Genomic DNA, 54,980 nt, shown 5'->3' with positions numbered 1-54,980 from the left:
AAGTGATTCACATTAAGTGATTCACATTAAGTGATAGTGGGCCTTAAAGTCTGTCCGTCCTAATTCTGGTTGCGGTTCAGCCAGCGCTCGGTCAGCCAGCCGGGCTTTTGTCCCCGGTTCAGTGCGGCCAGAACCGAAATAGCGCGCTCCGGGGTGATCCGCTGGGTAGCAATATCCAGATAAACCTGTTGCGCCGTTTTTTTCCGTTTCACGGCCGCACCGGCATCCAGAAACGACTCGACCACTTGCAACACAAAGCGGGTGAAGCCCGAGAGATTTTGCCGCTCAGTTTCCTGTTCATCTTTGGCGTTTTGCTGAGTGAGCCGCTCGGCCAGATGACTGAGTTCGGCCTGAGCAAACTCACTTTGCGCCTGTGGCAGTTTGCCAAGGGTATGCAGCATCTTAGTGAAATAGTCACGCTCAATACGATTGATCTTATCAAGTTGCGTGAGTTTGTTCAGATCGCGCCGGAACTGAGCGTGGCTTATCTGAGGTTCAAGCAGGCGCTCGCAGCTGGCGTGCAAAGTATGCCAGTGCTGCCAGGCATAAACATAATTAAGCCCCGGGCCTTTGATATTCTGCATGCCCACAATCAACTGATGTTGTCCGGCAAGGCCCACACTGGCGATGCGATTGGTGAGCTCGTCAGCGGTGATATGCGGGTTATCCAGCAGCAGTACTTTACTGTGCAGGATACTGCTCAGAACACGTTCCAGCTGTTTCTGGTGATCTGTCAGGTCTTCAAGGCTCAGCAGCGATTGTGCCAGTTGCCAGTTATGAACGCGCTGCCGGACCAGGCGCTGCTGTACTTTATCGTCAATATGTTCAGTCAGGACAATCCCCAGCAGATCCTCATCATCAAGGTGAGCGGTTTCGAGCCAGGGGCTGTCATACAGGGCATTGAGCTGCTCAACAAACTGCGCAGCGTCGCTGCCACATTTCCACTGCGCCAGCAGGCGCTGCAAATCTTGCTTGTCGTTATTGTCAATCAAGCGGTTGATCCGGGTATCCAGTGCCTGATCCAGATACGCTTCAAAGCCATCGACATTGCTCCCAACCACAACGATATGATCGAAGCAGAGATCTTCAATCAGTACCTGAGCGAATACTTTGGAGCGCGCGACCCGGTCGTTGCGGTTATTGAGCAGGGCAATAGTTTGTGTCTCAGGTTTGTCGTTAAGCTCAAAGAGTCCGAGGCGTCGCCAGTTTTCCAGCGTGGCAAGGCGTTCATTGGCCGACATACTGTTGACGAAAGACTGAGTCACATGATCCACCGGGGCCGGCGTAAAGTGCTGTAATACGCCTACATCCGGCACAATGCGCTCAGCGGTTTCTTTGTACACATAGTCTTTGTCGATACCAATGTACTGCGCCATTTTACACACCAGCGCGATGTTGTCCGGGTGCTCCTCATAGGGATATAAGGCGCGGATATCCGGGGTGATCTGAAACCCGTCTCCCCAGTGTAACTGGATCAGGGTAGACTGCTTGTGATCTGCTGCGCGGTTGAGGATCGGGGCCATGGTTTGTTCTGCGGTAAAAATCTGGGTACGGCTGCCAATAAAAGCGGCCATTTCCTGCGCCACGTCGACGCCGGTCGGGCCGAGAATATCTTCATGATCCGGATACGTGTTGGTAATGGTGGTGAAATTATCGCGCATCCAGCGGCGCAGTATGCGTACATATCTGGGTGTCAGGCCCATACACTCCCACAAAAAGACATCTGCACGCACTGAGCGGGCAAAATCCAGCACATCGCTTTGCTCCCAGATACTCGCTTTGTCAAAAGGCCGGAACAGGGGCAGCTCATATTGCTCTCCCGAGCTGCGGGCGAAAATCATCATGGCTTCACAGCCCGTCGTTTTAGTGACCACGCGCAGTGCCAGGCTACTGAATAAGGCGGCTTTGAGGCGCTCGGTACCCGACTTGCCACGTGTGCCCCAGCCACCTATGGTGACGGGGATTTTCGCACGGTTGGTGCGGATTTTGCGGTTGAGACGAATGTGTCTCAGCCAGAAATAGGCGATAAAGGTCGAGACAAAAAACACCAGCTGGCCGATGCTGTTTTGATAAATGGAATATAGATACTCTTTAAAGCTGTAACCCAGATTGACCAGCACGCCCGGTACACCGGCGCGGGCAAACAACTTGCTAATGCCCGCCTCAAGGGGAAAGTCACAGTCCAGCTCACTGCCATACGGTTTAAACTCCAGAGCAAACCCGAGTTTACGTATGCGTGCCAGGTAGTTTTGTTGCTCCAGTTCATTACCTTTGCGCAGGCCATCAATTTCGGCATAGTTCACCGACAGCTGCCAGTAGGCTCGCACACGTTGCCAGACATGCTTTGGCGGGGTGACGACTAAAATGCCATCGGGCGTATAGTTTTTGCAGCTGGTTTTAAGGTGATCCTGGCTCAGCACGGACAGCAGATAGTCGGGCAGCGGCAAATGAGGACGAGCGCTTGCTTCTTTCAGGTGGTAGAGCGCTTCGCCGGGTACGTTGGTGGCGCTGATCTCGGCGGTTGTGCAGCTGGGCACATGTAACTGCGCCGAGGGGATTTTAGCACTGGTGTGGCTAAAGCTTTGACGTTTGTCGGTACTTGGGCTGAAAAACTCATGCCATACCCGCCAGAATCTGCGCCGGCGTTTATAGCCAACGATGACTCGCCAGCCTTGTTTGTCACGATACGCATTGAAGCTTTGTTCATGCTGAGCCAGCATGCTGAGCGCCCGGCCCAATGTGTCCTGGTCGATGTCCCCTGGCAGGTAAACGCTCTCCTGCTCTGCTAACTGCTGGGCAAGCTGGGCATGTAAACTTTGTTGAGTGAAGCTTATCAGCTGCTCCCGGGTACGGGTAATATAGCGCCTGACGGCCAGGCTGGGTTCACAGCTCAATGCCTGATTCAGCACCTCGATATAGTTTTGTGCCAGTGTGGTATCCTGACTGACAGCGTCATCGTCGAGCGGCGTTTCGACCGCTTGGTTGAGCATTAGCCTGGGGCTTTGCTCTAACAACATGCGTTTGACTTCAAGGCACTCTTTGCCAAGCAGAAGTGAGCGCCATAAGTTAAATGCGTAACTATCGGTGGCAAAGCGCGCGGCGGTTAGCTGTTTGACCAACGTGAAGCGCACCGCATCGACCGTTTCATCGGTAAAGCGTTGTTCAAGCAATGTTTTGGCGAGCTTATCCGGCAGATTAGGGAGTTGCTCTATGCACACTTGCCTCACCCGGGCAAACGGGTGCTGGGCTAACTCGTGCAGCAAAGGAATGTCTCGCTCTGCCAGTGGGTATTTGTTGGCCAGAATACGCGGCATCGCGGCGACAATAAACAGCTGGTCGTTACGCTTTTGCGCAGGCGTGCTGTCGCGCTCGCTGGTTTCCACATAGGCCCACATGTAACTGCGCACAAAGGTCGGACGCTGGTGGATCAAAATCTCCAGGATGTCCACCACGGCCTGGTAGGGGGTGTTTTCGGCATCCAGCAGCTCAATCAACTCAGCAATCAGTTCACTGTCCAGTTCCGGATCGGCTTTGAATTCGTTGATCAAAGACACCTGGTTGACCAAGGCGCGGATCATACCGTGGCGCACATGGGCATTGTTACTGGTGGCCATCAGGCGCAGGAAAAACGGTTGCAGATCCAGTTTCTTCCAGGCTTTATCCAGGTTGTCTTCAGACAGCCTGAGGTAGCGGTTGGTCAGCGCGCCCAGCTTGGCAATAAAAAAGCGCAGATCCTGCTCTAAGTCGGCAACCAGGGTTTGATAGCGCCCTATCACGGCGCCTTCGTCAAACCACCGTGAGAAGGCCTGTTTATCTTGTTGCAGCTGGGTGCCCGAGGCGCCCAGTGTTTCTGCATACTTGAGGATATGCAGTTGTTTCTCGGTGGCCAGCTCAGCTTTACCGAGCCTTTCAACAAACGACTGATAATCGGCATCGTGGCCCTCGAGCTGCTCATGCAATCGCTCAATTTTATGGCGCAAGAACGCAATGGTCTGAAGCAACTGCCAGTAGTCCAGCTGCTCGTCTTTTGGCTGGTTTTGTAATAGCTCCCAGCTGGCCAGCTCTTCGAGCAGCTGATGATATTTGTGACGGTGCAGGTTTAGCCAGAACTTTTCCGTATCGGCGAATAAAATGGCCTGAAGCTGGGATTTAAATTGATTATCTGCCATACAGGTCCTGCTCTAAGAAATGCGTCAGTTGCAGTGATTCAAAAATGATCTCGTCGTGGGCAAATGGCCCAAAGCCACTGCGTTGCAAGTTGCCCAGGGTGACTTCTAAGCGAACGCTGTGATTATTTCTGAACCAGTCCTGTGTCCAGCTCAGGCTTACCCAGCCACCGGTGTGCTCCGTGAAGTCAAACAGCGTTTGCCAGCTTACTGTGCTCAGGTATTGCCAGGTTGCGTTAGGCCTGTGGTCATCGGCAAACACGTAGCTGCTGCTCAGGCCAGCCGAGAAAATATGGCCCTGATAATATTGCTGCCAGACGCCACTTAATGAGGCCACGTCCAGCGAGGTCCAGTCTGAATTCGACGTCGTTGTGAGCTGAGCACTGAGCTGGCTGTCTACCCGACTCTGATGACGAATACGATAGCCGCCGCGCCAGCCGTCACTGTGATTGTGACGATAAAAGTTAAACATGGCATTGCTGATGGTTTCATCCGCCAGGTATTCGGCTTTGTCTATGCTGGTGTAGTAATAAAAAGGCTGCCACCACCACTGATGACGCCAGTGCTGATCTTCTCGCCAGATCTCGCCTATTGCCACCGTCCATTGACTGGTCAGGTGGGTTTCCCGGCTCTGCGGTGATTCCTGCCAGCGGTTATACCACTGCGCTTTGGCAAACCAGTCGTCTTCATCATCGAGCCAGTCGTACAAGCCGTTAATGCTAAACGAAGGTTCGCTGGTGTTGTTCAGACGGAAAAAGCTCTCCAGCCGATACCAATGCTGTTTATAGCGGTTACGCAGTCGAATGCCAAGGTCCAGCGTATGCTCTGAGCCCAGCGGTTCACTGCTTTGATAGATCCCATCACGGTTATATTGCATTACGCCTTCCACGTGGGTCAGGTTGCCATTGGCCTGCATAACGGGCTCATGATAGGAGTGCTCAGTCTGGGTATATAGCAGCTCAGGCTCTGCCACTCGGTAAGGCACGACGGGCGGTGCCACAGCCAGCTTATGGCGATTGGGGTCCAGCTGCCAGCGATAGAGCCTGGCCAGGCTCGCCGTTTGCGGCGCCAGAGTGATCAGGCCGGCGGGGTAGAATCCCGACTGTTCGCGTCGCGCATTGTGCTCGACATATTCCAGCTTGAGCACTGCATCTTTACTGAGTTTTGCGGTGATGGGGTTTGCTTCATCGCCATAATAGAACAGCTGCTCAGCAGCTAACTCGATGGCCTGCCAGCGACCCTGCTGATAGGCTTCGACTTCCACACTCAGCAATTGCGCGGCAAATGGATTAAGCCAGCGCACGACCAGGCTGCCAGCATCGAGATCCGCGCGAGTCAGGCCCAGCTCACTGCGAGTGTCATCAAGCGGCCAGTTGATTGTGCCTTCTGCGCGCTCAATACTAATCTGCGGACGCTCTTGTAGTTGCAGTAACTCGGCGTTCGAGAAGTGAAACACCAGCCTGACCTGCAAAGCGGCAAGCTCGCGCAAGTCCAGGGCCAGGCTATGATTGGGGCGTAAGATCAGCCCGGGTAGCGCATCATTACGACTGGTATGACGGCTAAACTGTTCAGCGCTGCTGCGCTTTAACAGCGCAGATAAATCGACCAGCTGAGTGCCAGCATAATTCTGATACGTGTCAAACGCTTGCCAGTGCCCAAAGCTCTGAATACGGCTATACAGAATATCCAGTGGCGCCACCTCACTGCGCTGCATCAACTTGGCTGACAGGGCGGTGAATTCATGCTCACTGAGCGACTGAGATTCAAGCCTTAGCAGGGCATTGAGCAGTAAAGTGCGCTGTGCGGCGACTGATTGCTCACTACTCACCGGCGTTTGATAAAGCAGGGACATAAAGTCTTGCTGCCAAAGTGCACCTGCCAGGTTCTGGCCGTGAGTGAGGCTGTGAGTCGGGGGCAGGGCATCAAATTGCAAAAGTAGCAACTGGGTGCTGCTGAGGGTTAATTGTTCCCCGCCACGCAGGTTGAAATAGCCGCTACTGGCAATAGACAGGCGTGGCTGGTTGTCGTCATCGATATGCAGCACGCTGGAGGCCGGTACATCGTCAAAAACAGGCATGATTTTACGCAGCTCACCCTGATGTGCATGTAACCAGGAGATCTGACCCTGCTCGGTGTCGGCCGCCTTTGCCCGGGCGCTGACCTTGAGTATCATAGGCTGATGCGCGGTGATGGTAAGTGGCTGATCAGCTAGCGGGTAGGCGCTTGTGTTGCTGGTCTCACTGAGCACGGTGCTAACGCCAAAGTGGCGCACTGAATAATCAAGTACGGGCGGGTCGCTCGCCGGCTGCGTATAACCGAGTTGTTCTCTGAGCACTTGTATGGTGTCATCCTCATTGCGCAAGTCATGGCCCAGCCACAATGCAAAGAGGTTTTGCTGAAGCTCTGCAAAGCTGTCGATCAGAGCGTCTCGACAGTCAGGTAAGGCGGTGTACCACAGACTGCATAATCCCTGAATACTGTGGATGGCCTGGGTGTTTTGATAGTGTTGCAACAGTTGCTGCGCTGCATAACGTTGTAGCGCCTGATAGGGATGGCTCAGCAATGCTCCCAGGTAACGCTCTGCAGTGTTGCGCTCCCCCAGGGCCCGAAAGGCTGCAATGCGCAGCTGCCAGGCTCGGATCACCACTTCCTTATGCGGGCTGTCAATCAGGGCTTTGAGCATCGGCAGTGCTTGCTGTGGAGCTTGCTGAACCTGCATTTCGGCTTCGCCAAGGCGGTAGTGCCAATGGCTGGCACTGAGGCTATCCGGGCTGTGCATATGGTCTGTGTGGGTCAGAGAAAAACGAGACAGACCCTGCTGATAGCTGTGAGCAAGGCGTTGCAGTTGTTGTTCCAGGCGATAAGCAATGGCCGGGCTTTTATCCCGAAGCAGTCCCGGGCGCTGATATAGCAGCGCATTATTTGGTAAAGATTGCAACTCCCTGACACGCAGGGCCAGGTCAACCTGCCCATCATCACTGACGGATACACTGAGCTGCTCGGCATCCAGGGGCAGTGGCAGTGACAGCATGGCAAAGTGCTCGGAGGGCAGCAGGTTGATGGTGTGGCGGTAACTATCAATGACCAGCGTCAGCTCGGTGGCTGAAGCTGTGCGTACATACAGCCGCAGTCTTGGAGACAGGCGCTGTTGAGCGGGTAACTCAAACTGCACCGCGCCGGATACCCTATGATAATGCAAAGTTTGGTCCTGCACAGTGGCATACAGGCGATCGATGGCTGGCCGATAGGCATGAATAACCGGCTGCTCACTGACATGGCTGGTGTATGGTTGCTCGGACTTTTTGGGCAGCAAGAAGCGCACTGTCGCTAACGTGTCTTGCAGCTCTGACAGGCGTTGTCGTCCCAGCGCGCTGGCCCTCGCAATATTCGCCGACTGCAGCGCTGAAATATCATGATGCTGATAGACCTGCTCCAGTTGCCACTGCAAGTTATCGGTCCAGTAGGGATTAAACAGCGACTCTGGCCAGGTTTGTGCGGCATCGGTATCGTATAAGCCCCGCTCCATTTGGATCAGATTAAGCAGCGTATCGCCTTGCGCCGTAATGCGCAGATAGCCCCCAGCAGGTACCGCGATATAGTCACTGCTGCTCAGACCAATGACCTGATCATCATCGAAAGTAATATCATGACCAAGCCGGTGTTTGCGCAGTTGCGGGGTAAACTCATCGGCAGGCGTGTCGCTCAGTGAGAGCTGACTGATCAGCGCATCATCCAGCCTGGCTGTCACTATGCCACGCTGAGCTTGCGGCTGAGCCTGGCTAAGCAGAATACGTCGGGCATTTAACCTAAGCTTGATGGCCTTGGCAAAAAACAGTTGCACACTCTGGCCGTCGTTCAGGCGATACAAGGTGGTATGTGTTTGTGCTTCATAGACTTGCATGGCTGGCAGGGCCAGCTTGACCGGAATACGAAACGGGTCTCTGTGACTGTGAAACTGACCCTGCCAGGCAGACACTGGCTGGATCTCATCAGTGGGATTATAAAAGCGCAGCAGCCGGGTTGTCGCGGTTGCAGGCAACTGGCACTGATGTTGTTCACAGTGTAACTCTGCGCGGGTAACGCGCTGCATGGCAGAAGGAGACTGTCCCTGAAACACCTGCACGGTGTGCGGCGAGTTTTCCAGGCTCATCCAGTTTCCGGCGGGCAGCAAAATAAAGCGCGACCGTCTGGGCTCCAGATTGATATCCGCGGCACTGTGGCGCAACTGCAGTGTGCCAGGTGCATACCAGTCGGGGGCGCTGTGCAGTGCGGCAGGTTTTGCCTGCACAGGCAACAGAAGGCTTATCAGAATTAACACAATCAAATAAGGCATAGAGCAAACTGTTCCAGAGTATCGGGCTGCGCGACTAGCCGCTCGCGCATCGGGCGACTGATCTCAATATGAATAAAATAGCCTGCCGGTAATCCCAGGCGATGCATAACATTGCGTGTACCACCCAGTTCAGACACCTGCTGCGGGTACTGATAGGTGTGTACACTCAGCTTTGACAGGCACAGGCGCAATTGTGACAAAGCAGCAGTGTTTTGTCTGCCCTGACTGATAATGAAATCGGCCTGACGGGCTTGCGGTGTGCGGCGTTTATCCTGAGCAAAGCCATGTAACTGGTACAGATGACGGGTTGGGTAACGCCTGGCAAACGCCTGCGCGGCCGCCGCATGCAGCCCGCTTGGGCGGTGTGAGTAGTCCATACTATACAAGTCGGGGCTGGGCGCGTTGCGATGTTCGGTATTGATCACCATCACCTGACATTGGGTCGCAAAGACCGCCTTACCTATTTCTCCGGTCAGCATATCGTGAAACTGGTGCGGTATGGATAACATGCAAGCCGAACCCTGTGGGCGATAATACAAATCGCCGCCGCCAAAGTGCGCTGAACTGGCCTGTAGTTTGACCAGGCCCGACTGGCTGCGTAATTGCCAGGGAGGCAGGGCTGCAGGCTGTGCAAACCAATTGTACAGCATTTGCCAGCTGGGGCTTTGCAGCTCAGCCGTATCGCTGGCCAGCCCCTTATCAGCCAGCAGTAATAATGCTAAAAACAGCAGTTTTTTAATATTCATGTTGCCACCATTGAGGTTGGGGAGGCGGTGTTGCATATTCTTCGAGCAGGGCAAACCACAGGGTCTGCTCTGCGGACACGCTCAGCTCATTGAGCGCGTCAATATCCGAGCCGATTGTTAACGTAACAGAGGGGTAAGCCGTTAGCGCCGGGTTTTTCGGATGCAGTAAAAAGGCAGGCAACCCGTGCTCTGGGGCCAGTGCATAGCGTTTACGGGCAATGCTGTACTCATCGGTGACACTTTGGCTGAAACGGCCGTCCAGCTGAGTCTGGATGAGCAGTGGATCTGCGGCTTGTGTACCTCGGGTAAAGGGTTTTATCACAATCGCCATTGGTTTGTCCTTGCCCCGATAGTCCTGCTTCAGGGTCTGGCCCGGTTGAAGCTGAAACAAACGCACTTTCCAGTAGTCACGTGGTTTGCCCAGATTGATAAAGTGCCGCGCAGACGGGTCCGATAAATTGGGCTGGAGATCAAGCTGGGTGATGTCCTGCTCAGTGTAGCGGATCCCGTTATCACTAAGGGTTATGACTCTGGGAATGGGGGCTGTCAAACTTCCCAGTCCCTGAATGCTACGTTGAGCACTGTGCAATGTCGCCAGACTAGTCAGCGGCGCATACTGAAACGGCGCTGGGGGCTCTGGTGGGGCAAAGTACTTGGGTGGACTGTAAACCAGCGCGGTATTGGATACTGGCAGGCGTACAAACAGCGCCTGAGACAAGTAGCCCGTTTGCTTTTCCTCAAGCGGTGGTGGCGCACTGAACAAGCGTACTTTGAGGATCTTTTGCTGTTCAATAAAATCAAATTCATTGTCAGCGCTTTGGCTGAACCAGGCCCCGACCTCAGTAAATCCGGTTTGTGGCGCATCGCACAAAGTGGCACACACATAATTCTGATGATGCATAGCGCCGTGCCGGCTTTGCAGTTTCACGGCGACCGCACTGGTGCTGCTGAGCGTGATTCTGTGTGCCTGCGGGCTTAGGCGCAAAAAGCGCTTTTCGCTATCGGTAATGACTTCCCGCCGGGTTTCCGGGGTAATTAAGCGGTCGAACCCACCGCTTTGGCCCGACAGAGTCAGGGTTTCTGTGCGTAAGCGTTGCAGCTGGCTATCATAAATGTTGAGCTGCATGGTGCTGCCGGCCGGGCCTCGCATATCCAGCTGGATATCACTGCCACCTTGTACTGTGTAGGCAACCTGACTGGCTTCATCGAGCTGATAATAGTAGCTGTGTAAGGGCGCAATGATCTGATCCTGTTGGTCACGCCAGGTGGTGATCATCTCCGTTTGGGAGTGGATCACTAACAGTCCCGGTTGTAACTCTGGGAGTAAAAAGCGTGTCGGGTCGTCAGTACCCGTCAGACTCAGAGGTTGCGGCGCCTGGCGCTGTGTGAGGTCGTGCCATATCAGCTGTAAATCGCTAACATCGCCTTGTGTTTGTACGCTTAAACTACCTGTGTTGGTCAGGCGAATTGAGGCGGACAGACCTGCTCGGGTATAGTATCCATCCAAATCAAATTGCTCGGCAGAAAAATCGTAAGTGATCACATTGTAAGGCAGAGATTCATACAGAATATCGGCGTCAAAATCGATCCCCGGGATCCCTTGCGGGGCCAGTTTTCGCCAGTCGTAAGAGACAGCGTTGGCAACTTGCTGAGGCTGCAAACCGCTGCTGCCAAGTGTGTGGTAGCTGGTCATCCGCTCCCGCCACTGCTCGGGCAACTTCAGCCAGGTGCGGGTAACATCATCCGCATTGGTAGGGGTTTTACCATGAATACGCACCACCACACCGCGCAGGCTGGGTTCTTCGGGAATTAATCGCAGGGAAATTTTACTGGCCCGGGTTAGTTGTTGCCAGTCGACGTAAAATGACTGGCCAGATGTTACGGCCAGTGCCTGCCTGTCTTCAATCAGTTGTTTAACCTGTTGCTGACCTTCTTCCAGTGCAAGCTTAGAGGCATGATGATAAACATGCTTTTCCAGCTCGTTGTCCTGACTGTCCAGCAAGCGATATTCAATGGCGTAATTGATAGGCCGATCAAACACGGTCTGGCTGGCAAAAATGGCATTCGACAACACCCGGATTGCAACGGTCCTGGAAGTGGGAAACGTATAAATGAGCGGGCGGTCCGGGCTGAGCCAGTGTACCACCGAGCGGGTTTCCTCTTCACTGCGCGCCGCAATGCGCTCAGCTGAATTCAGCCAGACGTATACATGCAGTGCAACACGGTATCCTGCCAGCAATAACATAATCAACAGCAGGGCTTGCAACAGACGTTTAATCCAGTACATTTGGCCCTCCCTGCATCATGTTCTCAAGCGCCTCGAGGGTGATCAATCGGTTACGCTGAGCAAGGTACACGGCCGCGGTTTTGCCGGCCAGTTGCACGTGCAAACCGAGTAATTGGTTGTCAGACAGGCGGATAGCCTGCAACTGACAGCGCGGCAGCTCATCACAGAGTGCACTTAGCCAGGGCAGATGCTGGGTTTGTGCGTAGCGCCCTATGTTCCTGCTGAGCTTTTGCATTTGCTCGTCTGATAGCTTAACCCAGTCATCTGGTCCGGTAGCCGCAAGGCGCAGTGGCATAAACCGGGGCATGGTGGATACGGCGAGTAACCTTTCCTGCAGCGCTTGTTCAGAAACGGCATAGTGTTGCTTAAAGTCTGAGGCCAGCCACAGGGTGGCCAGTTCACTGTCGGGACTGAACAGGCGATAGCCCGACTGCGGGGATGAGCCAATCTCCAGTCCCCGGGTGGCAATCTGACCCGATACTTTTTCGACACTAATACCCAATCGCGTCATGGCCTTGCGTAGTGCATTAATGGTGGAGGTATGACGAAAATCAGGCTGGGTAAATTGATAGGCAAGGGCGCTTGGACGGATCTGTGACGGCGCACTGTGGCTGCGAACCTGCAAGCTCAATACCGGCATTCCGGGATTATGACGCACCGCACTTTGATGCACCACATTATAAAGCGTTCGTGTATTGGTGGGTGCCATCACGTTTGCCTCTTCACTGGCATAAGGGTGAGCACCGGCAATAAGCAATGCCCGCGCTCCACTGGTCTGAAACAAATCCGTTGCAAACTGCAAGGTATTACTCTCGAATAAGGGCCGGGGCACCTGAATGGTCAGCGGCTGGGTCGTATTGAGGTTGATAGCGTAAAACCCCTGACCTTGCTGATAGTAGTTTATTTCGGGTAAAGGACTGATGACTACCAGGCGATGAGCATTGTTTATGACCAGTTGCAGTCGATAGCCCACCATATTGGCCAGCCGGTTTAGTTGCTCCAGACGATTAAGGTCATCTTCATTGATAGCGCGTGAGCGCAAGGCATGAGACAGCTTAAACAGAGGTTCGAGCACTTCGTATTCCCACAGCGCCGCTTCATTTTCTTCGAGCATACGAAAATGACCACTGCCCTTGGCGCTGATATGCTGAGAAAACTGAGTTACCAGTTCGTCCAGTGGCAGGTTAAGCTGCTCAACGGGATATTGCACCGCATTGGCATTGCTTCTTGCCGTATGTGAAAGCAGCGTGGAGTAACTCAGGTTGTCAAAAAAGGTTTCCAGCATGGCGCCCTGATAACCCGGATAGGGCAGATTGTCTTCGCTGAGCAGACCAAACTGGCTGCGTTCAAACCCCAGCAACCGCGTGAGCTGGCGCTGTGACAGTGACTCGGGCAGCTGATTGTAGATCCAAAACTGACTTTGCTCTGCAAAGCGCGTGAGTTTTAACTGGGGCCGGGTATATTGGTTAATAGCCCTCAGCTGAAGCACTTCATTGCTGTTCAGGGCGGCAATAAACGCCTGATAATAGGCGCTTTGAGGCCGTGTTTGCTGGCTTGCCACCGAGGGCGTCACCCGGGTGCCGAGTGCCAGGGCTCTGCTGCCTAGAATAGCAAAAAGCTGCCCGGCGGCATCCCCTGCCAGACGTTCACTGGTGGGGTAGGGCACCGTGACTATGTGCTCGCGCACGGGGGATTTGGCGAGGGCGAAAAAGCCTCTTGGGTGTGTTGTCTGGGTATCTTTGATCACCAAAGTCGCCGGGTTATCAATTAGCGCAAAACCCAGCTCCGCCAGCACCTGCGCGGCGCGCTGCTGAGTGTCCGGGTCCTGACGATTTTCATTCAGTAATCTGATTGCGCCTCTGAAGCGCTGTAACTGCTGGGCTTGCTGGTAGTGACTGAGGTTCAGCAAGTCGTATCTTGCTGTATAAAGGTAGCTTTTGTACTCACTGACATGGTGGCTCAGCGGTGCGCTTTGGACTTTATCTACTTCGATGGGTTGCACCGGGGGCTGGATCAGCGATGGCACAAACATGATGGCGAAGCCAATACCAAATGCCAGTAATCCGCCGACCATTGAGGTCTGGAAAGTGGCACGCAGCACCAGGCCCAGGGCATTTTTCTGATATATTTTGAGTGCCAGCAACGTCGATAGCATATAGCCAAAAGCAAAGGTATCCGTGGCTTTGAGGGTTGGGAAGTAATCAACCACGAAGTAATTGAGCACGAGTTTGTAAAAAAAGCCGATATTGAAAAACAATAGCAACAGCCGCGCCCCTTCAAAATTAGCATGCTTGAGGCGGGTCAGGTTGAGCAAGATGGCACCGAGCGATAAGATCACTGTGGTTTCGATAAAGGTGGTGAGCAGTTTAGTGGGCTGCATAAGTTGCAGGGCCAGCAAGGCCGGCAGCATGATGCCATTAAACTCCCAGCCGTAGCGGATATTAGCCCGGGAGGCCAAAAAGGCGGTGATCACCAGAATGATGTAGGCTTTGGGCGCAGCCAGTATAGAGGCGGCGACGGCTTCATACATGATGGCCAGGTTCGCAATACTGAAATTGGTAAACGGCATCAGAATAAAGCGCACTAAAATAAAGGTAATGGCCAGCTGTATGAGCGTTACTCGCATGCCATAACGAAAACCCCCATTCCACATCACGTTGGCGGTCAGTGCAATGATCACCAATCCCAGGCTATACAGCTGGCCGGCGTAATCAAAGGTAATGTCCCACAGCGCCAATACCTGGCCAATCTGGGGCCAGAACAAGGTATCCATAAATACCCTGACCAAAATACTGATCAAAATAATGGCAAAGAACCTGTCCCGGCCAAACATTTCGGCATATCCCAGCCGCTCCATCGCCACTTTGGCGCTGCATCGCATCAGTACATAGACCACTATGGCTTCAAGGATAATGACCACGGCGGAGACCGGGCTGACAATCAGCAAAGGCACCAGGTAGCCGGGCACCACCAAACCGGTAAGCGGAAAGCCAAACCGCAGGTTCAGCATGCATACCACGGCAATTCCCACCCAGACGGTGGTGATAACAGATTGGCCGAGTCCGCTGCCATCCGGGAAAAGTGGTAACACCCAGTCCATTACAGCGTGTGCTCCTCGTTGCTGTCTTCATTGTTATCGGGGGAGACCGACGTCAGCTGATTTAGCAGTGCATGTGGGTCTTCCAGTTGCTGTAGTAAGGTGGTGATGTCGATAAATTCAAACAAGATCCCGGCCACCGAAAAAGGTTCGCCTATGGTACTGCTGACCTGGCTGGCTGAGATAGAGCGAATATTCAAAATATAGGTGTCTTTACCAAGCGTGGCAGGCAGAAACAGCTCACCCTGTTGCAGGGTCAGATAGCGCAGCTTACCTTTGAGCGTTTCCTTTGGCATGGCAATGATTTTGTCCAGCAGATCCAGCGCCGTCATTTCGAACAGTGCGAGGTGGTGCTTTTTCGCCAGTTGTTCGAGCGGCTGATTGGTCTGCACCACCTGGCCAAATAAATTAAACAACACCGCAGCGGTGCGGATCTGGTTAAAGACCTGCTCCAGCGTAGACAGTTTTTGTTCCATTTCACCGATGGCGGTTTTGACTTTCTGGCTCAGGGGTTTTTCGAGCGTCAGTGTCAGTGCCCGGGTTAAGGGACTCAAGGTGGCACGTTGCTGGTTTTGCAGCATTCTGTAGTGGAATAACAGCTCGCCAATCTGACTGGCAAAGCGGTTTACGTTTTTGACAAATGCCTTCTCGTCGAAATGCTCGTTAGGGATCACCGTCATGGCCCAGAATCCCCGAATGTCGCCTGCGTACATCAAAGGCACGACAAATTGCCGCTCCTGCTCCTGAAGGCCAGTGAAAAAGGGTCGGGCGGTTTGCACTGCGCCAAACGCTTTAATGGCATCTGAATAGGGTGGGCGCTGATAATCCCGGCGCTGCTCTAAGATGTCTTCGATATTGCAGTTAATAGCGCGGATCTCTTCAAGCCGGTGATCGCCTTCAAGGCGTGCGAGAAAAATCGAGCGGTTTAGGGCAAGCTGCTGATTAACTAAGGTAATAATGGCATCCCAGGGGGTGCTCTCGGTACTGATTGAACGCGGCAGATAGCGACCCATCATGCGCTGGTGGACATTGGCAATGAGCTCCAGCAGCTCGTTTTCTTCAAGCCATTTGCGCGAGAAAAACACCCACAACATGGTCATCACATTGATCACCAGCAGCTGGCCGATTGGCAGCAGGTAATGTGCAAACAGCAATACCAGGTAACTGCTCAGCAGGCCGACGGCGGACAGGCCAACAGCAATAATAATACTCAGGGTCAGCGTGTTTTTTTGATAAATGATCAACAGCAGCGCCAGTAAGCTCAGTTGTAGCACAACGGATTGCCACTGTGCCAAGCGCGTGACCAGTTGTGATTTGGCCAGACTATCTGCAACATAGGCGTGCAGGTAAACGGGGTTATTGGCACCTTGTAACTTAGGGGCTCGCAGCGGCACGCTAAAGCCTAACTGTTGCTGGGCGATGAGTACCACTTTGCCAGCCAGCTGGCTGATGAGTACATCTTCTTCCAGCAGCCGGGTGCTCGAAAACTTGGGCAGGGCACTGGGCGCCAGCGCGAAGTTGATCAGTTTGCCCGTGTTGTTTTGCTGTGGCCCGTAAATACGCTCCCAGACATTCTGACATTGTGACTGCGGCTTGCCGAGCACCATATTGTATCCCAGCCAGGGTTGCACGGCTGGCAGACAATAACGCGGATCGGCAAAGGGGAAGTACACATTAGCAAAAGACATGCTTTGTTTGGAGGCAACGTCGGATAGCACCACGATGGCTTTAACATCCTGGGTGAGCAACTGGCTGATAAGGCTTGACTGCTGATGTTGCAGATTGGCAGACTCGATCACCACAATGTCACTGCTTTGCTGCTCAAACAGCTGATTAAACTGGCTATATACATAGGCATTCAGGCGCGCAAACGAGCCGTGTACGGCAATCACCAGCACCACCAGAAATAGCAGTAAGATCGACCAGAATGGCTTTTGCCGTTTAATCATAAATACTTGTTGTTTGAGCGACACACGCCCCCCGAGTTAGTATGGTTACGTCTAGTTATAAGCAGAAAAATGTAGTGTCAGTGTCACCGAGTTACTGGTCTGTACGGCGATAAAGTCCATCCCATGCATGCGTTCTGCTTGCCATAACCCATTGTTTAAATTAAGAGGTTTTTGCCAGGAGATCAATGCAAGCTGGTCTAACATGAGGGTTGCTTCGCCATTCTCAGGTGGTGCCTGCTTGAATGCCAGTTTAACGGCGCGTGCTGGCAGCTGTTCCGGTCCCAGGGTCTGGCTGTCGTCAGGCAGGCTAATATCGTGTCGGAAGGTTTTCCAGTCGTAGCTGCCAGGGTTAATCAGGCTGACTTCTTCACTGGAAAACTCCAGGTTATCTTCCGCGGTGACTATGGTCAGCTCAGCGCTCACGTCACCTGCGTTATCTCCTTTGGCATAGCCAAACAGGCTCAACTCGGAGTAAGCCTGAAGTGTAGACTCAGCGGGTGTGATGGGCATAGTCCGCAGCGTTTGTTTAAAGGGCATGCGCAGCGGGCGATTATTAAACTGAGTACGTGACAGGCACATGCCCTGTAATCCGCGCATGGCACCAGTCAGGCAGGGGGTGATGTCGTCGCTTTCATGTTCCCAGCGGGTTACTTCATTGGTCTCGGTATCGTTGTCCCAGTCTTCAAAATCACCAAACCACATTAAATCCCGACCAAGGGTCATATCAGGCGTGCCTGTGCTACTGATCTTACTTAAGAAGGCATGACTGGGCGCGTACTCGCGCAAATCAATAATGTGCTCGCCAGAGGACAAAGTCAGAGTAACGGTATCAATTTCCTGGGGGACAGGGGCTTGGTGAAAATACACATCGCCAAATCCAGGTCCCGGGACAATCGCGACTTCAGGACCTGAAAACTCGGCCAATCGGCGGATCAAATAGTCACTTAAAAACCCACCAACCAGTTTAGGTTGGTAGTCTTCGAGGTACACAGGGTAGGCTCTTGCAGCTTGTGTTTTTGGTGTTTGTGACGGGTCGATGGTGACTGATACGGCTACGCCTAGCAAGGTCTCATGACGATTCTGTTCAAACACAAAGTTACCCAGTCCGAGCAAGGCGGGTACCCCATTGTAAAGTGCAAAGCCCTGAGCAACGTGCGGGTGGTGGGCTATCATCAGATCGGGCTCCCGGCGGCTGACAAAGTCAAAGCGATTGTCGATATAACGCGTCGGGGCATAAGAATACTCATCACCACCGTGCAGCTGAACGATGGCATAATCACTGTTATCTCTGGCTTGCTCAACAGCGGCTCTGAGTGCGCTGCTGTCGGTCAGATCAGCAGCACCGCCTTTGTCAGCAGTGGCAATATAAGTGACAAGGTGGTCGTCGCCGGTAATGGACGTGGCCGATACCAGTCCCAGCGTGGTGTTACCCACTTCAACCAATCGGGGCGCATACGCTTCAGCGGTGTTATTACCAGCACCACTGTGGCTGAAACCCGCTTGCTCGACATATTTTAGGGTGTCTTCCAGCCCCTGTTGCTGATAGTCAAACACGTGGTTATTGCCAAGTGCGACATAGTCGATACCAATCTCGGTTAATCCCTGCAAAGTGTCTGGCAGTGAGAAAAAGGCGAATTCTTTGCTTGGGTGCACTGTGGTGGGGACTGCAAGGACCGGAGACTCCAGGTTGACCGAGGCAAAGTCGGCACTCGTCATTATAGGTTTGACGAACTGTGTCAGCGCAATGGCACTGCTGGCCGCGTTGCCGGGCCTGATCATGGCTTCTTCGACATCTGGTAACAGGTTAGCCATGGTGGTTAAAGACGGGTCCATGTAACGCCGACCAAACATGGTATCTCCGCCAAACATCAGCTCGCTGCTGGTGGCAGTGAGGGGCTTTAACTGAACTGCCAACGGGTTATCCTGATAATCACGGCTGTTAACCGTGATCACCGCGCGTTGATAGCCGGGCTTGGTCAGGGTTAAGGTCAGCATACCTGTATTGAGATCTGTCAGGGTCAGCTGGCCTTGTTCATCTGTGCGATACTGGCTGCCCAACGCTTCTACGCTGACGTCTGACAGGGCTGCATCGCCCGACCCTTGCAATTGCAGGTTTAAGCCACGTTGTTGGTCTTGTTGTGCTTGCTCTTGTTGCTGTTGCTGCTCTTGCTGTTGTGCTTGCGTCGGGCCACTCTCATAAGGGTCTTCCACAGAACACGCGCTCAAAAAAGAAAAAACAGGAACAAATGGAAGTAACTTGTAAATATTCAAGGTGGCCCCTTAACCTGTACGGCTTAATAACTAGGTCTTTTGTATTATAAATTGATTGTTAACCTTTCTGCAATCGTTAACTGCGATTATTACAGTCATCAAAGGTCCGTATTTTTACCTACTACTTTATAAGAGTAAGCGGTTATTTTTATTATAGTTGTTTTGGTCAAAATCTCTGTCCAAAAATGTTTACGTTTTGCTAGTCTGAGGTCTATTCTTAGAGTATGATCCCGGCAAAAGGTAGAAAACCGTTTTGAGGAACAAATGCGTTTAGAAATTCACTGTGCCGATCGGATCGGTATTGCGCAGGAAATTTTGAATATCCTGGTGAAATACCGGGTTGACCTAAAAGGAATAGAAGTTGATTCCGTCAATTGCAGAATGTATGTGAGTTTCCCCCCCATTGAGTTTGAACAGTTTCAGAAGATTATGCCTGAGATCAGGTTGATTGATGGGGTTGAGGATGTCAGAACGACGGCTTTTTTGCCTTCTGAGCGTGAGCACAACGAACTGAACACTTTGCTCAGTGCGCTCCCCGATGGTGTTATTTCGATTGATGCAAAGGGCTGGGTGCGCCACTGTAACGATGCGGCGTGTCGTGACCTGAACCAGCCTGAGCCGGAGATCATCGGGGCGAACATTAACAACCTGCTGAAAGGGTTTAACTTTACTCGCTGGCTGGAAGGCAAAGATGTACTGGGTCAGACAACCCGGGTTGAAGTGGGTGGTGAAGACTTTATTGCCGATATTTTACCTATTTCTGTACCGCAAGGCCCTGAGGGCGATGTGCTGGCCGGTGCGGTGATCAACATAAAATCGCAAAGCCGACTCGGTCAGCAGGTCAGTGCGTTTCGTCGCTACGGGCAGGAGAGCTTTGCGGCAATTCACAGCCAGAGTACCGCCATGCGCAGAGTGGTTCGTGAGGCGCGCAAAATGGCCCAACTGGAAGCGCCTATTCTAATTACCGGTGAAACGGGTACAGGTAAAGAACTACTGGCCCGCGCCTGTCATTATGCTTCCAATCGCTCATTGAAACCTTTTATTGCTCTGTCATGTGCTTCACTCCCGGATGATGTCGCGGAATCCGAACTATTTGGTTATGCCGGTTATGAGGAAAACAGTGCACCCAAACGGGGTGTGCTGGAGCAGGCCGATGGTGGCACAGTGTTCCTTGATGAAGTTGGCGAGATGTCTACGCAGTTACAAACCAAGTTACTGCGCTTCTTGCAAGATGGCACTTTCCGTAAAGTGGGCGATGAGAATGAAGTGAAGGTTAACGTACGTATCATTGCTGCAACGCAAAAAGATTTACCAGCAATGGTGCAGGAAGGCAGTTTCCGTGAAGATCTCTACTATCGCATCAACGTACTGACACTGGAGATAGCCCCATTACGTGACCGTAAGGCCGATATCAAGTCTCTGGCCGAACATTTCATTTCAAAATATGCACAGCAAAGTGGTCATTCGACACCGGCGCTGGATGAAGAATGCCTGCAATTTCTGGAGCAATACCCCTGGCCGGGTAATGTCAGACAGCTGGAAAATGCCATTTATCGTGCGGTGTCTATGTTAGACGACAACGAGCTGCGTATTGAACACTTGCAGTTGCCTACCTTCACCCATGACCTGGGTTATCTGGAGTCGGATTTTGAGGGCACGCTGGAGCAGGCGGTTAAGCGGTTTGAAGCAACACTACTGCGTAAACTCTATCCGGCCTACCCGAGCTCACGCCAACTGGCTAAAAGGTTAGGGTTGAGCCACACCGCGGTGGCTAATAAGCTCAGAGAATATGGCATTAATCGCAAAACCGTAAAAGTATAATCAAAGGGGCGTCACGCCCCTTTTTGTCACTGGGGCTGTTATTGCTTGGTGCCCATATTTTTGGTTACGCCATCCAGCTTAATGTTCTCAATGCCTTGGTCAGTAAACTTGATGGTCACGCTGAGGTTATTGCGGACCAGAAAATAATCAATATCATCCAGGCGCAGCACATAGTCTCCTTTCACGGGACTCATAAATTGCTTCTTAAACAGCTCAAGCTTATGTTCACCAAGCTGCCAGCTGAACCCTTCGATAAAGCCGGGATTAAACTCCTGAACCCAGACCTTAGAGTCATCTTTACTAAGCGTAATGGCAATGGAATAGGACTCCGGGAGCTGTGCCATGTCATAGCTGCGCTCACCAATACGAAATTTTTGCGTGTCACTTTGCCAGCCGAAGCCAAAGTTAAAGTCTCTTTCTATGCCGGTGGGATAAACCAGTTGACCTTTGCCGGGCAAATCAAAGTCAGCCCAGGCATGCCCGGTACTGAATAAGGTCAATAAATACACGAGCTTGGTTATATATTTCATCAAGTTACACTCTTTTAAGTCTTGCCTAAAAGTTAATGCACAAACGCACTTTTCGCAAGTTACGCGTGTGCAGTGTGGTTTAATTCCTGCTTGTTGTGAAACCCGGCTGTGCTAAACTCGGATTTTATGCTAACTGGTTGGACCAATGTTATGAATTTGTATTTCCGATTGTTGTGGTTATTCTGGCGGGTCCGTCAGAATAAAGCCACGCAACCTTTACTGGATGTGATTGATATTAATTTCAGAGCGCTGCCGAGTGATTGTGATATTAATTTGCACCTGACCAACTCGCGTTACCTTGCCATGATGGACCTGGCGCGCACCTGGATGACTGAGCGGGTGGGGCTATTTAGTGCGATTATGAAACGTCGCTGGTTTCCCATTGTGAATGCCACTGCCATTACTTATATTCGCGATATCAAGCCACTTCAGGAGTTTACGGTATCGACCCGGTTAGTTGGCTGGGATCACAAATACTTTTATATTGAGCAGAAGTTTCACTCAGAGCGAGGTTTGCACGCTATCGCCTATGTACGTGGCGTATTCAGAAGCCGTCAGGGTGTGATCAGTGTGGAAGAAATGCTGGAAGTTGCCGGGTTCAAAGGTGAAGCGCCTATTTTGCCAGAAGAAATTGTGCACTGGAAAGCCATGTTGGAACAGAAAAAAGCACGCAACGCGAAGGTTGCATAAAGGGCCTGTGTGATGGCCCCTGGGGATTGAGAAAGTAACTCTGTAGTGTGCCCACACAGTGTGGGCACCTTAAATCGTTAGAACTTGTATTTAACACCGAACATGGCAACAATCGGGTCTAACTCAACGTCTGAAGTTAGCGCTTGCTTGCCGTCTGCGTAAACGGTTGCATCCGTGTTGATGTCCATTTTAGAAACCATGGCATGCAGGCCCCATTTGTCGTTCAGGTCGTAGTTGAAGCCGACCTGAAGTGCGACACCGAAAGAGCTATCCAGCTCCACCTTTACGTCATCTGTACCCAAAACACCCTTAAGTGCAGCACTGGCCTCTTCATCAAAGAATACGGTGTAGTTCAAACCTGCGCCGATGAACGGACGGAACTTATCATTGGCGCCAAAAAAGTGGTACTGAGCCAGCAATGTAGGCGGCAAGTGCTTTACAGAGGCAATTTCTACGCCGCCCAGTTGTGTGTTTGGACTACCCGGAATATAACCTTCGCCCTCAACCGTATGAGAAAACGGGGTGGCTGCAATTAATTCAAATACAATGTTGTCGTTGTACTGGTAGTCAAAGGTAATACCCAGTTGTGTGTCTGAGTCAGCGACCAGGCCTGCTGTTTTGATTTCATTCAACGCTGATGCTGTGTCACTAGGATTAACATTAATCGCACCTACATTCACGCTGAGTTGAGCCTGAGCTAGTGGAGCAGTTAGCATAAGCGTAGATAGGATAGCGGCAGTAAATTTTTTCATTTTCATCTCCTGAACCTGTACAAGGCAAATCTTTTTGTTGCAGCTATCATAGGCCGATGCATTTTTTCAAAAGCTGTTCTAGATCAATATTCAAATTGCGAAATTTCAGAAAAAATTGAAAATTTGATTTAGATTAAGTTTTTCAGCCAGATTTACCGACTCAGGCAGCTAGTTATCCTGAATAAGCTCAGTTTCACACCCGCCAAGCTGCTTTAACAGTTCATCAAGGTGTCGTTTGGTGGCGTCATTGAGCATGTCGCGGTTAAAGCGCAGGGCCAGTTGGCACATTTTGGTGTCAACAAAGCCTTCGACTGCCACAATACGCACAGGCACGGCATATAAAGGTGAGATCAATAAATTGCCGTCGTTGAGTTCGAATACATCCAGCTCCAGCTCATAGGTATTAAACAAGTGCATTTCGCGGCTGTAGGGGGATTGCAGCAACATACCGGATTGGCTGATGTTTTTAACCTGGCCGGATAGGGTTCGACTGCCGGTGCGGATCCGCACGCTGTGCTCAGGCAATCCGGATAAGCGTACCGCGCCGCGACGACTGATGGTGTTCCAGGACTTATGAACTGTTTCCTCAAGCTTGTCGGCGGTAAAGGGTTTCATCATATATTGTGAGACCCCGTTTTGAATGGCACACACCACATGCTCTCTGTCGCCCAGTGAACTCATCATAATAAAAGGTGTTTTGCTGTGCTTTTTTGATTTTCTCACCCGTTTAAGCAGCTCTTCACCATCCAGGTTGGGCATTTGCCAGTCGGCAATGATGATGTCGATATGTCGGGCATCCAGCAACTCCAGGGCTTCTTTGCCATCTTCTGCGGTGTAGACGTTTTCGGCACCAAGGCGGTTGACTAAGGTTGTACGTACCAGATTTCTAACCAGCTGGCAGTCGTCGACGACCAAAAAACTGACTTCCTGCATTACTAGTTCCTTATCTTGCAGTAAATAGAACGGAGTCGTGATCTGTAGGAACTCCAGGTTAGGCTAACAATACTAACCTTTACATACTTAGTTCTAGCATACGCAGGGCAATTGACAACCTGTTATCGAAATTGACCAATATATTACGCTCTGCTCGGCTTTATTGAGTCCTGTGCAATACATATTTGTCACAAAATTGCCTTGCAGTCGACATGAACTGGTCATGCTCAGGCGCTGTAATCGAGAGCAACTGAGCAACCTCAGGACATGGAATGATCAGGCTGCGCCTTAATGCAGCTATGCCTGTTGTTGCTTTTATATCAGAACACAGGAACTGTATGTTATGCCTTCCCACGCAATAAAACCTTCGGTCAAACACAATACCAATAGCAATACGGTAAAAACGCTGCGACGCTTAATCAACGCGCCCTCTGTTACACCGGATGATGCGGGTACCATTGACTATCTGGCGGAACGTCTGGCGACACTGGGCTTTGAATACACCCACCTCGATTGCAATGGGGTACGTAATCTGGTTGCCTGGCGTGAGTTTGGCCCTGGACCAGTGATGGCCTTTGCAGGCCATGTTGATGTCGTTCCTGCGAATCCACAGGGCTGGGTTGCGCACCCTTTTGCCGCTGCCGTGATAGATGACGTGATTTACGGGCGAGGCGCTGCCGATATGAAAGGAGGCGTTGCTGCGATGTTGAGTGCAACCGAGTACTTGTGTGAGCGGGCGCAGCAGTGCCAGGGCACCTTATTTTGGCTCATTACCTCAGATGAAGAGGGGGAAGCTGAGTATGGCTCAAAAATCATGGCCGAATATCTGGCGCAACAGGCGATTGTGCTTGATGCCTGCCTGGTTGGTGAACCCACTTCACATCAGCAAGTAGGTGACACCATTAAAAATGGTCGTCGTGGCGCGATTTCTGGGCGAATACAGATCAGCGGGAAAGCAGGGCACGTTGCTTATCCTGAGCAAACCATTAATGCAGCGCATATTGCCGGTGAGCTGGTGAATGAGCTGGCCAATATCAGCTGGTGGAAAGATGTGCTGGGCTCGCAAACCAGTTTGCAGGTAACCGGCCTGACGGTACCTGACATCGTTGACAACCTGGTACCGGCAAGCTGTGAAATTACCTTTAATGTGCGCTACAGCCATGCCTATAAAAGTCAGGAAATCTATCAGATAGTGGCACAGGCTTTAGCGCCGTGGCACGATAATGTCACTGTGCAGTGGGAACGTCCCTGCGAATCCTATTATACGGGCGGGCGCGGATCGGCATGTTTTCTTAATCTGGTAGAGCAGGCTATTTTACGTGTGCGAGGACAGTTTCCGGCACTGAGCACCGCCGGAGGAACATCGGATGGCCGCTTTTTTGCCTCCAGTGAGACACAGGTGATTGAATGTGGCGTAAAGAACGACTCCATTCATCAGGTGAATGAACACGTGTCGGTGGCCGATCTCCACGCCATTGAGGAGATCTACCGCGCGATTTTATGCGATTACTTTGTCGTCTGAGTGCACTTCATTACAGCGATTATTGCGCCAGCTCGCGGTGCAATTGCGTCTGCATGGCTCTGAGCCCCTGTATTTTGTCCCTTGCTTCTTGCAGTTGCTGTGGCGGCAAGTTATGCCTAATGCCCTTTTCAAGTAACGCTTCCAGCCGCTCAACCTTTTTGTCTACCGCGGCAATATAGGCCTGCTTCATCTGAGTAGAGCGGGCGGATTGATGTGCCAGGTAGGCTTGATGATCAGACAAGTCGCCCTGATAAGCTGGCGCAGGCGTAGCGGCTGAAATGGGCGGAATGTAGGGCGCGTCATCGCTGACTTCTTGCGACTGCGCAACAGGCTGTAAATTGACAGGAGCTGTGACGGTTTTGACGGGTGTGGCACTGCCGGCGGACAATGCCATACCCGAAGTCGCTGTGACAGACCCGACGGGCTGTGTTTGCAGGAGCTCTTGTTGCGCCTGTTCCGGGGTCACTCGCAATGGCGAAAGAGAGTATAAGGTCCACAATCCATAGCCCAGTCCTCCCAGGACGAGGGCAAGCAAGAGTGCCTGTATGCGACCCATCACAGCTTTACTCCATGCTGCTGTTGCCAGTGTTTAAAGCGCTTTTGGTAAGCTGCCACGGCGTACTGCGTAGTGAGCGATTCCAGCGCCCGATAACGCACGGTTTCACTGTCCTGCGGGTAGTAGGCATATTGAGGCTGCTCTGCATACACAACAGCCCAGCGTCCCTGAGGCGTGCGTACCGGCGAAGTGGCTTTACCGGGTTTGCTACTAAACGCCAGCTGGGCAAGCCAGCGCTGAGCATGCTCGCGGGTAATGGGGCGCAAAGCAGCTTGTTCATCCGTGGCAAACTCATTGCGAAGCTTGGTTGCTGTTAACGCAGATAATGGGCCTTTTTTTCGAAGCTGTGTTTGGAATTGCTTTGCCGCTTCCATGGTATCGAAGGTGACTGCCAGGGCTGACAGCTGCGACTGATACCGGAAGTCATCGCGGTGGCGTTGGTAATAACGCTGGATTTCGCTGCCAGGAATGTTTGCTCTGAGTGCTTCCAGGTAGGGGCTGCGTTCACCATGAAGTTGTGCTTTGATCCCCAGATAAGCCAGCATGGGCGGGCGTATCAGTTCTCCTGCTGCAAGTGCGCTCAGGCGTGCCAGTGTCAGGCCCTGCTGAGCCAAAAGTGGTGCTGCCGCCGCGGTCAGGTCGGCATAATAGTGCCACTCGATTAGCTGGTGCGTGAGTAACCCAATATCGCCCTGGTGAAGGCGAAAACGATTTTGCATCGACTGGCTGGTCAGTAGCTGTGCCAAGGTGACCTTGGGTGTATCCAGCAGGTTAATCTGCTCCCAGTGTGCGATCTGCTCTGGCTGGTAATTGCCGTCGGCCGGATATGAACCCAAAAGACCTGATAACGCCGCTGCGTCAAAGGGCGCCTTTAGCTGTGCTTTAGGCACGGATTTAAGTGCCGGGAATTGATGTATAAGCAATGTCAGCATCATACGGCGAATATGATAGTCGTTGTTAAATCCGACGCTCGACTGTCGTTTGAGTAACTCTGGATTAAGCTGGCGTGCTGTTGCCAGCAAAAACTGATTCTCAAGTAAGTGTTTGTTGAGTTCAGTAGCGGATAATGCTCGGTCTTGTTGTTGATATAAAGACTGCATCAGAGCCAGCTCAGGCTTGGTTAGTTGAGTCAGGGATGCCCAACATGGCAGGCTTAAACAGCCTGCCAGGAGTAATACCAGATAATACATTTAACGCGCTACCATCGCATGGTTCAGCATGTGCACAACCATGGCTATCGCATGAGGAATAACCTGACGAGCCGTCGTGACACGATCATAGTGATCTTCTGAGTTTAGTACGATCCCGCCCTGCGAATAGGAATATGCACCGCCCTGGGTAAGCAGTGGACGTATGTCCTTGTTTGCAGCATCAGGGGCACTGAAGCTGGCCATGGCTTGTTTCACTAAGCTCAGGTTGTTGAGATTTTCCTGATCATAATAGTCCTTTACCCAGGACTCCCAGCCGGCATGGTTAAGATCTGAGGTCGTCCAGGTGTGGTGCGGTTGTAGCAGATCTGTGGTGTGAAAGACGAATCCCAGGATCTGTGGATTACCGTTTTGCAGATAGCTCTGGTACCAGTACTGGCCTAGGTTGTCGATGGGCTGGAATGGCATCTCCTCGAAGTCGTCATACATGCGGTAAGTAGAATGGCTGTCTATGCGGTAGTTTTTTTCAGTAATGCCATAGCTGTCATATTCACTGTCGTCGGCACTGAACCAACCTGTTTCACCGCCTTTACCGTCATCCAGATAGTCGCCTTTTAACCAGGTCGCCGCCATGTTGTCTATGGTGCCCCAGACAGTCAGTTTGTCATAATTATAACCACCAAAATCGTTACCATGGGCGTCAGCACCCTGGGTGTGGTTTTGGAAGTGCCAATAGCTGGTATATTTTACAATGCTTTCGGCTGCACCCCACAAAGGTGCCTGGACACAGTCACCGGTAATGGCGCCACAGAAGAAAGTATCTTCGAAGTCATCAACGTCATAGGCGGCTTGCCCCATGACCTCGGCAAGCTGAGTGACGCTCATGCCGTGTGACAGGGCATAAGCCTGAAGCTTGGCATATTGAGTTGTCGACGGGTTTTGTGCCATGTAGTTGACGGCATCGATAACGATACGTTTGTGTGTTTCCTGACTAAAGGCCTGAGCCCCGGTGGAGGCGAGTGTCAGCGCACAGAGTAATAATTGTATTTTCATTGTAGTGTTATTCCTGAGTTAGTATTTACGCTCTATCAGAGCAGCGGGCATTAGAATGCTGTTGCGTTACAATTGTATTAAATATAGGTTAAATTAAATCTTGATGTGCATGCCTTGTTGTCCCGACAGAGCTCAGGTATGATCGGTATTTAATTTAGGCACATGAAAAGCCACAATAACGATGAAAATGATAAAGCTACTTTCTGCTGTGCTGCTTTGCCTGACGCAACAAGCTTTCGCAGATGAAAGCGTTGCCAGTCAGGAAGAGGATTGGCTGGAAGACAATGGACTGGAATGGCAGTTGAGCATAGGTGCCTTTTATGTAGACATGGCACTTCCTGAGTTAATTGGCGCCGACAACTCTCCGGCACCACCTACCCTGCGAGCCGATATCAAACTACAGTACAAAAACTTTTATCTGGTGACTTACTCCGGTGACTTTTTTGGTGGTTCTGATCTAGGATATCAATTCATTCAGGAGGAAGAGTGGGGCCTGGATTTCATCTATGGCAGTTATCAACTCGCTTTTACCGAAACGGGTTACTTTGACACCAATGATCCTGTTGTTAAAGAGCTAGAAGGCATTAGAGACAGAGATCCGGATCAATCGCTGGGGGTCGCGTACTATCGCACTGTAGGTGATTACCTGGCTGTGGCTGAGCTTGTCTATGATATATTCGGCGATACTAACGGCTGGGTGTTCCACGTAGAGGCAACGCGCAACTTTGAACTGCGCAACTGGGATCTGTGGCTTAATTTTGGCGCCAACTATTATTCAAGCAACTTTAATAACTATTTTTATGGTGTGACTGAACAAGAACGCAACGATTATCTCACGCCTTATGAGCCCGGCAGTGGTGCATCGGCGTTTGTTCAGGCACAGCTAAGCTACCCAATAGCAGAAGACTGGGAGTTCAGTGCGGGTCTGTCATTCTTAGCCGGGTCTAGTGAAGCAAAAGACAGTCCGCTGCTCGAATCTAACTATGCCAGAGTATTGTTTACTGGGGTGAAATATGTATTTTAAACTCACTTCAGCGATGACTATCGGCGTGTTTTGCATGGCCTCTGCCGCGCATGCAGCAGCAAACGACGATAGGAAAGGGATATTACAGGTTGCACCAAATAAGTGTGTTGCGCTGCATGAAGGAAGAACTTGCTACGCTGATGTGACGTTTTCAATTTCTGCGCCGCAAGTCGGGGATTATTGCATTAGAGACAGCAACTCGAAAAAGATTTTGCAGTGCTGGGCAAATGTGAGCCACTTTGAGTATCTGTTGGCCTTTGGCTCAGCACAAAGTGTCAGCTATGAGTTAATATCTAAAACCAAGCGTGATGTATTGGCAGTAACCACCATCAATGTTAATTGGGTCCATAAGGTACGTAATAAAAAGCGCCGTTGGCAGCGCTTGTTTTAGTTTGGTATAAACTGAACAGGCTAGTCTGATCTAGCCTGTCTTTGTGTTCTTTATTGACACTGCTCAACCAGGCTTCGTAGATGTGTACCAATATCTTCGCTTTTGCTCTGTCCCTGTTCAAGTAAAGTCTGTACTTGTTGTTGCAGCTCAGCCAGCTCATAATTCGCAAGCAGAGTTTTTAAATAAGACATCGTATCCGCACCGGCTTGCAGTAAATCAGGCAGACTTTCCAATGACAGTTCCTGATCGGCCAGGCCGGTAATGGTATCCATTAAGTCAGCCAGGTTTGCGCTGTCCTGCAGTGCGCCCTCAACTTCAATCATGGCGCCCATAGGATCGCCGTTTAATTGTTTAACGACGCACCCTGCCAGGGTGCCGGCCTCAGCTGATTGGCTCATCGCGGTCAGACCGTGCGCCCTGATGTCTTCTATGACCTGTTCCAATTCCTGATTATTTGCCAGATATTGCTGCTCTATCTGCGCTTTCGAATCACCAAGAAAGTCGCATCCCGTAAGTGCAACTAAACCGATACCGCAAAATAAAAAACGTTTCATATAAGTATCCAAAATCAATCCACTTGATTGCAGTTTACTGGCTTACGGGTCGGTTGTCATTATCACAATATTGGCGTATCAAGTGCGTAAGCGCGCCCTTGTCTGACTCCGAAAGCGTGCCAGTTCTACCACATTCGAAATGCCAAACAACTCGGATTTTAGAATGTTGGCAAACACATGTAACGCGCGTTTCCAGGCATTACGGACGGCCAGGGTAAATTGTGCGCCCAAATGAAGTTTTAGGACTTCGAGCAAACTATTACAAAAGACACTGATGTCCTTCACTGAAGGAGCCAAAGAAGCTATCAGGATACTCTGGTGGCGCAGGAAGCGCGTCAGCTCTTGCTGGCGGGGCAAATGCATCAGGCATTGCTGCATAAAATCATGCAAGCGATACTCCAGCGACAGCATATGGCGCTCGGATTCAGGCAGCGCCATGGTGACCTTGTGTTGCTTTAACTGGTTGTAAAAGCTGACACAGAAGCAGTGAAAGTTCGGCTTCAGAGTCGTGAAAGACTGATTTAATAACTGGTACTGATAAGGTGAAATACTCATAATCGCTCCACATACGATTAGAGCGAATCCATTTGCTCAAGCAATTGTGCAGTCACATAGACATCAGCCGCTGGGCTGGCCAAAAAGCACTGCAGTAACTTGGGTAAAAGTTGTGATAGGGCTCACCGAAACAGTATGACTGCGATCGCCCACTGTTTCAGTATAGGTAGACTTTGATCAGTTCGGCAAACTTTATTGTTGTTTGAAATTACCTAAAGTAGATCAGCCAGACCTTTCAATCTGGCTGTTAGCTTGCCTTCAGTTACTTAATGGGGGCAAGTAGCTTAGGGTCGGTGACCAGTTGCCTGACACCGTGGGCGTGGTCTTCTTCAAAGACATTATTCTCACACCACTGGGCCAGGCTGTTGATATCAACCTTGGCGCAGGCGGGTCTGACACTCCAGGTAACCTGAAGCGGTGAACACTGCTTGTCGTTATAACTGGGCCCTGTGGTTGAACCCAGAAACTCCACTGGTTTACCGGTCGTTTGCGGGATATATTTCGCCTGATGATAGCCATTGACTATGTTGCCATCATAGCTTAAGTCATTAAAGTCCAGTGCGTCTTCGTCATTCACAACCAAAAAAACCTGGGTCTCTACGCGTAAGTCAGGATTGGCACATTCATTACTTAAACAGGAACCCAGGCCTTTGCCGGGCGCAACGTCACATGAGCTGTGCACCCAGTGTACCTCTATGGTGTCACCTGGCTTCACGTTTTTACAGACCTTGCCTTTGGGTGCCCGCAATTCGGCCTCGGTCAGGCTGCTGGTGGCATTACATTGATAGCCTCCGTACTTACCATTGCCGGCAAATACCGAAAAATCTTTTGCTTTGTGCTCGGCGTTTTTATGAAAGTGGATGTTACACAGGTTCATTTCACTGGCTGGGGGAGCAAGCGAAAATACCCGCTTATTCTCACCATGCAGCTGGTCGATATCGCGCGGAGTTTGCGGGCCAAAGCCGTCGCAGCTATTCGCAAGGGTGTTAAAGGATAGTGTTAGCGCTGTCATCGAGACGCCAATTAATGCCTTTTTCATGACTGTTTCTCCATCATTTGTATTAACTCGATGGGCCGCCAGTATAGATGTTTAACTTTTAAGAACAAGCAGAATGGTAAAATATTGTAAACCTGCAGTTTATTGTAAGTTAATTTGGATGGTTTTGTTCGTTATTCTCGAGCGTTTATGTTTTTATGGTAAATTATTTGCGATCATTTGAGGTTGGCCGTGAGCGTTGAATACCCGCAAGATTGCGTGAGATATCGGGCCGTTTGAAATGGACTTTTCGGTTAAAGGACTGAACTAAGGTTGCGTATTAATACAACTCTCTCTATAATACACGCCAGTTGATGCAGCATTGACTGCACGTTGACGCGGGATGGAGCAGCCTGGTAGCTCGTCGGGCTCATAACCCGAAGGTCGTCGGTTCAAATCCGGCTCCCGCAACCAAGCTTAAGAAATGGTTCATTTCTTACAGTTCGCGCATTCATCGTAATGCGCGTTTTGCGTTTAAGCATATGCTTATTTAGGCTGATACAGCCCGCAACCAAGCTCGGCCACTGGCCACACAGTTTGTTTTTGGTGTGACGCCCCGCTTGGTTCGGGGCGTTGTTGTATCTGGAGCTAAGCAACTAAGCCCAGCCCAGAAGCAAACAGCTGAATCATTAGGGCTTTTAGGCCCTTTTTTTGTTTGTATGGAGGTAATTTGTGACAAAACTCGAGCAAGAATTAACAACTATGTTAGAGCCGGCTGTTGAAGCCTGTGGCTTCGAGTTGCTCGGTCTGGAAGTGATGCAAGCCGGTCGCGACTCGACATTGCGCATTTACATTGACCATGAAAATGGCATCAATGTGGACAATTGTGCCGATGTGAGCCGTCAGGTGAGTGCCATTTTGGATGTCGAGGACCCCATTACAAACGAATACAACCTGGAAGTGTCTTCACCTGGTGTAGACAGACCATTATTCAAACAAGCTCATTATGAGCAGGCAGTGGGCGAAGAAGTGCGTTTGCGTACTAAGCTTCCTCAGGAAGGTCGCCGCAACTTTAAAGGCGACTTAGTTGCAGTTAATGGCGATATGATCACGCTAACCGTCGATGGCCAGGAGCATCACCTTATGCTCAGCAACATCGAGCGCGCGAACATCATCGCAAAATTTTAAAAATTAGGTGCGAAGGAAAAAAGGGCAAGCGAGGCAATACTTATGGCAAAAGAAATATTATTGGTTGCAGAAGCTGTTTCCAATGAAAAAGCAGTCCCAAGAGAAAAGATTTTTGAAGCATTAGAGTTCGCACTAGCGACGGCCACCAAAAAGAAACACGATGGTGAGATCGAAGTACGCGTATCTATTGACCGTAAAACGGGCGAGTATGACACGTTCCGCCGTTGGATGGTGGTGAACCCACAAGAAGATGGCTCACTGGAAAACCCGTATGCAGAGATCACATTTGAAGCGGCTCAGGTAGAAGAGCCTGAGATCCAGCTGGGTGACTATGTTGAAGAGCAAATTGAATCAATTCAGTTTGACCGCATCACAACGCAGATGGCTAAACAGGTTATCGTACAGAAAGTACGTGAAGCTGAGCGTGCGTTGATTGTTGACGCCTACAAAGATCAGGAAGGCGAGCTGGTTACCGGCGTAGTTAAAAAAGCATCACGCGACACGGTTGTACTGGACTTGGGTAATAACGCAGAAGCCGTTATTTACCGTGAAGACATGCTGCCACGTGAAAGCTTCCGTCCGGGCGACCGTGTACGTGGCCTGCTTTACGCGGTTAAACCAGAAGCGCGTGGCGCACAGCTGTTTGTAACACGCTCTAAGCCTGAAATGTTGATGGAACTTTTCCGTATCGAAGTACCAGAAATCGGCGAAGAGATGATCGAGCTCAAAGGTGCAGCGCGTGATCCGGGATCGCGTGCTAAAATTGCGGTAAAATCAAATGATAAACGTATCGACCCTGTCGGCGCGTGTGTTGGTATGCGCGGTGCGCGTGTGCAGGCTGTTTCTACCGAATTAGGTGGCGAGCGCGTTGATATCGTATTGTACGATGACAACCCGGCTCAGTTTGTGATCAACGCTATGGCACCAGCAGAAGTGGCATCGATCGTGATGGATGAAGACACGCGTACGATGGAAATCGCGGTAGAAGCCGACAACCTGGCACAGGCGATTGGTCGTAACGGTCAAAACGTACGTCTTGCCAGCCAATTGACGGGTTGGGAACTGAACGTGATGACAGTGGAAGACATGGAGCGTAAGAGCGCAGAAGAGTCTGACAAACTGATCAACCTGTTCACCGAAGCGCTGGACATTGACGATGATTTCGCAACGTTACTGATCAACGAAGGCTTCTCAACGCTTGAGGAAGTGGCCTACGTACCAGTTGCAGAGTTCCTGGAAATCAATGGTCTGGACGAAGGCACAGTGGAAGAGCTGCGTAAGCGTGCAAAAGATGCATTGACGACCAAAGCGTTACGTGACGAAGAAAGCCTTGAAGGGGCTGAGCCTGCGGAAGATCTGCTAAACCTGGAAGGGTTGGATCGTCACCTGGCATTCGTGATGGCCAGCAAAGGCGTCATCACGCTGGAAGACCTGGCTGAGCAAGGCATTGACGAATTAGTCGAAATCACTGAATTATCTGAACAACAGGCGGGTGACTTGATCATGGCCGCACGTAATATTTGTTGGTTTGGTGAGCAATAGTAGTTTATTAACGGGAGGTAACGCATAATATGGCAGAAGTGAGCATAGAGAAACTAGCCGAAAACATTGGTACAACTGTTGATAAATTACTCCAGCAGTTGGCAGATGCAGGGATCACCAAAGCCACTGGCGACCATGTTACTGAAAACGAGAAAGCACAATTGCTGGACCATTTGAGTAAGCAACATGGCGGTACCGGTTCGGAAGGACCGGAGCGTATGACTTTGCAACGCAAGAGCAAGAGCACATTAAGTGTGACCGGCTCGCATGGCAAAGCAAAATCCGTTCAGGTTGAGGTACGTAAAAAGCGCACTTACGTTAAAAAGAGCGCAATCGAGCAGCAAAAAGAGCAGGAAAGACTCGCTGCAGAGGAAGCTGCGCGCAAAGAAGCAGAGTTGAAAGCTCAGCAAGAAGCTGAGCAAAAAGCCAAAGAAGAAGCCGAGCGTAAGGCACAAGAGGAAGCCGAGCGTAAGGCAAAAGAGGAAGCTGAGCGCAAGGCTAAAGATGAGGCAAAACGAACAGCGCAAGCTGAACGTCAAGCGAAAGAACAGCAGAGTGAAGAAGTGGATAGCGCCCAACAAGAGAAAGAGAAACTAGAAGCAGAGCGTCTGCGCAAAGAAGCAGAAGCGGCTGCCCTAAAGAAAGCAGAAGAAGAAGCCAAGCGTAAAGCAGAAGAAGCAAAGCGCTTAGCAGAAGAGAATGAAGCCCGCTGGAAAGCTGAAGAAGAAGAGCGTGCACGTCGCGAAGCTTCTGCAGATCACCACCTTACGACCTCGACTTACGCGCGTGAAGCCGAAGACGAGTCAGATGCACAGGAAGAAAAGAGTGCACGTCGTAAGAAGAAGAAAAAGCCAGCTGAAAAAGCGGCTCAGCCAGTACGTGGTAAAGGTAAAAAAGGCAAGCTTAAAGCACCTACCTCGCTACAGCATGGCTTTAAAAAGCCAGTGAGTGAAGTGAAGCAGGAAGTACGCATCAGTGAGACCATCACAGTTGCTGAGCTGGCATCACGCATGGCAGTGAAAGGCGTTGAAGTGGTTAAGGCTATGATGAAGATGGGTGAAATGGTTACCATTAACCAGGTCATCGATCAGGAAACTGCGCAGGTTGTGGCTGAAGAAATGGGTCACAAAGTTGTTCTGGTAAAAGAGAACGAACTGGAAGAAAAAGTACTGAGCGAGCGTAGCGAAAGTGAAGCGCTTGAGCAACGTGCACCAGTTGTTACCGTTATGGGTCACGTTGACCACGGTAAAACTTCAACACTGGATTACATCCGTAAAGCTAAGGTTGCTGCAGGCGAGGCCGGTGGTATTACCCAGCACATTGGTGCATACCACGTTGAAACCGAAGGCGGCATGATCACTTTCCTGGATACTCCGGGACACGCAGCGTTTACCTCAATGCGTGCACGTGGTGCCAAAGCGACGGATATCGTAGTACTGGTTGTTGCGGCTGATGATGGTGTAATGCCACAGACTAAAGAAGCGGTACAACACGCCAAAGCGGCAGAAGTACCTCTGATCATCGCTGTAAACAAAATGGATAAAGAAGGCATTGACCCGGATCGTGTTAAAAACGAACTGGCTCAGCTGGACGTTATCCCTGAAGAATGGGGCGGTGATACGCAATTCGTTCATATCTCAGCGAAAACTGGTCTTGGCATTGACGACCTGCTGGAAGCGATTCTGATGCAGTCTGAACTGCTTGAGCTGAAAGCAGCACACAAAGGCATGGCGTCAGGTGTGGTTATCGAATCTCGTCTTGATAAAGGTCGTGGTCCGGTTGCAACTGTACTGGTTCAGTCTGGTGAGCTTAACCAGGGCGATATCGTGCTGTGTGGTCTGGAATATGGCCGTGTTCGTGCAATGAAAGACGAAAACGGTAAAGACATCACGACTGCAGGTCCTTCAATTCCGGTTGAGATCCTGGGTATGTCGGGTGTACCAGCTGCGGGTGACGAAGCTACTGTTGTTAAAGACGAGCGTAAGGCCCGTGAAGTTGCACTATATCGTCAGGGTAAATTCCGTGATGTGAAACTGGCGCGTCAGCAAAAAGCGAAGCTTGAAAACATGTTTACCAACATGACTGAAGGCGACGTGTCTGAAGTGAACGTAGTACTGAAAGCAGACGTACAGGGTTCAATCGAAGCTATCTCTGATTCTTTGGTTAAACTGTCTACAGACGAAGTTAAAGTGAAGATCGTTGGTAGCGGCGTAGGTGGTATCACTGAAACTGACGCAACCCTGGCTGCTGCGTCTAACGCCATCATCGTTGGCTTTAACGTTCGTGCTGATGCCTCTGCACGTAAAGTGATTGAAGCTGAAAACCTGGACTTGCGTTACTACAGCGTAATCTACGACCTGATCGAAGAAGTGAAGCAGGCAATGTCGGGCATGCTGGCACCTGAATTCAAGCAAGAGATCATCGGTCTGGCTGAAGTACGTGACGTGTTCAAGTCGCCTAAGATTGGCTCTGTTGCAGGTTGTATGGTAACTGAAGGTGTGGTTAAACGTAGTGCACCTATCCGCGTACTGCGTGACAATGTTGTTATTTACGAAGGTGAGCTTGAATCACTACGCCGCTTTAAAGATGACGTGGCAGAAGTTCGTAACGGCATGGAGTGTGGTATCGGCGTTAAGAACTATAATGACGTTAAGGTCGGTGACCAAATCGAGGTATTCGAAACCGTTGAAGTACAACGTACGTTGTAATCCAATCGGGGTTAAACCTTGAAATGGGGGCGTCAGCCCCCATTTGTGTTTGTGTTTCCTCTAGTGGGCGAGTGTATGCATTGCCCGTTTTAATGATTAAATTGAAGTGGTGAAAATGAGAGAATTTTCTCGTACTGATCGTGTTGCACAACAGATCCAAAAAGAAATTGCCGTGATTTTACAGCGTGAGATTAAAGATCCACGTTTGGGCATGGTCACCGTATCGGCTGTAGAAGTGTCGCGCGACTTATCCTACGCCAAGGTCTTTATCACTGTGCTTGGCGGTGACGATGACAAAACCAAAGAAAACCTGTCTATTTTAAATGAAGCGACAGGCTATATCCGTTCATTGCTGGGCAAGCGGATCCGCGCTCGGATCATGCCGGAGCTGCGTTTTGTGCTGGATAACTCCCTGATGGAAGGTATGCGCATTTCTAATCTGGTTGATGAAGTGATCCGCAATGACAATGAAAAGCGTGGTGACGAAGCGCAGCCAGATACGAAAAGCGACGACGGAGAAGCCTGATGGCGCGTCGTAGTAAAGGCCGTCCAATAGACGGGATTGTGCTGCTCAATAAACCGCAGGGGATCTCCTCCAATAAAGCCCTGCAACAAGCCAAAGGCATTTACTTTGCGCAAAAAGCCGGCCACACGGGGGCGCTCGACCCGCTGGCGACCGGTATGCTGCCAATCTGTTTTGGCGAAGCGACTAAGTTCACTCAGTTCCTGTTGGATACTGATAAAACTTACGTCGTCCGTGCCAAGTTAGGCGAACGCACCACGACCTCAGATTCTGATGGCGAAGTGGTTGAAACACGCCCGGTGCAGATCACTCGCGAGCAGCTAGAGCAGGACGTCGCCAGCTTCCTGGGAGAGTCGGATCAGTATCCGTCGATGTACTCAGCGCTAAAGTATCAGGGTCAACCTTTATACAAGTACGCTCGTGAAGGCATCGAGGTGCCGCGCAAGTGTCGTAAGATCAACGTCTATTCGATCACCTTGGATGAATACGACGAGCAGGCGCAGGAGATCCAGATGACGGTGCATGTCTCAAAAGGGACTTACATTCGTACCATAGTGGATGACCTGGGTGAGAAGCTTGGCTGTGGGGCGCATGTCATTATGCTGCATCGCTCTGAAGTAGGCCATTATCCGAGTGATAAAATGATCACGCTGGAAGAGCTTGAAGAAAAACTTCAGCAGGCCAAAGCTGAAGACTTGCCGCCGTCGACTTACATCGATGCGTTGTTACTCCCGATGGACACGGCGCTGGTTGATTTACCGGCGGTAGAGATCAGTGCGGAGCAGGGTGTGGCATTCAGCCACGGTCAGACCGTGGTGGTTGGTGAGCTGCCAGAGGGCGTATTAAAAGTCGTGGCTGATGGTCGTTTTGTCGGTATTGGCGAGCGCAACCAGCACGGCCATTTAAAGGCCAAGCGGGCCTTATCCAGCGCACAATAAAATTTTTTGTCAGCGGGGGGAATTGCTGATACAATGCCGCCCGCTTTGTCGCTTTGGCTGAATTAGTGATCGGCTGAAGCATTACTTAAACAATTGGAGTTTATTATGTCACTAAGCAATCAAGAAAAAGCAGAAATCGTAGCAAAATTCGCACGCGCAGAAGGCGACACTGGTTCTCCTGAAGTTCAGGTTGCACTGTTAACTGCTGATATCAACAAGCTACAAGGTCACTTCGCGAACCACAAGCATGACTTCCACTCACGTCGTGGTCTGCTACGTAAAGTAAGCCAGCGTCGTAACCTGCTTGACTACCTTAAAGGTAAGAGCGTAGAGCGTTACTCTGCACTAATCAAAGAGCTTGGCCTACGTCGCTAAGAATTTGATTATTTGTCGGATTTTTATCCGATAAGAAAAAAGGGGCTAAATCGCCCCTTTTTTTGTGGGTATATACTCAGTATACTTATGCCCGAACCTCCATTCTGGCGGTTCAGCGCCAAGTCTGCAGCCAATTGTAGTGCTTAAGCGGATCACCTAGCTCTGTTTGGTTTAATCAGTTTTATCAAATAGTTATTAGCCTCATTAGTCCGCTTAAGACTGTAATTGGTCGTTGTTGGCGCTTATATGTTATTTTTGTAAGGAATATATTTGTGCAAGCAATTATTAAAGAATTCCAACTTGGTCAACACACAGTAACCCTGGAAACAGGCGCGATTGCGCGTCAGGCTGACGGTGCTGTATTGGCCAGTATTGGCGACACTTCTGTACTAGTCACTGTTGTAGGTAAGCGTGAAGCGGCACCTGGTCAGGACTTTTTCCCTCTGACAGTAAACTATCAGGAAAAAATGTATGCGGCAGGCCGTATCCCTGGTGGCTTCCTGAAGCGTGAAGGCCGTCCTTCAGACAATGAAACGCTGATTGCGCGTCTGATCGACCGTCCAATCCGTCCTCTGTTCCCGGACGGCTTTGTAAACGAAGTACAAGTTATCGCGACAGTGGTTTCTTCAAACCCTGAAATTCAACCAGACATGGTTGCAATGATTGGTACTTCTGCAGCGCTGGCAATTTCTGGCGTGCCATTCAATGGTCCAATCGGCGCCGTGCGCGTTGGTTTCACTGATGGTCAGTACGTACTGAACCCGTCAGTAACAGAGCTTGAGCAAAGTAAACTTGACCTGGTTGTTGCTGGTACCGAAGGTGCTGTACTTATGGTTGAGTCAGAAGCTGAAATTCTGACTGAAGAAGAAATGCTGGGCGCGGTTGTCTATGGTCATGAACAATCACAGGCTATCATCAAAGCTGTTAACGAGTTTGCTGCAGAAGCAGGCAAGCCGGCTTGGGACTGGGCTGCACCAGAGAAAAACGTTGAGCTGTCTGACAAAATCGCAGCTATCGCTGAACAAAAAGTAGGTGACGCTTACCGCATCACTGATAAAGTTGCTCGTAAAGATGCACTAAGCGAAGCAAAAGCTGAAGTGGTTGAGAAGTTGAATGCTGAGCTGGCTGAAGGCGAAGCGCTGGACGATCAGGAAGTGTCTAAGCTGTTCAGCTCACTTGAGAAGAAAATCGTACGTGGCCGTATCATCGCGGGTGAAAAGCGTATCGATGGCCGTGAACCAGACATGGTTCGTGCACTTGACGTGATGACGGGCGTATTGCCACGTACACACGGTTCAGCGATCTTCACACGTGGTGAAACTCAGGCTTTGGTTACTGCTACCTTAGGTACAGAACGCGATTCACAAATGATGGACAACCTGATTGGCACGCAAAAGCATCACTTTATGCTGCACTACAACTTCCCTCCATTCTGTGTGGGTGAGACAGGTTTCATCGGTTCGCCTAAGCGTCGTGAAATTGGCCACGGTAACCTGGCTAAGCGCGGTGTACAAGCGGTTATGCCAACGCTTGAAGAATTCCCGTACTCTGTACGTGTGGTTTCTGAGATCACTGAATCAAACGGTTCGTCTTCAATGGCGTCTGTATGTGGTACGTCTCTGGCTCTGATGGATGCGGGTGTACCAATCAAGTCATCTGTTGCGGGTATCGCGATGGGTCTGGTTAAAGAAGGCGATGACTTTGTCGTACTTTCTGACATCCTGGGTGACGAAGACCACCTGGGTGACATGGACTTTAAAGTAGCGGGTAACAGCGCCGGTGTAACTGCACTTCAGATGGATATCAAGATCGAAGGTATCACGAAAGAAATCATGCAGATCGCACTGCGTCAGGCAAAAGCAGCACGTCTGCATATCCTGAGCGTGATGGACCAGGCAATCGCCAGCCCATCTCAGGATCTGTCTGAGTTCGCACCTCGCATCTACACTATGAGCATTCCACCGAAGAAGATTGCAGACGTAATCGGTAAAGGTGGCGCTGTGATCCGTCAGCTGACGGAAGAAACAGATACAACCATCGAAATCGAAGATGACGGTACCATTAAGATTGCTGCAACCAACGGTAACAGTGCGAAAGAAGCGATTGCTCGCATCGAAGCGCTGACTGCTGAGCTGGAAGTAGGCACTATCTACACAGGTAAAGTAAACCGTATCGTAGACTTTGGTGCATTCGTAAACGTACTGCCTGGTAAAGATGGTCTGGTACACATTTCACAGATCAGCAAAGAGCGCGTAAACAACGTAGCTGACCACCTGAGCGTTGGCCAGGAAGTGAAGGTAAAAGTACTGGAAGTAGACCGTCAGGGTCGTGTTCGTCTGAGCATCAAAGAAGCATTAGAGTCAGAAGCGGCACCTGCTGCGGAGTAAGATCTGACAAAGAAACAATGAGTTTCGATGAAAGGGGCTGAATGGCCCCTTTTTTTATGCTTTAATGATTGCTCAAACCGAGTAGCGACAAGCGGATCACCAATTCGCACCATGCCCAAAAGGGGAAATAGATTGAGACTGTTATTATTACCTTTGTTATGTATGAGTTTGCTGGGGTGTCAGTCAACTCAGCAGGCGGCGGACGTACCGAATGTAACCGTACCTTTTGCCGTGCCTCTGGCGGCCAATTTTCGCAATGAAATAGCCATTGCCAGATACAGCGAGCTGTTACAGAACAAAACATTAGATAGTGAACAGCAAGCTCAGTTGTTTTATAACCGTGGCATGCTGTACGACAGTCTGGGCCTAACCACATTGGCACGCATAGACTTCAATCGTGCCGTCAAACTAAAGCCAGACCTGGCAGAGGTCTACAACTTTCTGGGCATTCACCACACACTCAGACAAGAGTATGGCACGGCTTATGAAATGTTTGACGCGGTGCTGGAGCTGAACACAGATCATGAGTATGCCTATTTAAACCGTGGCATCGCGCTGTATTATGGTGAGCGCCCGGCGTTGGCAGTGAGTGATTTCGAATCCTTTCTGGCCCGTTCTCCTCAGGACCCGTATCGGCTGATGTGGCTTTATCTGGCTGAATCAGAAGTCGATCCAGTTGCGGCAAAAGCGGCGCTTAAGCAGCACAGCCAGGCGTTAAATAATGACGAATGGGCAACGCAATTGGTCCAGCTTTATCTGGGTGAGCTGTCTCAGCAAGCCTTTCTTGCTCAGGTGGGAGACGGTGTTAAGTCGCAGCAGGAGTTTGCAGAGCGTTTATGTGAGGCCTATTTTTATCTGGCAAAACGCTATCAAGCTCAGGGCAAGACCGGCAAAGCGATAGAGTTTTTTAAACTGGCCCTGGCGACCAATGTATACGAATTTGTAGAGCATAAATATGCCCGGCTGGAGCTACAAATTATTGCCGATGAAATGAATCGGGCGGATGTAAGCTGAGCTTATGTCTTTGTTGATGCTTCGCTATGTGGTGCTGCTCATTTGCTGCACCCTCATTGCGAGCAGCACCTTCAACCCCTGGCAAATTCACTCTCCTAACGCACGCCAGGCGCAGCTCTCTGTACTCAAACGCAGCCCGCAGAGTTTTTACCTTGATGTTCAGCGGGCGAAGTTACACCTGCCTGATGTACCCGACGACACCGTATTAGCATTACGCCAGCTCGGACACCCTGAGGCAGCGTTTGAATGGGCGCTTCGCCAGGTCATGCAGGGGGAACTTCATACGGCACTGCTGTTGGCCAGTGCGCACTGGGAAGCGGTCAGTCAGCACTCCCAGCGGCGTTTATTAGAATCACTTATCGCCGCAGAGGCGGTGTCTGAAGTACAGCAGTTGGCTGCTCAATTTACATTACCTCACCCGTATATGACGCTGTCACGGATAATGCAGGGAGCACCGGCCAGTACACTGAGCGGCGCTGACCTACAGGCGCTGAAGATAAAAACGCTTGATGAGATCAGTTGGGGGAGCACTCAATGTGCCCGGCGGGTAGTGATGCTGAGCGATTCGTGGCAGGGGCTGAATAAGCTGACACAACTGAAAGCGCAGTATCTCGCAGCACCGTTGCCGTTTGCTGGCAGTTACTGTTTTGCCGAGCCTGTGTATCTGGGGGCAGACTTACAGTGCCGGATGAAAGCACAGAAGTTCGCCTACTGTGATTTGTCGACATTACCCGGCAGAACCAAATGGTCATCGGCTGATCACCTGGTGCTGATGACGGCGCGCGGCGATGCCAATGTCAGCCGCGGTGTGATGACGCTAAGCCTGAGCAGTGACTATAAGGTGTTTATTCATGAGCTGATGCACTTTAGCGGCTTTGAAGACGAGTATGCCATTGGCGAATCAAAGGCTCGCTGGATATGTGCAACACCCGGGCTGAAAGCGCCTAATTTATATGTTGGCCATCAGCCGCCTGAAGGCTGGTATCCCAGTCGCAGTTGTGAGGCCGGGCTGTTACCCGCCTATAAGCCACAGCAAGCGATGTCTAACATGCAATATCAGAGTCTGGCTTTGACCAAGCGTTACAAAGCGCTTTGGCTGTTGGCTTTTCAGCAACAAAGAAATAAACCCACCGACTTTCAGCAATTTATTCAGGTTAGATTAGCCGCTAAGGGTTAAAAGCCGAGTTTATTTATGAATTTAATCTGAATTGTTTGTAAATGTTGGCTAAAATGGCAGCGTATAGATCGCGAAAGTCTAGACAACTCAAATACTAATCAAGTATAACTGGTAAGCGTTATGTGTGATAAAAACGTGCGCTAAATAAATCAGATAGTCTATGCATAACACTAGCTACATACTGCGCGCTGTTCCGTTTATTTACGGTTATTGAAGATAAAAGGTTTTCTTTATGACATTGCTTTGGATACCCTTGCTATCCTTATTAGGCAGTTTACTCTCATCATTAACAGGTAAACTATCCCGCAATCAATCGACTGCGGTGACTTTACTTGCGCCCGGATTGGCACTTGCGTTGGCCTGCTATTTGGCACCCGACGTATTCGCCAATGAACAGCTGCGTACCACCATAGAGTGGATCCCGCTGTTGGGCTTGGAACTCTCATTCCGCTTAGATGGTTTATCGCTTTTGTTCGTTTTCCTGATCCTGGGAATTGGCGTACTGGTGATCTTCTATGCGCGTTACTACCTCAGTAGTAACGACTCTATGCCCAAACTCTACGCTTACCTAATGTTGTTTATGACTGCCATGCTGGGCATTGTGATGTCTAACAACGTATTGCAACTATGGCTATTCTGGGAATTAACCAGTATCAGCTCATTTTTGCTGATTAGCTACTGGTGGCATAAATCCGAAGCCCGTAAAGGGGCAAAAATGGCGCTGGCGATCACCGGCGGTGGCGGTCTGGCACTGTTAGCCGGTCTGTTGCTGATAGGTGACATTGTTGGCAGTTATGACCTGGATATTATCCTGGCCAGTCGTGAGCTTATTCAGGCTCATGGCCTGTATGAACTGGCATTGATCCTGGTATTGCTGGGGGCGTTTACTAAGTCTGCGCAATTCCCGTTCCACTTCTGGTTACCTCATGCCATGGCGGCACCTACGCCTGTGAGTGCTTACTTACACTCTGCAACTATGGTGAAAGCGGGTATTTTCCTGCTTGCGCGTTTTTATCCGGCACTGGCCGGAACGGAAATTTGGTTTATTCTGGTTGGCCTGACCGGTCTTGTGACCCTGCTGGTCGGTGCTTACATCGCTTTGTTTAAGCATGACCTGAAAGGGCTACTGGCATTCTCGACCATCAGCCATTTAGGTCTGATCACTTTGTTGCTGGGTCTGGATACCGAACTGGCAACGGTGGCAGCCATCTTCCACATCATTAACCATGCGACCTTCAAAGCGTCGCTGTTTATGGCAACGGGCATCATAGATCATGAGACCGGTACGCGGGATATGCGCAAGCTCAACGGCATGTGGCGATTTATGCCGTACACAGCAACGCTGGCTATGGTCGCTGCAGCCTCTATGGCGGGTGTGCCGTTGTTGAACGGCTTCTTATCAAAAGAAATGTTCTTTGCTGAAACCTTGCACCAGCAGTTGCTTGGCTCAATGTCATGGCTGATCCCGATTTTGGCAACCGTTGCCGCTGCCTTTTCTGTGGCATACTCTGCGCGTTTTATTCACGACGTGTTCTTTAACGGGGAGCCGGTTGGTCTGCCTAAGGAGCCGCATGAAGCGCCACGCTATATGCGTGTGCCTATCGAAATTCTGGTCGCATTGTGTCTGATTGTGGGCATGTTCCCGGGCTTTATCGTTAGCGACATCCTGAATGTGGCATCGGCTGCTGTGCTAGGCACAGAGCCGCCACAGTTTAAGATTGCAATCTGGCATGGTTTTAATCTGCCCCTGCTGATGAGTGGTATTGCAGTGTGTGGTGGTTTACTTATTTATACTCAGCGTCGCTACTTGTTTGCGTTCCAGGCTTCGTTACCGCCTATCAATGCGAAAAAAGGCTTCGAACATGCCATGTATAAGGTGGTGAGCTGGAGCCGCGCCCGCATTGATGCCATTGAAAATGGTTCATTGCAACGCTATCTGATGCTGATGCTGATGGTGGTGATGTTAAGCGCTGGTTGGCCGCTGTTCGAAATGAGTCAGCTGGTTGGCGAAAATAAACCGACCCCAATTGATGTGCATAACGCCATTGGTGCAGGCCTTCTGATGATTGGCGCCATTGGCACAGTGATCTGGCATCGTACCCGTATGGTTGCCTTGTTGATGATCTCGGTCGTAGGCCTGATGGTGGCAGTGGCGTTCACTCGCTTCTCTGCGCCGGACTTAGCACTGACTCAGTTAACGGTAGAAGTAGTCACTATTATTCTGTTGATGCTGGCTTTATTTTTCTTACCGCAAAGAACACCTAAAGAGAGCAGCTCAGTGCGTGTGTTGCGCGATTTAGGTATTGCCTCTGCGATTGGTGTCATTGTAGGCAGCATTTGCTATGCCTTAATCACACGTCCTCTGAGTTCAATTTCCGACTTCTTCCTTGCCAATGCGAAGACAGGCGGTGGCGGTACCAATGTAGTGAACGTTATCCTGGTTGATTTCCGTGGCTTTGATACCTTAGGGGAGATAATCGTACTTGGTATTGCTGCGTTGGGTATTTATAAGCTGTTGATAAATCTGCCACTGTTTATGCCGGGTAGTGACTCAGAAGGTCGCCCGTGGGCGAAAGAGCGTTATCCTATTCTGTTGGCGTCTATCTCGCAGAGCTTGTTGCCGCTTGCCTTGCTGGTGTCGGTCTATATCTTCTTGCGTGGTCATAACCTGCCGGGTGGCGGCTTTATTGCTGGCCTGGTAACCGCGATTGCCTTTATCTTGCAGTATATCGCACACGGGTCGAACTGGATCTCAGAGCGCTTTACGCTTAACTACCGGAAGATCATAGCGTCGGGCATTGCGATAGCCATGATTGCAGGCTTAGGTAGCTGGGCATTTGGCCGACCGTTCCTGACCAGCTGGTTTGACTACTTTGATTTGCCGGTGATTGGTGAGATTGAACTTGCCAGCGCATTGGTATTTGACTTGGGTGTGTATATTACGGTTGTTGGCGCGACTTTGATGATCCTGGCAAGCCTGGGTAAGTTGACAGCCAATGCACCTAAAGAAGAGGTAAATATTTAATGGAGCTATTGTATTCATCCTGCGTAGGCTTGTTAGTCGCCTGCGGTGTGTTCCTGATTTTACGAGCCCGCACCTTTCCGGTGGTGCTGGGGCTGACGATGCTGTCTTATGCAGTAAACCTATTTTTGTTTGCATCAGGCAGACTGACGATGAACAAAGCTGCGGTTTTGGGCTTTAGCGACGGGTATGCCGATCCCTTGCCGCAAGCGTTGGTTTTAACCGCGATAGTTATCGGCTTTGCTATGACGGCATTTGTGGTCATCCTGGCTATCCGCGGTCGTGCAGATTTAGGTAATGATCATGTCAATGGCAGTGAAGTACCTGCAACTTCTCGTAACGCTGGCTCTCAGCGTAAGGAGCAAGGTAAAGCATGACGCAGCATTTAACTTCCTTGCCAGTATTATTGCCAATGCTGGCCGCTATTTTTATGTTAATGCCACCTTGTGGCAAAAACCTCAGAGCGCGCCGCATTGTGTCGGTGGGTATGGGCCTGCTCACCACAGTGGCATCGGCTATTTTGATGTTGATGACGCAGGAACATGGTACTTCGGTTTATGCCATTGGTAACTGGTCTGCGCCGTTTGGTATCGTGTTAATTGCCGATCCATTATCGGCCTTGCTGGTTACTTTAACGTCTTTCCTGGGCTTGGTCTGTGGTCTGTACAGCTGTGCCGGCGACGATGAGCGCGGCAGTTTTTTCCACCCATTGTTACACTTCCTGGTGCTTGGGGTTAACGGTGCTTTCCTGACGGGAGATGCGTTTAACCTGTTTGTCTTCTTCGAAGTCTTGTTAATTGCGTCATATTCTTTGCTAATGCACGGTGGAGATAAGCGCAACACGCGAGCAGCTTTGCAGTATGTGATCTTAAACCTGGTCGGCTCGTCCGTTTTCCTGATTGCCCTGGGGATCCTGTACGGTACATTGGGCACGCTGAATATGGCTGATATGGCACAAAAAGTAACGCTGCTGCAAGGCGACGATGTATACCTGGCTAAGATAGGTGGCTTGTTGCTGTTGGTTGTGTTTGCCCTGAAGGGCGCATTGCTGCCGCTTCACTTGTGGCTGCCAAACACCTATTCGACGGCAATGCCGGTAGTGGCTGCGCTGTTTGCAATCATGACCAAAGTGGGTGTGTACTCCATGATGCGCGTTTACACCCTGATCTTTGGTGAAGAAGCCGGTGAACTTAGCCACATGGCACAAAACTGGCTTTGGTGGCTGGCCATGGCAACCATAGTAATGGGCGCAATCGGTGTATTAGCGAGCCAGGATTTACGTAAAATGGTTGCGAATTTAGTGGTTGTATCTGTGGGTACTTTGGTTGCTCTGGTAGCTGTTCAAAGTGTACAAAGCAGCGCGGCTGCCGTGTATTACCTGGTGCATTCGACCCTGGTTAGTGCAGCTTTGTTCCTGTTAGCTGATCTGATCGCCAGACAAAGAGGCAAAGTGGCTGACAGGATCACCGCAGGTCGGCCAGTTGCACAGCCTTTATTCCTTGGCGGCGCATTCCTGATTGCCGCGGTCGCAGTCATTGGCATGCCGCCTCTATCCGGCTTTGTGGGTAAGATCTGGATTTTAAGGTCGACTCTGGACACACCTTATGGAAACTGGTTCTGGTTGGTTTATCTGGTCGCAAGTTTGGCCGTTTTGGTATCGGTTTCAAAAGCGGGCAGCACCGTTTTTTGGCACCACACAGGTAAGAGCGACAGCGAACAGGAGCGGGCTCATCCTGCACAGATCTGTGCCGTATTATTACTGGTGATGTGCGCGCCGCTAATGGTGATTTTTGCCGGACCTCTGAGTGAATATGCACTGCTTGCAGCGCAGGAATTGCATGACTTCACGGGGCTACTGCAAGACGTGTTGGGAGGAGTGAACTAAATGCGTTTGGAAGCTAAATATAGATGGTTGCCGACTCCGTTTCGCAGCCTGATGTTGTTTGTTGTTTGGTTGCTGCTAAATAACAGCGTAGCGCCGGGGCACTTGATTTTGGCGGCTATCCTGGCCGTTGCCATTCCCCTTGCCACTTTTCCGTTTCGGACTAAACAGCCTTTGGTATTGAAACCAGGCAAAGCTTTGCAATATCTGTTGCTGGTTCTATACGATATTTTGATGGCAAACATTGAAGTTGCTATCAAAATTTTGGGACCGACACGAAAGTTGAAACCCGCGTTTGTCAAAGTGCCAATTGATTTGGCTCAGTCCATGCCTATCACGATCCTGGCGAGTACGGTATCGCTGACACCGGGTACAGTGAGTGCCGAAGTTTACCCCTGGCCTGAAGACATGGCTGATGGGGCTGAGCCGCAACAGCGTTACTTACTGATCCATGTGCTGGACCTGGATGACGAAGCGGCCCTGATCGAGACGATTAAAACGCGTTATGAAAAACCCATTAAGGAGATCTTTGCATGTTAGAGACGGTGATTTTGATTGTCTTTGCGATGATCGGTGTATCTTTGCTACTAAACTTGTGGCGACTTGTTGTTGGGCCTTCTATTCCGGATCGCATTCTGGCATTGGATACCATGTACATTAATACCATTGCGCTGATAGTGCTGTATGGCATGAATATGGGCACTTCATTGTATTTTGAGGCTGCTCTATTGATTGCCTTACTCGGCTTTGTCAGCACGGTTGCAGTATGTAAATACTTGCTGCGCGGCGATATCATTGAATAGGGGGAGCAGATGATGGAATGGGTTATTTCATTTTTATTATTGTTAGGCGGCAGTTTAGTCTTAGTTGGCTCCATAGGCTTGGTCAAAATGCCTGATTTTTTCATGCGCCTGCATGGACCAACTAAAGCAACAACACTCGGTATGGCCTGTCTGTTGTTCGCTGCAATGGCTTATTATGGCTTTTATGGTGAAGGCGTGAGTGTAAAAGAAGTGCTTATTTCTATGTTCTTGCTGATTACCGCGCCTATCAGTGGATATATGCTGATTAAATCTGCGATTCATCACAGGTTAGATAGCATTGAGTCTACCCGTGGTAAAGATAAGATTGAGGAAGACTGAGTTTCCTTTTAATAGCGAGTCGCTGTTCAACAGCGACTCTTTTTCTAGTCAACAAACCCCGTTATACGACCTGCCTGAATTTCTTATCCTGTTATACCTTGTTCGTTTACTCAAAATCAGGTTAATTAATGTACTATTATTGTTTGGTGTAAAAAAAATCGCGGATTAGTGTAGTCATAATTACTTAAAGCTGTCATTTTAGAATACGCAAAAAAGCGAAACTTTTGCTAAAGTTATCTAAATAAACAACCATTTGTGAGTGTTTTATATGCAGCATATGTCCATCAAGAAGAAGCTTATTCTGTTTGTGATTACGCTGGTTACCGCCCTCGTTGCCTTGTTAGTAACAACCATGTGGATAAACCTGCAAAAAGAGAACAAAGTGCAAAGTACACAGCTCAGAGAGCTGGTTTATCAGGAGATAAGAACCGGGCTAACAGCGCAGGGACAATATTATGCACAGCAGGTTGCCGAATTTATTAATTCGGCTTATCGGGTGCCCTACACATTAGCAGGTGCCCTAAAAGAAACCTCAGTTAGCGAACCCCTTGCGCGAAACCAGGTACAAGACCTAGTTGCTGGTGCATTGAAACAAAATCGATTTGTCTCTTCCATGTATGCCCAGTTTGAGCCCAACGGTTATGATCGACAAGATCAGGCTTATACATCCGGAGCCAGTCACTCGGCACCTGGCGATGGTACGCTGGAGCTATATTTTACCCGAGATGCAAGTGGCATCACCCAGCACCAAATTGAATCAGCTGCGGACAAATATTTAGACAAGCGTAATGAATTTGGGCTTCGCGAAGCCGAATGGTATTTGTGTGCCCGGGATAGTGTTGCCCCTTGTATCATGGAACCTTACCTGTACGAAATCTCTCCGGGCAATAAAATGTTGATGACCTCATTAACTGTGCCAGTTGATGCCAATGGGCGTTTTCAGGGGCTGGTCGGGGTAGATGTGAACTTACCTGTGTTTCAGCAGTTGGTCGATGAGTTATCTGAATCTCTTTATCAGGGACAGGCAAAAGTTTCATTGCTTAGTAAACTTGGGCTGGTTGTGGGTGCCAGTCACTACGATAAACTTGCCAGGCCACTGAACGAATCCGTAAATCCCGATGTGGCTGAGCAACTGCTTAACTTACACCAGCAGGGTGGATTTAGCGAAATAGGGGATATGCTTGCGATTGCGGTGCCTATTGAAATCAAGCTTGCTAACACGACCTGGTCTTTGGTTATTGAATTACCCAAAGAGGTTGCGCTGGCTTCTGTTACTCAGATAGAGCAACAGATAGAGGAATCTACCAACTCATTAGGGCGTTGGATGCTGTTTTTGGGTACTGTTGTTGCGGTTGTGGCGCTTGGACTTGCTTTGGTACTGATCAATACCATTATTGGTCCGCTCACCTATATTGAAAAGCGGGTAGAGAGCCTGGCTTCCAGTGAAGGCGATCTAACTCATAAACTGGAAGTGAGTCATCATGCTGAGTTGATCTCTTTGGCCAACGGCTTCAACCGCTTCACCGATAAACTAAGAAGCATGATAGTTGACCTCAAAGAACTGGCAGAGGAGTCTTATGCTCAGTCGCACAAAACCACTGAGGCCGCTATTAATATCAAAAACAAGGTTTCTAATCAGCATCTTGAAATAGACAGTGTTGTGACAGCGATTAACGAGCTAAGCGCAACGGCAACAGAAGTGGCCAGGGCGTCAGAAAAAGCCGCCTCAAGTACAAACCATGCTGTTGAAACGGTGCAGAGCAGCGAACGTAGCATAGTCAAAACGACAGAAACGGTTCAGGAAATTGCCGAGCAGGTCCTGGAAGCGAAAAACGCATTCGGGAAAGTCTCTGAGCGCAGCGGAGACATTTCTAAGATTTTGGATGTGATACGCGCCATTGCTGAACAAACCAACTTACTGGCACTTAATGCCGCAATTGAAGCCGCCCGGGCAGGTGAACAAGGGAGAGGCTTTGCAGTGGTTGCCGACGAGGTACGGGCGCTGGCGTCAAAAACACAGGCCTCAACGGATGACATCAGTAAGCTGATTGATAATCTGCAAAGTGAAGTCACGGGCTCCGAGCAGATCATCGAAAGAACGGTTAGTCAGGGAGGGCAGGCGGTTTCATACTGCCAGGAGTCTGCCGAGTTAATGAGTAGCTTAGTGGGCGAACTAAGCAGTATCTCAAATGAGGTAACACAAATTGCGACCGCAGCAGAAGAGCAAAGCATGGTGACTGAGGAGATCAGCACCAATACAACAGGTATATCAGATGCGGCAGCTGAGTTGTCTGGTTTTGCCGATGAGGTAGAGCAGGCGGCGAGTGCAATGACTTATATAGTGGAGCAAAAGCACAAGCAGTTAAATTTACTGAAAACCTAAGTCCCGCTCCAATCACTTTGTCCGATCGAGTCAGCTCTGGTAATTACTGCCAGAGTTGACTATCATAACTGTAAATACATACAGTTGTTCTGAAGAATGAAACTTTATATTGCCGAAAAACCTTCTCTGGGCAGAGCCATTGCAGACGTATTACCTAAGCCACATAAAAAGCATGATGGTTATATTGAAGTAGCCAATGGAGATTGTGTCACCTGGTGTATTGGCCACTTGCTGGAGCAGGCCGCTCCCGAGGACTACGACCCTAAATACAAAAAATGGCAAATGGTGCATTTACCTATCATCCCAGAGCATTGGCAGTTCAAAGCAAAACCCAAAACCAAAAAGCAACTCAGTGTGGTAAAAAAGCTGATCAAGCAAGCAGACAGTCTTGTTCATGCGGGTGATCCTGATAGGGAAGGTCAGTTACTGGTTGATGAGGTATTGCAAGAAGCAAAGCCGTCGGCATCAAAAAAGCAAGCCACTGAGCGACTGCTGATCAGCGATCTAAACCCTGCGGCAGTCAAGAAAGCACTAAACCAAATGCGTGCGAATCAGGAATTTGTCCCTTTAAGTGTGTCGGCTTTGGCCAGAGCAAGGGCAGACTGGCTGTATGGTATGAACCTGACCAGGGCGTATACCTTGGTCGGGCAAAAAGCAGGATTTCAGGGAGTGCTGTCAGTTGGCAGAGTACAAACGCCAGTCCTTGGTTTGGTTGTCAGGCGGGATATGGAAATAGCCAACTTTGTTTCTAAACCGTTTTTTGAGGTGCAAGCGTTGGTCAGAAAAAGCGACGGGGCAGAGTTTAGTGCCAAGTGGCAACCCAGTGAGGCATGTCAGCCATATATGGATGAGGAAGGCAGAGTGCTGCTTAAAGGGTTGGCAGAAAATGTCGCGTCAAGGATCCAGGGGCAGGACGCTCAGGTCAAAAAAATAGATGCTAAGCCAAAGAAGCACAACCCGCCTTTACCTTATAGCTTATCGGCACTACAAATCGATGCCAACAAACGCTTTGGTATGTCAGCTAAACAAGTGTTGGATGTTTGTCAGGCTCTTTATGAAAGACATAAACTGATCACTTATCCCCGATCGGATAATCGCTACCTACCGAAGGGGCACTTTGGCGAGTCTAAGCAGGTATTGGATGCGGCATTAAATAACCAGGGGTTGGAAGAAGATAAAGTTGCGGGCGCAGATCTGAGCCTGAAAAGCAAATGCTGGAATGATGCCAAAGTTGAAGCGCACCACGCCATTATTCCGACAGCAAAGAGGCTAAAGACGGCCCAGTTAGGCCAGTACGAGCAGCAAGTCTACCAGCTCATTTGTACTCAGTATCTCGCGCAGTTTTATCCTGCTTATCGGTATACAGAAACCAAAGTGGAGTTAGATATTGCAGGCGGAGTGTTTGTTGCTAAGGCAGAGCAGATTATCGACCTTGGTTTTAAACGCTTATTTAAAGTGGAAGAAAAGAAACAAGTTATGTTGCCCAAGCTGGAAGTTGGCGAATTACTTCACTGCTTTAAAGGAGAAGTCATCGAGAAACATACTCAACCCCCCAATCACTTTACAGAAGCCACATTATTAAGCGCCATGACTGGCATCGCCCGATTTGTGTCGAACGCTGACATCAAAAAAGTGTTGAAAGAGACTGATGGGCTCGGTACAGAGGCAACCAGAGCCGGCATTATCGATTTATTGTTTAAAAGAGGCTTTTTGCAACGTACTGGTAAAAGCATTAAATCAACAGAACTAGGCGCGGCGTTAGTCAAGACGCTTCCCGAAGATCTGTCTTTGCCAGACCGAACGGCACTGTGGGAGTCACAACTGGCGAAAATCGCAATGAAAGAGCAAACCTATCAGACTTTTATGCATCCCCTTGAAAATGAAATAACAGGTATTATTGAACGCGCGAATACGAGTGACAGTTCCATATTTAGCGGCCTGAAAAGTGGTAAATCAGGATCGAGAGGTTCATTTTCTAAAAAAAGAACTAAAAAGCGCGCAAGTACTCGGAATGGTCGTCGAAAGTCGGCGGCTTAATCGGATTTTATATTTGCCTTGTAATTGGTATGGATGTCACCATATAGATAGTCAAATATCACAGCTGGTTTGAACATGGAAAATAAAATCTTACTTACACCGGAAAACATTCAACAGGTGTTGGCATCTTCGGATCCTGAAAAGCTCGTATTAATGACGTTTTTTAGCGCCCAGGAACCAAACTGTATTGCACAAGCTGATATTCTCGATGCGCTTGCTCAGCAATATCCAAATAATATAGTGGTCGCTACGGTCGATTGTGATCAACAACAAATGCTTGCTTCTCAGTTGGCTCAACAAGTGGGCCTCCAGGCGTTACCAACTTTAGTCGTGCTGAAAGGCGGTACGCCTGTAGATGTTCTACCAGGTGCGAAAACACAAGAAGAGATTTCCAAGGTTTTGTCGGCGCACCTGCCTTCACCTGAACTGATCTTACTTGATCAAGCCAAGCAAGCGCTTGCTAATGGCGAACTGAATGATGCCTTTGCACTGGCAAAGCAGGCTTATGGTGTTGCAAAAGATAACCCAAGAGTTTTGCTGGTATTTGCAGATATCTGTATTCAGATACAAAAAGTAGAAGAAGCGGAGGCGCTATTAGCGTCTGTCCCGGCGGAAGCACAGGATGCCTACTTCACTAACTTAAAGTCAAAGCTGGAACAAGCAAAAGAGGCTCAGGAGTCACCTGAACTTAAGCGTCTTATGGCTGAAGCAAAAGCTTCACCAGATGATTTATCTATATTATGTCAACTGGCTCAGGCTCAGGTCGACGCAGGAAAGAAAGCCGATGCATTGGAAAGCTTGATATCTGTGCTAAGAAAAGACATGAACTTTGGAGATGCCAAAAAGGGCTACCTTGATATCATTGCGTCTTTACCCGAGGGCGATGAAATTGCGGCTCGCTACCGACGAAAACTCTACAGTCTTTTGTATTAATTCTTTTCTCTAATAAAAATGGCGCAAAAAAGCGCCATTTTTTCTTGCGTCTCTTCTCAAATGTACAATACTTAGATCCCCTAGTAGTTAAATTGTGTCAAATAGGTGAATATTTGATGACAAAACAGGTGGTTTTGTCGTGTTCTGTATGTAAAGTGGACGAAGGGCGAGTTTTTCTCACTTTTCTTCAAAAAAGGGTTGCGCTGAGTTTCGATTTCCCTATAATGCGCATCCACCGACACGGGGAGCAGCGCTGAAAAGCAACGAGCCAAGTGACGGGAAAGCCAAACGGAAAGCTTAATTAAGAAAAATTAAATTTTCTAGTTGACTTTAAAAGTGAAGCGGTTAACATGACGCTCCACTTCGCAGCAAGGC

At 50.0% G+C, this 54,980-nt stretch carries 39 protein-coding genes and 1 tRNA gene; 24 read left to right on the top strand and 16 right to left on the bottom strand.

Going from position 1 to position 54,980, the window contains the following annotated elements; all coding sequences use genetic code 11:
* Window positions 1-59 precede the first annotated feature (59 nt).
* From TW77_RS13485 to TW77_RS13455, 7 genes are read right to left on the bottom strand one after another with little or no spacing between them, the layout of a single operon-like run.
* A complete protein-coding gene (locus tag TW77_RS13485) occupies window positions 60-4,169 on the bottom strand; it encodes a capsule biosynthesis protein CapB (protein WP_046005507.1) in 4,110 nt (1,369 codons plus the stop codon).
* Complete coding sequence (locus TW77_RS13480; protein WP_046005506.1) at window positions 4,159-8,499, bottom strand: hypothetical protein; 4,341 nt, start codon at window positions 8,497-8,499, stop codon at window positions 4,159-4,161. Before TW77_RS13480 ends, TW77_RS13485 begins: the two co-directional genes overlap by 11 nt.
* Window positions 8,487-9,245 (bottom strand): hypothetical protein, encoded by a 759-nt coding sequence (locus TW77_RS13475; RefSeq protein ID WP_052713178.1) that lies wholly within the window; start codon window positions 9,243-9,245, stop codon window positions 8,487-8,489. Before TW77_RS13475 ends, TW77_RS13480 begins: the two co-directional genes overlap by 13 nt.
* Window positions 9,235-11,532, bottom strand: a complete 2,298-nt coding sequence (locus TW77_RS13470) for a hypothetical protein (RefSeq protein WP_046005505.1) — start codon at window positions 11,530-11,532, stop codon at window positions 9,235-9,237. The genes TW77_RS13475 and TW77_RS13470 overlap by 11 nt, the downstream gene beginning before the upstream one ends.
* Complete coding sequence (locus tag TW77_RS13465) at window positions 11,519-14,632, bottom strand: poly-gamma-glutamate biosynthesis protein PgsC/CapC (protein WP_046005504.1); 3,114 nt, start codon at window positions 14,630-14,632, stop codon at window positions 11,519-11,521. The genes TW77_RS13470 and TW77_RS13465 overlap by 14 nt, the downstream gene beginning before the upstream one ends.
* Complete coding sequence (locus tag TW77_RS13460) at window positions 14,632-16,578, bottom strand: hypothetical protein (protein ID WP_052713177.1); 1,947 nt, start codon at window positions 16,576-16,578, stop codon at window positions 14,632-14,634. The genes TW77_RS13465 and TW77_RS13460 overlap by 1 nt, the downstream gene beginning before the upstream one ends.
* Before the next feature lie 51 nt (window positions 16,579-16,629).
* Window positions 16,630-18,789: a CapA family protein gene (locus TW77_RS13455; RefSeq protein WP_240479491.1), complete on the bottom strand. Its 2,160-nt coding sequence runs from the start codon at window positions 18,787-18,789 to the stop codon at window positions 16,630-16,632.
* 324 nt (window positions 18,790-19,113) lie between these two features.
* Between TW77_RS13455 and tyrR the strand changes: the two genes are divergently transcribed.
* A complete protein-coding gene (gene tyrR / locus TW77_RS13450) occupies window positions 19,114-20,670 on the top strand; it encodes a transcriptional regulator TyrR (RefSeq protein WP_046005501.1) in 1,557 nt (518 codons plus the stop codon).
* A 38-nt stretch (window positions 20,671-20,708) separates the two neighbouring features.
* On the opposite strand, the gene TW77_RS13445 is transcribed toward tyrR, so the two are convergent.
* Entirely contained in the window at window positions 20,709-21,200 is a 492-nt protein-coding gene (locus TW77_RS13445) for a hypothetical protein (protein ID WP_046005500.1), read from the bottom strand.
* Between the two features lie 150 nt (window positions 21,201-21,350).
* Between TW77_RS13445 and TW77_RS13440 the strand changes: the two genes are divergently transcribed.
* Window positions 21,351-21,890: a thioesterase family protein gene (locus tag TW77_RS13440; protein WP_046005499.1), complete on the top strand. Its 540-nt coding sequence runs from the start codon at window positions 21,351-21,353 to the stop codon at window positions 21,888-21,890.
* 77 nt (window positions 21,891-21,967) lie between these two features.
* On the opposite strand, the gene TW77_RS13435 is transcribed toward TW77_RS13440, so the two are convergent.
* Both TW77_RS13435 and TW77_RS13430 read right to left on the bottom strand, forming a co-directional pair.
* Window positions 21,968-22,642 (bottom strand): OmpW/AlkL family protein, encoded by a 675-nt coding sequence (locus TW77_RS13435; RefSeq protein WP_046005498.1) that lies wholly within the window; start codon window positions 22,640-22,642, stop codon window positions 21,968-21,970.
* Between the two features lie 168 nt (window positions 22,643-22,810).
* A complete protein-coding gene (locus TW77_RS13430) occupies window positions 22,811-23,575 on the bottom strand; it encodes a response regulator (RefSeq protein ID WP_046005497.1) in 765 nt (254 codons plus the stop codon).
* A gap of 343 nt (window positions 23,576-23,918) precedes the next feature.
* Between TW77_RS13430 and dapE the strand changes: the two genes are divergently transcribed.
* Complete coding sequence (dapE, locus tag TW77_RS13425; protein WP_046005496.1) at window positions 23,919-25,097, top strand: succinyl-diaminopimelate desuccinylase; 1,179 nt, start codon at window positions 23,919-23,921, stop codon at window positions 25,095-25,097.
* Between the two features lie 19 nt (window positions 25,098-25,116).
* Here the strand turns inward: dapE and TW77_RS13420 are convergent, their stop codons facing one another.
* From TW77_RS13420 to TW77_RS13410, 3 genes are read right to left on the bottom strand one after another with little or no spacing between them, the layout of a single operon-like run.
* Window positions 25,117-25,656: a hypothetical protein gene (locus TW77_RS13420; RefSeq protein ID WP_156158669.1), complete on the bottom strand. Its 540-nt coding sequence runs from the start codon at window positions 25,654-25,656 to the stop codon at window positions 25,117-25,119.
* The gene (locus TW77_RS13415) at window positions 25,653-26,843 is read right to left on the bottom strand and encodes a peptidyl-prolyl cis-trans isomerase (protein ID WP_046005495.1); all 1,191 of its coding nucleotides are present in this window, start codon (window positions 26,841-26,843) and stop codon (window positions 25,653-25,655) included. Before TW77_RS13415 ends, TW77_RS13420 begins: the two co-directional genes overlap by 4 nt.
* Window positions 26,844-27,854: a phospholipase gene (locus TW77_RS13410; RefSeq protein ID WP_046005494.1), complete on the bottom strand. Its 1,011-nt coding sequence runs from the start codon at window positions 27,852-27,854 to the stop codon at window positions 26,844-26,846.
* Between the two features lie 187 nt (window positions 27,855-28,041).
* Between TW77_RS13410 and TW77_RS13405 the strand changes: the two genes are divergently transcribed.
* The gene (locus TW77_RS13405; RefSeq protein WP_046005509.1) at window positions 28,042-28,878 is read left to right on the top strand and encodes a MipA/OmpV family protein; all 837 of its coding nucleotides are present in this window, start codon (window positions 28,042-28,044) and stop codon (window positions 28,876-28,878) included.
* Window positions 28,868-29,269: a DUF3019 domain-containing protein gene (locus TW77_RS13400; RefSeq protein WP_046005493.1), complete on the top strand. Its 402-nt coding sequence runs from the start codon at window positions 28,868-28,870 to the stop codon at window positions 29,267-29,269. The genes TW77_RS13405 and TW77_RS13400 overlap by 11 nt, the downstream gene beginning before the upstream one ends.
* Before the next feature lie 50 nt (window positions 29,270-29,319).
* On the opposite strand, the gene TW77_RS13395 is transcribed toward TW77_RS13400, so the two are convergent.
* From TW77_RS13395 to TW77_RS13385, 3 genes are all read right to left on the bottom strand, one after another.
* Window positions 29,320-29,823, bottom strand: a complete 504-nt coding sequence (locus tag TW77_RS13395; protein ID WP_046005492.1) for a hypothetical protein — start codon at window positions 29,821-29,823, stop codon at window positions 29,320-29,322.
* A gap of 78 nt (window positions 29,824-29,901) precedes the next feature.
* Complete coding sequence (locus tag TW77_RS13390; protein WP_046005491.1) at window positions 29,902-30,378, bottom strand: globin; 477 nt, start codon at window positions 30,376-30,378, stop codon at window positions 29,902-29,904.
* A 262-nt stretch (window positions 30,379-30,640) separates the two neighbouring features.
* Window positions 30,641-31,417, bottom strand: a complete 777-nt coding sequence (locus tag TW77_RS13385) for a delta-class carbonic anhydrase (protein WP_046005490.1) — start codon at window positions 31,415-31,417, stop codon at window positions 30,641-30,643.
* A gap of 334 nt (window positions 31,418-31,751) precedes the next feature.
* Here TW77_RS13385 and TW77_RS13380 point away from each other — a divergent pair.
* The 19 genes from TW77_RS13380 (at window position 31,752) to TW77_RS13290 (ending at window position 54,605) form a co-directional block, all read left to right on the top strand.
* A tRNA-Met gene (locus TW77_RS13380) sits at window positions 31,752-31,828 on the top strand.
* A gap of 258 nt (window positions 31,829-32,086) precedes the next feature.
* Window positions 32,087-32,542 (top strand): ribosome maturation factor RimP, encoded by a 456-nt coding sequence (rimP, locus tag TW77_RS13375; RefSeq protein ID WP_046005489.1) that lies wholly within the window; start codon window positions 32,087-32,089, stop codon window positions 32,540-32,542.
* 42 nt (window positions 32,543-32,584) lie between these two features.
* A complete protein-coding gene (gene nusA / locus TW77_RS13370; RefSeq protein ID WP_046005488.1) occupies window positions 32,585-34,084 on the top strand; it encodes a transcription termination factor NusA in 1,500 nt (499 codons plus the stop codon).
* Between the two features lie 29 nt (window positions 34,085-34,113).
* Window positions 34,114-36,792 (top strand): translation initiation factor IF-2, encoded by a 2,679-nt coding sequence (gene infB, locus TW77_RS13365; RefSeq protein ID WP_046005487.1) that lies wholly within the window; start codon window positions 34,114-34,116, stop codon window positions 36,790-36,792.
* Between the two features lie 115 nt (window positions 36,793-36,907).
* Entirely contained in the window at window positions 36,908-37,318 is a 411-nt protein-coding gene (gene rbfA, locus TW77_RS13360; protein WP_046005486.1) for a 30S ribosome-binding factor RbfA, read from the top strand.
* Complete coding sequence (gene truB, locus TW77_RS13355) at window positions 37,318-38,253, top strand: tRNA pseudouridine(55) synthase TruB (protein WP_046005485.1); 936 nt, start codon at window positions 37,318-37,320, stop codon at window positions 38,251-38,253. The genes rbfA and truB overlap by 1 nt, the downstream gene beginning before the upstream one ends.
* A gap of 105 nt (window positions 38,254-38,358) precedes the next feature.
* The gene (gene rpsO / locus TW77_RS13350; protein WP_010385052.1) at window positions 38,359-38,628 is read left to right on the top strand and encodes a 30S ribosomal protein S15; all 270 of its coding nucleotides are present in this window, start codon (window positions 38,359-38,361) and stop codon (window positions 38,626-38,628) included.
* Window positions 38,629-38,900: 272 nt separating this feature from the next.
* On the top strand, window positions 38,901-41,015 hold the full coding sequence (gene pnp, locus TW77_RS13345) for a polyribonucleotide nucleotidyltransferase (RefSeq protein WP_046005484.1): 2,115 nt from the start codon (window positions 38,901-38,903) through the stop codon (window positions 41,013-41,015).
* Between the two features lie 111 nt (window positions 41,016-41,126).
* Window positions 41,127-42,029 (top strand): lipoprotein NlpI, encoded by a 903-nt coding sequence (gene nlpI / locus TW77_RS13340; protein ID WP_046005483.1) that lies wholly within the window; start codon window positions 41,127-41,129, stop codon window positions 42,027-42,029.
* 4 nt (window positions 42,030-42,033) lie between these two features.
* Window positions 42,034-43,206, top strand: a complete 1,173-nt coding sequence (locus TW77_RS24295) for a hypothetical protein (protein WP_052713175.1) — start codon at window positions 42,034-42,036, stop codon at window positions 43,204-43,206.
* Window positions 43,207-43,438: 232 nt separating this feature from the next.
* Window positions 43,439-46,231 (top strand): monovalent cation/H+ antiporter subunit A, encoded by a 2,793-nt coding sequence (locus tag TW77_RS13330; RefSeq protein WP_046005482.1) that lies wholly within the window; start codon window positions 43,439-43,441, stop codon window positions 46,229-46,231.
* Entirely contained in the window at window positions 46,231-46,605 is a 375-nt protein-coding gene (locus tag TW77_RS13325) for a Na+/H+ antiporter subunit C (protein ID WP_046005481.1), read from the top strand. Before TW77_RS13330 ends, TW77_RS13325 begins: the two co-directional genes overlap by 1 nt.
* On the top strand, window positions 46,602-48,113 hold the full coding sequence (locus tag TW77_RS13320) for a monovalent cation/H+ antiporter subunit D (protein ID WP_046005480.1): 1,512 nt from the start codon (window positions 46,602-46,604) through the stop codon (window positions 48,111-48,113). Before TW77_RS13325 ends, TW77_RS13320 begins: the two co-directional genes overlap by 4 nt.
* Window positions 48,114-48,650, top strand: a complete 537-nt coding sequence (locus tag TW77_RS13315) for a Na+/H+ antiporter subunit E (RefSeq protein ID WP_046005479.1) — start codon at window positions 48,114-48,116, stop codon at window positions 48,648-48,650. It begins immediately after the preceding gene.
* Window positions 48,644-48,913 (top strand): K+/H+ antiporter subunit F, encoded by a 270-nt coding sequence (locus TW77_RS13310; protein ID WP_010385043.1) that lies wholly within the window; start codon window positions 48,644-48,646, stop codon window positions 48,911-48,913. Before TW77_RS13315 ends, TW77_RS13310 begins: the two co-directional genes overlap by 7 nt.
* Before the next feature lie 9 nt (window positions 48,914-48,922).
* Window positions 48,923-49,252, top strand: a complete 330-nt coding sequence (locus tag TW77_RS13305; RefSeq protein ID WP_046005478.1) for a Na+/H+ antiporter subunit G — start codon at window positions 48,923-48,925, stop codon at window positions 49,250-49,252.
* Between the two features lie 268 nt (window positions 49,253-49,520).
* Entirely contained in the window at window positions 49,521-51,635 is a 2,115-nt protein-coding gene (locus tag TW77_RS13300; RefSeq protein WP_046005477.1) for a methyl-accepting chemotaxis protein, read from the top strand.
* A 96-nt stretch (window positions 51,636-51,731) separates the two neighbouring features.
* Window positions 51,732-53,672, top strand: a complete 1,941-nt coding sequence (locus tag TW77_RS13295) for a DNA topoisomerase III (RefSeq protein ID WP_046005476.1) — start codon at window positions 51,732-51,734, stop codon at window positions 53,670-53,672.
* A gap of 75 nt (window positions 53,673-53,747) precedes the next feature.
* Window positions 53,748-54,605 (top strand): tetratricopeptide repeat protein, encoded by an 858-nt coding sequence (locus TW77_RS13290; RefSeq protein WP_046005475.1) that lies wholly within the window; start codon window positions 53,748-53,750, stop codon window positions 54,603-54,605.
* The last annotated feature ends 375 nt before the right edge of the window (window positions 54,606-54,980 follow it).

Origin of the sequence: Pseudoalteromonas rubra (assembly GCF_000967655.1) — a bacterium.
GTDB lineage: Bacteria > Pseudomonadota > Gammaproteobacteria > Enterobacterales > Alteromonadaceae > Pseudoalteromonas > Pseudoalteromonas rubra_A.
This window is presented reverse-complemented; position numbering and strand designations above follow the sequence as displayed.

What these genes read in the sequence shown, in the direction of transcription:
- TW77_RS13485 (WP_046005507.1), bottom strand. Translation starts at nt 4,169, where the DNA reads ATGGCAGATAATCAATTTAAATCCCAGCTTCAGGCCATTTTATTCGCC.
- TW77_RS13480 (WP_046005506.1), bottom strand. Translation starts at nt 8,499, where the DNA reads ATGCCTTATTTGATTGTGTTAATTCTGATAAGCCTTCTGTTGCCTGTG.
- TW77_RS13475 (WP_052713178.1), bottom strand. Translation starts at nt 9,245, where the DNA reads ATGAATATTAAAAAACTGCTGTTTTTAGCATTATTACTGCTGGCTGAT.
- TW77_RS13470 (WP_046005505.1), bottom strand. Translation starts at nt 11,532, where the DNA reads ATGTACTGGATTAAACGTCTGTTGCAAGCCCTGCTGTTGATTATGTTA.
- TW77_RS13465 (WP_046005504.1), bottom strand. Translation starts at nt 14,632, where the DNA reads ATGGACTGGGTGTTACCACTTTTCCCGGATGGCAGCGGACTCGGCCAA.
- TW77_RS13460 (WP_052713177.1), bottom strand. Translation starts at nt 16,578, where the DNA reads ATGATTAAACGGCAAAAGCCATTCTGGTCGATCTTACTGCTATTTCTG.
- tyrR (WP_046005501.1), top strand. Translation starts at nt 19,114, where the DNA reads ATGCGTTTAGAAATTCACTGTGCCGATCGGATCGGTATTGCGCAGGAA.
- TW77_RS13445 (WP_046005500.1), bottom strand. Translation starts at nt 21,200, where the DNA reads ATGAAATATATAACCAAGCTCGTGTATTTATTGACCTTATTCAGTACC.
- TW77_RS13440 (WP_046005499.1), top strand. Translation starts at nt 21,351, where the DNA reads ATGAATTTGTATTTCCGATTGTTGTGGTTATTCTGGCGGGTCCGTCAG.
- TW77_RS13435 (WP_046005498.1), bottom strand. Translation starts at nt 22,642, where the DNA reads ATGAAAAAATTTACTGCCGCTATCCTATCTACGCTTATGCTAACTGCT.
- TW77_RS13430 (WP_046005497.1), bottom strand. Translation starts at nt 23,575, where the DNA reads ATGCAGGAAGTCAGTTTTTTGGTCGTCGACGACTGCCAGCTGGTTAGA.
- dapE (WP_046005496.1), top strand. Translation starts at nt 23,919, where the DNA reads ATGCCTTCCCACGCAATAAAACCTTCGGTCAAACACAATACCAATAGC.
- TW77_RS13415 (WP_046005495.1), bottom strand. Translation starts at nt 26,843, where the DNA reads ATGTATTATCTGGTATTACTCCTGGCAGGCTGTTTAAGCCTGCCATGT.
- TW77_RS13410 (WP_046005494.1), bottom strand. Translation starts at nt 27,854, where the DNA reads ATGAAAATACAATTATTACTCTGTGCGCTGACACTCGCCTCCACCGGG.
- TW77_RS13405 (WP_046005509.1), top strand. Translation starts at nt 28,042, where the DNA reads ATGATAAAGCTACTTTCTGCTGTGCTGCTTTGCCTGACGCAACAAGCT.
- TW77_RS13400 (WP_046005493.1), top strand. Translation starts at nt 28,868, where the DNA reads ATGTATTTTAAACTCACTTCAGCGATGACTATCGGCGTGTTTTGCATG.
- TW77_RS13395 (WP_046005492.1), bottom strand. Translation starts at nt 29,823, where the DNA reads ATGAAACGTTTTTTATTTTGCGGTATCGGTTTAGTTGCACTTACGGGA.
- TW77_RS13390 (WP_046005491.1), bottom strand. Translation starts at nt 30,378, where the DNA reads ATGAGTATTTCACCTTATCAGTACCAGTTATTAAATCAGTCTTTCACG.
- TW77_RS13385 (WP_046005490.1), bottom strand. Translation starts at nt 31,417, where the DNA reads ATGAAAAAGGCATTAATTGGCGTCTCGATGACAGCGCTAACACTATCC.
- nusA (WP_046005488.1), top strand. Translation starts at nt 32,585, where the DNA reads ATGGCAAAAGAAATATTATTGGTTGCAGAAGCTGTTTCCAATGAAAAA.
- infB (WP_046005487.1), top strand. Translation starts at nt 34,114, where the DNA reads ATGGCAGAAGTGAGCATAGAGAAACTAGCCGAAAACATTGGTACAACT.
- rbfA (WP_046005486.1), top strand. Translation starts at nt 36,908, where the DNA reads ATGAGAGAATTTTCTCGTACTGATCGTGTTGCACAACAGATCCAAAAA.
- truB (WP_046005485.1), top strand. Translation starts at nt 37,318, where the DNA reads ATGGCGCGTCGTAGTAAAGGCCGTCCAATAGACGGGATTGTGCTGCTC.
- rpsO (WP_010385052.1), top strand. Translation starts at nt 38,359, where the DNA reads ATGTCACTAAGCAATCAAGAAAAAGCAGAAATCGTAGCAAAATTCGCA.
- nlpI (WP_046005483.1), top strand. Translation starts at nt 41,127, where the DNA reads ATGCCCAAAAGGGGAAATAGATTGAGACTGTTATTATTACCTTTGTTA.
- TW77_RS24295 (WP_052713175.1), top strand. Translation starts at nt 42,034, where the DNA reads ATGTCTTTGTTGATGCTTCGCTATGTGGTGCTGCTCATTTGCTGCACC.
- TW77_RS13330 (WP_046005482.1), top strand. Translation starts at nt 43,439, where the DNA reads ATGACATTGCTTTGGATACCCTTGCTATCCTTATTAGGCAGTTTACTC.
- TW77_RS13325 (WP_046005481.1), top strand. Translation starts at nt 46,231, where the DNA reads ATGGAGCTATTGTATTCATCCTGCGTAGGCTTGTTAGTCGCCTGCGGT.
- TW77_RS13320 (WP_046005480.1), top strand. Translation starts at nt 46,602, where the DNA reads ATGACGCAGCATTTAACTTCCTTGCCAGTATTATTGCCAATGCTGGCC.
- TW77_RS13315 (WP_046005479.1), top strand. Translation starts at nt 48,114, where the DNA reads ATGCGTTTGGAAGCTAAATATAGATGGTTGCCGACTCCGTTTCGCAGC.
- TW77_RS13310 (WP_010385043.1), top strand. Translation starts at nt 48,644, where the DNA reads ATGTTAGAGACGGTGATTTTGATTGTCTTTGCGATGATCGGTGTATCT.
- TW77_RS13305 (WP_046005478.1), top strand. Translation starts at nt 48,923, where the DNA reads ATGATGGAATGGGTTATTTCATTTTTATTATTGTTAGGCGGCAGTTTA.
- TW77_RS13300 (WP_046005477.1), top strand. Translation starts at nt 49,521, where the DNA reads ATGCAGCATATGTCCATCAAGAAGAAGCTTATTCTGTTTGTGATTACG.
- TW77_RS13295 (WP_046005476.1), top strand. Translation starts at nt 51,732, where the DNA reads ATGAAACTTTATATTGCCGAAAAACCTTCTCTGGGCAGAGCCATTGCA.
- TW77_RS13290 (WP_046005475.1), top strand. Translation starts at nt 53,748, where the DNA reads ATGGAAAATAAAATCTTACTTACACCGGAAAACATTCAACAGGTGTTG.